This window comes from Acinetobacter sp. SM34 (assembly GCF_022012365.1).
In the GTDB taxonomy this organism is placed as follows: Bacteria; Pseudomonadota; Gammaproteobacteria; order Pseudomonadales; family Moraxellaceae; genus Acinetobacter.
On the sequence record NZ_JAKLTP010000001.1, the window covers coordinates 1 to 57671 of the forward strand.

Below are 57671 nucleotides of genomic sequence, written 5' to 3' on the forward strand. Positions count from 1 at the left end.
TGCCCAAAATGAAAGAAACCAGCATAAAGAACCAAAATTCCTTACGTCGTGCACGTCCATCAAAGGTGACATAATTTTTAAGACATTTTACAAACCAGTCAATCATATTAAATTGTTCTTCAGATTGATTCTGGTTTGAAATTTTATCCAGTTGATCAGACAGGTTTTGAATAGGGTTGTTGCGGTTGAGAGCAATATAGATCTGAGTGGCATTACCGGCATCGTCGACAGCAAAATCGACATGTTCGCCACGATTAGGCGGGCGCTGACCTCGCCATTCCGCACCAGTAAAGTTATAGCGATTTTGGTCATCCCCACTGATAATGCCTGTGTTGGTCTGGATGGAAAAATCTAGAATTTGCCCTTTCATTTTAGCCTCTATTTTTATGGATATTAAGTCGTAAATGTAGTGTTGTTATTCAATTTTATAATAGTAGAGCAGTTTGAAAAATAAACATTTTATTTTGCTGAATGAGTTATGGCTATTCAGCTATTGCTCGGATGTTTTTCAGGCTTGCTGAATCAATAAAATAATCTTGAAAGAAACCCTGTTTAATTTCGATATTATAGTTTTGCTGCGGTTGCAGTTTGTTGTTAAATCCAGATATACGGTCTGAGACATAAATTTTATCTGTACCCACATTTTCTGCTAAGTTTGGAGGCAAACGCCAAATTTGTACATTATTCTCTAAACTTTCTAAAGTGAGCGTACTGTTCAGAGTTGAATGATGGGATTCACTATACCAACGATTCAATTGCAAGCTGACAAAATAAAGAGCAGCACCTAAAAAAATACCGCTACAGATGGTTCCAATGTATGGATATTTTTTATTTTCTGCCCGAATAAAAGGGTAGGCTAATAAGGTCATCACAATGATCAATGGAATTGCCCATAAATAAGATTCAACTGCAAAATGTTGTGCCTTGAATAGATATACGGGGGCAAACATTGCAGCAATCACCAGGAGGACACTGAATATAATCAGCGAAGGGGTGCGATTGCCAATATCTTCGCTCGCATATTTAGCTTTAATATCTGCTATGTTTGCCATTTCAATACGATTGGCATCAAAGTTCCAAAATCTTTGAATATTTTTAATAAATTCATTTGATTGCTCATCTGAAAGTATTGATAAAGGTAAAAGATCTAAACTTGATTTCATGAGTGTTCGCTCATTTTTATCATGGACAAATTTTAAGAAACCATGTTTACGCCAATAATCTGCATCTTCACGAATTTTATTTTTGCTAAATAAAGGTTTTAGCCATATTGAATCTGGATTTGAAACAATGTGTCGTGGATTGGGAATGATTTTAATATCATGCACATATTGACGCTCGATTTCACTCCTGTAGAAAGGTCCAAAAGAATAAATTGCTCGATGTGTAGTCAAAATGAATCGAGGAAATAAAGAAATGATTCCGCCTAGAAATAACAAAATGAGATCATAAACTTTGTTAAACGGAAAATTTTGATTGACGAGTTCAGGCCAACGTATCAACAGCATAATTGGTGTGATGAGTAATAATAAAGTTGCTGTGAGTTTGCATAGACGTGGATAAATTTCGATAATTTCACGTTCACCGGATTCTAGTTTCATTAGATGAATTCTTCTTTTAAGTAATATATTGATGTTTTTTGATATGCTAAGTTTTTGTGTTTTATCAATTTACCATAATTTTTAAGCATAAAAAATCCCGCCATATAGACGGGATTTTTTAAATCTTTTGCTTACCAGCTTAACGCACCGCCAGTCTGATAATCCGTTACACGCGTCTCGAAGAAATTCTTCTCTTTACGCAAGTCCATCATTTCCGACATCCACTGGAATGGGTTATTCACACCAGCGAACTGTTCAGGCAAGCCAAGTTGCGCTAAACGGCGGTTACAGATGAACTTCAAGTATTCTTCCATCATCGCTGCATTCATACCGAGTACACCGCGTGGCATAGTGTCACGCGCATATTCGATTTCAAGCATCGTACCTTCAAGAATCATCTGGATGATTTCTTCCTGGAACTCAGTAGTCCAGAGATTCGGGTTTTCGATTTTGATCTGGTTGATCATGTCGATACCAAAATTCAGGTGCATAGACTCATCCCGCAAGATGTACTGGAATTGCTCGGCAACGCCATTCATCTTGTTACGGCGGCCCATAGACAAGATTTGGCTGAACCCACAGTAGAAGAAGATACCTTCAAGTACACAGTAGAACGCGATCAGGTTGCGAAGCAAGATTTGGTCGTTTTCAGGTGTACCGGTTTTAAAAGTAGGATCAGTTAAAGACTGGGTATATTTCAAGCCCCACGCCGCTTTACGTGCTACTGATGGAACTTCGCGGTACATGTTGAAGACTTCGCCTTCATCCATACCCAAAGATTCGATACAGTATTGGTAAGCGTGAGTGTGAATCGCTTCTTCAAATGCCTGACGTAAGATGTATTGACGGCATTCAGGGTTGGTAATGTGACGGTAAATCGCCAATACCAGGTTATTTGCTACCAATGAGTCCGCAGTCGAGAAGAAACCAAGCGAACGCATGACAATAGTACGCTCATCTTCGGTTAAGCCATTTTCAGACTTCCAAAGTGCGATGTCGTGGTTCATGTTGACTTCTTGTGGCATCCAGTGGTTGGCACAACCGTCCAGATATTTTTGCCAAGCCCATTCGTATTTGAACGGTACTAGCTGGTTTAAGTCAGCACGACAGTTGATCATGGCTTTATCATCAACCTGTACACGCTGAGCGCCCATTTCAAGCTCTTCCAAGCCTGGGGCAACGTCAAGTTGATCTAGGGAAGCAGATGCTCTTGCCAACGAATCGGTTGGATTTGATCCTCGGTTTTGAGTGGCTCTAAGGGGTTGTGCAGTTGCCACATGCGACGGTGCGTTGTGTGCATCAGATACCACCTGTGAATGAGCCGTTTTTTTCGGTTCGACGGGCGCAGACTGGTGTTCAGGTGCAGCCGGTTTCTGTGAATCATCTTCGAAATCGTCCCAACTTAGGATAGACATATCAATTCTCTCTTCGATGCTTATATCTTTTATTAGACATCCAGCAAGGCTGAGATGTCCTACTATACGCTCAATTTGTGTAATCAAAATCAAGTTTTGTCGATCACTGCTCTAAACTTGTACGGTAGAGCAAATATCCCCACTACTTATTTTGATTACGCATCTTCTTACCTTGTTTTACCCAGAAGTAAGCAATTGGTACATAAAAGGTCAGAATAAAGGAAACAACCAATACCGCAAGTCCTAACATGTAGTTGTGAGTCATATGGAGCATGGAGATTTCCTTTATTTTTAAATTGAGAGGCTTTTCAGCCTCTCAGTGCGTTACCAGAAACTTAATTGATTCGGGTAACTGCGACAGTGAGCACAAACATTTTCCCACCGATTAAATAGGTATCTAACGTATGAGCGAACACTAACGCCTCGAGGATAAGCACAATAACTCATCAGTCAGCTCCTGTTTACAAAATGGAGCTTTCAGAGGAGTGACTCAATCCCTAAACTTTGCTAAAGTATTCTTTGTTAAGTCGTCGAAAATTTAACATTGAATACTTTAGTTATTCAGGGAATTATTTCCTCTGAAAGCTTGGGTTTTCAAATCAATGGTCTGTCATTTATGGCAGGCCATTTTTTATTGCTTAAAATTTATTTCTATTTAAATCCGCACCTCCATTTATTTTTTAGTTGGTTTGGAATCCCCCTAAATCCCCCTTTTGCAAAGGGGGACTTGCATCCCGCCATTTGCTTCGAGGAATCTCCCTCCTTTGGCAAAGGAGGGTCGGGGTGGATTTGAAACCCGTCAGATTACTGACAAGCCTCACAATCAGGATTGTCAATTGAACATGCCATTGGTACTGGCGCTGCTTGAGCAAAATCTTCTTCTTCAGCTTTCACTTCAGGCGCTACCGCAGCAGTAACAGGTGCTGCAACAGTTGCAGGTTTAACTGCGTTCAATGCGCCAGTGTTAATAGTCGATTTCTCGGCAGAAGTCGCACCCAATGCACGAAGATAATAAGTGGTTTTAAGACCACGTAACCAAGCCATTTTGTAAGTCAGGTCAAGTTTCTTACCGTTTGCACCAGAGATGTAAAGGTTAAGTGACTGAGCTTGGTCAATCCATTTTTGACGACGTGATGCAGCATCCACAATCCAGCGTGGTTCAACTTCAAACGCAGTCGCGAAGATTGCTTTAAGCTCTTCAGGAATACGTGAAATCTTTTGAACAGAACCTTCGAAGTGTTTCAGGTCGTTCACCATCACCGCATCCCAAAGACCGCGATCTTTTAACGCACGTACCAGGTACGGGTTGATCACTGTGAATTCACCAGAAAGGTTAGATTTCACATACAAGTTCTGGAAAGTTGGTTCGATCGACTGAGAAACACCACAGATGTTCGAAATGGTCGCAGTCGGTGCAATCGCCATCACGTTCGAGTTACGCATCCCGTCTTTTTGAACTTTGGCACGCAAAGTGTCCCAGTCCAAACGTTGAGTACGGTCTACTTCAAACATACGCTCAGGACGTGTTTTCGCAACCAGGTCAAGTGAGTCAATTGGTAGGATACCTTGATCCCACAGTGAACCTTTAAATGTCTCATAAGTACCACGTTCAACAGCCAAATCGCTCGATGTTGAAATCGCGTAGTAGCTGATCACTTCCATAGATTCATCAGCAAAATCTACCGCAGCATCTGAACCGTAGGCCAATTTCATTTCATACAATGCATCCTGGAAGCCCATGATGCCCATACCGACCGGACGGTGTTTCAAGTTCGAATTTTTCGCTTGCGGAACAGCGTAGTAGTTGATGTCGATAACGTTATCGAGCATACGAACAGCAGTTTTCACTGTACGCGCCAATTTTTCGCGATCTAACACACCACCTTGAACGTGTTGTACCAGGTTGATCGAACCCAAGTTACATACCGCAATTTCTTCTTTGCTTGTGTTCAAAGTAATTTCTGTACACAAGTTAGATGAGTGAACTACGCCCACGTGTTGTTGTGGTGAACGCAAGTTACATACGTCTTTGAATGTGATCCACGGGTGACCTGTTTCAAACAACATAGACAGCATTTTGCGCCACAAATCTTTTGCACGTACTTTTTTGTGCAACATGTTTGTTTCTTTGGCAATGCCTTCGTAGTAAGCATAACGCTCAGCAAATTCAGAACCCGTTAAGTCGTGAAGATCCGGTGTTTCCGATGGTGTGAACAATGTCCACTCAGCATCTTCAAATACACGTTGCATGAACAGGTCTGGAACCCAGTTTGCTGTGTTCATGTCATGCGTACGGCGACGGTCATCACCCGTGTTTTTACGCAGTTCCAGGAATTCTTCGATGTCCAGGTGCCAGGTTTCAAGGTATGCACATACGGCACCTTTACGCTTACCACCTTGGTTAACGGCAACAGCGGTATCGTTCGCCACTTTAAGGAAAGGAACAACACCTTGTGACTTACCGTTTGTACCTTTGATATACGAGTTCAAGGCACGAACAGGCGTCCAGTCATTACCTAAACCGCCAGCCCATTTTGACAGCATTGCATTATCACGCATCGCGCCATAAATGTCATACAGGTCATCATCAATAGTCGTTAAATAGCAGCTCGACAACTGTGGACGTAGTGTTCCTGAGTTAAACAGGGTAGGCGTAGACGCCATGTAATCGAAGCTCGACAATAAGTTATAGAACTCGATTGCACGTTCTTCACGGTTTTCTTCGTTGAGTGAAAGACCCATCGAAACACGCATGAAGAATAATTGTGGCAATTCGAAACGTACGCCATCTGAATGGATGAAGTAACGGTCAAATAAAGTTTGTAGACCTAAGTACGTGAATTGGTTTGAGCGTTCTGGCTGAATCGCAGCTGCCAGTTTAGCCAGGTCAAAGTTAAGAAGTTCTGGAGAAAGCAGCTCAAGCTCGATACCTTTCTTCAAGAAAGTTTCAAGTGCGTCGCCTTCATTGGTATCTGTAGACAGACCTAAAAACTCAAGACCTGTAGCAACCAAGTTGTCACGAAGTAAACGTGCAGTGACATAGGTATAGTTTGGTTCTTGTTCAATACGGGTACGTGTCGCCATCATCATGGTCGTTGAGATGTCAGACTCTTTTACGCCGTTGTACAAGTTTTTCACGGTTTCATCGACAATTGCCTGTACGTCAATACCTTCAAGGCCTTCAGCAGCTTTTGCCACATGAGCTTCTAATGCCCCTAGGTCAAGCGGTTTATGTTGACCGTTTGCAGTAATCACTTGCAGGGTTGGATGATGATGAGCGCCAGTTTGTTTGCGTGCTTCAGAGCGTTGTTCGCGGTAGATGACATACGCACGCGCAACTTTTTGTTCACCTGTACGCATGAGCGCCAGTTCAACTTGGTCTTGAATTTCTTCAATATGAATCGTGCCGCCTGATGGTAAACGACGGTTAAACGTATTCATGACCATTTCGGTCAGCTGCTCGATGCGGTCATGAATACGGCTTGAATCAGCGCTTTGCTGGCCTTCTACAGCCAAAAAAGCTTTACCTATCGCTACAGAAATTTTTTCTGCGTCAAAGGTGGCAACATCACCGGTGCGTTTAATCACCTGAAGTTGACCAGGAGTTGAAGTGATTACGCTCATTGTGGCATAGCTCCATTGTCATCTATTGTTTTATATGTGTGGACCATTTGAACTGGACGATATTTCATCTCAGTGTTTGATGATTAAACACAAGAACTAGTGGTTTAAAATCGGAATAAGCACAAGATACGGGAAAATTCAGGGTAGATCAATATTGACATTTCGTTAAAATTTTTGATTGAACTCTGCAATGATCCTTTGCAAAAACGTCCCTATTTTTATGTTTCTTGTAGAAGCCTTATCAGACAAGGGCATAGCATATCAAAGCTAAAAAAATGTGCTTATAGATAACATTGTGGATAACTTAAAAGAAATGGGCTAACTAGTCAGAAACTGTGCAAACAGCAGGGTGGATCAAAAAATAGACATTTTGTAACTTGATATTTCTAAAAATTCCCTGAAAATCACTAAAATATGAAAAATCCAATAAATTCAATGTTTAAAAAAAACATAACAAAATGCTACTTTGATGTATCAGTTTGGTGAACGGTATCTTGTTTACAATGTAAACGTGTGTATATTGCTGAATATATTAAAGCGTATCCAATGGATTTTTAAGGATACCTTAATCCAATATAAAGGGGCATTTTATGAGCCAAGAAGAAAAGTTACCTAAAATTTTAATTGTTGAAGACGATGAACGTCTTGCGCGTTTGACTCAAGAATACCTTATCCGTAATGGGTTAGAGGTTGGGGTAGAGCCTGACGGTAATCGTGCAATCCGCCGTATCATTGCTGAACAACCGGATTTGGTGGTGCTTGATGTGATGTTGCCGGGTGCAGATGGTTTGACCATTTGTCGTGAAGTGCGTCCACATTATCATCAACCAATTTTGATGTTGACTGCACGTACTGAAGATATGGATCAGGTTTTGGGTCTGGAAATGGGTGCCGATGACTACGTTGCCAAACCAGTTCAACCGCGTGTATTGCTTGCCCGTATCCGTGCCTTGCTGCGCCGTACCGACAAGGCACCTGAAGATGAAGTAGCTCAACGCATCGAATTTGATGACCTTGTGATTGATAACGGTGGCCGTTCAGTGACCTTGAATGGCGATTTGGTTGACTTTACCAGCGCTGAATATGACCTGTTATGGCTATTGGCTTCAAATGCTGGTCGTATCCTGTCTCGTGAGGATATTTTTGAGCGTCTGCGCGGCATTGAATATGATGGTCAGGACCGTTCAATCGATGTACGTATCTCACGTATCCGTCCAAAAATTGGCGATGATCCTGAAAATCCAAAACGTATTAAGACCGTACGTAGTAAAGGTTATCTGTTCGTTAAAGAAACCGGTCTTTAAGCGCTACCCGCTAATTTTATAGGACAGCTTCGTGTTTAAACACAGTATATTCTTGCGCATTTATGCGGGGTTAGTGATTTTAGTCGCCTTGGTGGCTTTATTTGGCTACCTGTTGGTACAAATTATCAATTACCAGCGTGCACAAGAGTATCGTGAATCTTTAACCGATGGCATTTCTTATATCATTAGCGAGGGTATTGCTCGACAGCCGAATGAGCAACAAAAGCGGGACTGGATTTCTGATGCTTCAGATTTGCTTGAGCTGCCCATTTATTATGTCGATGCCAACAAGGTCGATTTATCTCGCGCCGAGCAAAGACGGGTCGAGGAGCGTAAAGCGGCGGTTCGTTATGACGCAGAAAACTCCATTGCCTATATTATTATTGGGTTGAAGGATGATCCCAAGCATTTACTTTATGTAAAAGTAGATAAAATTGGGGAACGCCAAATGAAGGCGTTGCCGATTTTTATTCTGGATTATCTGGTGTATTACCCTGGGCAGGAAAAAGAATATCTTGCTAAAATTCAAGCGAATTTTTCTTATCCAATTGCCATTGAAAAAGTTCAAAACCTGCCGCTCGATTCAGAGCAAATTGGCCGACTTCGACTAGATCACAGTATTATTTTATACCGTGATAATGCCTCGGTGCGCGGTACCACTATCTCGATTGTTTCACCGATGCCAAGTTCACCTTCAGAGGTGCTGGTTTTAGGTCCGGTACCCCTATTTAACTGGATGCCTTTCCAGTTGGCTGCAGGCATTACCTTGTTAAGCTTGTTTGTATTAAGCCTTGGGGTATATGGTTTGCTGGTGCCTATGCAGCGTCGCTTACGCGAAGTAAATTATGCCTTGCATCGCATGAAATCGGGTGACATGACCTTGCGTTTGCCGGTCGATGGTACCGATGAAATGGCCAGTCTGGCGACCAATTACAACAGCATGTCTGATCACATTCAGCGTTTGATTGAGGCGCAGCGTGAGCTGATGCGTGCAGTTTCGCATGAGCTGCGGACGCCTGTGGCGCGTATTCGTTTTGGTATGGAGATGCTAGCGGAAGAGGAAGATTACGACTATCGCTTGCAGCAGGTCGAAATGATTGATAAGGATATTGAAGCGCTGAATACCTTGATCGATGAAATCATGACCTATGCAAAACTGGAGCAGGGTACGCCTTCTTTAGATTTTGAAAAAATTATTCTGTTTGAAGTATTGGATCAGGTGGTTATTGAAACCGAAGCCCTGAAGACTCAAAAAGAAATTGAACTGAAAGCGCCGCCTATTACTATAGTGGTGGATGCTGAACGTCGTTACTTGCATCGTGTGGTGCAGAATCTGGTCGGTAATGCGGTTCGCTACTGCGACCATAAGGTGATTGTCAGTGGCGGAATTAATGACGAAGGCTTGGCTTATGTTCAAGTCGAGGATGACGGGGCAGGTGTGCCGGAAGAAGAGCGTCAGCGCATTTTTGAAGCTTTCGCACGTCTGGATGACAGTCGTACCCGTGCTTCCGGAGGCTATGGTTTAGGTTTATCCATTGTGAGTCGTATTGCCTACTGGTTTGGCGGTAAGATTGAAGTCGATCAAAGTCCGGTTTTGGGTGGTGCACGCTTCACCATGTGCTGGCCTGTGCAGCGCTTTAATAAAACCAAAAAGAAAACCAATCTTATAAAAGATGGCATCTTGAATACGGAATTTTAGATCATAAAAAGCACCGGATTCGGTGCTTTTTAGTCTTATTCGTGACTGGTAGCATCTGGTTCAATCAGGCTTTTTCCCTGTTTTAAGCTGGCGAGTGCATCTGCATTGAAATCTAGCAGCAAAGAATTGTTTTTGGGGTCAATTGCATAATGGCTGATCAATTTCTGGTCCCCGTTTAATGTTTCGACCCTGTATTCATCAGCAACGTTTAAAATAGCTTCGAGATTGGTGGTGGTTGAAGCAAAGTCCTGGCGGAAAAGATCATAAATATCACGCAGGTCAAAAATAGCATCACGTGCATCTGGATGTTTCTCGATATATCGTTCCACATGACGCACTAACAGTTGTGCAAAGAAGAAGTATTCAGATTCATGGGCATATTTTAATGTCATTATAGTTTCTCCTGTCTATTCACTTTTTGAGTTTTAAATACAAATATCACAAACTGTTAAACGCATGTCAAAGTGTTGCAAAAAAACCACAAGAATAAAGCAGCTTATGCAAAAAATATGGGTTAGCTTATAAAGCAAAGAAGGTGATTTATGTTTAATGTCGTGATGATCAGGAGGAAAATTTAATCAATTTCCGTGGTTGCTATCATTTTTTAAATAAATACTGAAAATAAAATGAACTTTTAAAATAGATGGGATATTCATTAATAACTGCACTTCTGGTTTGAGAAATAAGTGAGTAAAAATTCCTCATAAAATCTTAATGTGAGAAAATTTAATAAAAATAACTATTTTTATTAAATAAAACGATAAAAGTTGTGTGCAAGGGAATATACGCAAATTAAAAGCGGTAATGTCGAAAAAATCATCCAAAAGACTAAGGCTTATAAGCTAGCAAGTGAAATCATAAATCAGGTACAATTGGCGGGATTAATTTTGTGTTTGGTGTATTTGAAGGCCAATACATACATTCTTTGTTAATAAATTAGGCCTGCCAGGAGTTATCCCCGCATGAGTGCCATTACTCCATACGATTGGGCAATTATTGCCTTCGTGATCGGCGTTACATTTCTTTGTGTCTTTATGCTAACAGTTCCTTTACTCCTTGGGGGTAAATCATGGGGCCGTGCAAAGCAAGAGCAATTTGAGTCAGGTGTGGTAGGGGCTGGTGGAGCACGTATCCGCTTGTCTGCAAAGTTCTACTTGGTTGCTATTTTCTTTGTGGTATTTGACCTGGAAGCACTGTATCTCTACGCATGGGCTACATCAGTTCGTGAAGTAGGTTGGTTCGGTTTTACCACTGTTGTAATTTTTGTGGTCGATTTATTGATTGCTTTGGTTTATGCCATTTCTGTAGGGGCATTAAACTGGGCACCAACCGATCGTCTCAAAGCAGCAGTTATGAAGTCGAAAGTGGGTTCACCGAATATGAACCTTGCCGACATTACGCGCTTCAATTCTATTGAAGAGTTGGTTGTTGATCCTACAGGTCAAATTCCAGCTCAATCATCTGGTCGTGTGAAAAAATCTGCGACTACATCATCTAGTAAGGAGTAACCCGGGAATGAAATATACATTAACCCGTGCGAATCCGGATGCTGATCAATATCCACTTCAAGAGCGTCAGATCGTTAGCGATCCGCTTGAAGAAGAAGTGAATAAAAATGTGTTCATGACTCGTTTAGAGGATGTAATGCATACAGCTGTAAACTGGGGCCGTAAAAACTCTGTATGGCCGTTTAACTTTGGTACATCATGCTGTTACGTAGAATATGCAACCACCTTGACAGGTGTGCATGATATGTCACGTTTCGGTGCCGAGGTTATTCGTGCTTCACCGCGTCAGGCTGACTTAATGATCGTTGCAGGCACCTGCTTCGTGAAAATGGCACCTGTAATCCAGCGTCTATACGAGCAAATGTTAGAGCCTAAATGGGTGATTTCAATGGGTGCTTGTGCAAACTCTGGCGGTATGTACGACATCTATTCAGTGGTTCAAGGTGTGGATAAAATCATCCCTGTCGATGTGTACATCCCAGGTTGTCCGCCACGTCCTGAAGCATTGCTGCAAGCATTAATGTTGTTACAAGACCAAATTCAATTAGAGCGCCGTCCGCTTTCAGCGGTCATTGGTGATGATCTTCAGCCAGTATATAAGCCAAAGATGCAGCCAGAACGTGACCGTAAGAATGCTGAACGTATTGCAGTGAAAAACTTACGCTCTATGGATGAAATTAAATAATCTGAGCGACAAAATATTGATGCACCCGGTCTGGGTGTAATTGTCGTTTAAGGTTGCCTGAATTTGTATTAAATAGGAAGCCAAGCCAATGGCTGAAACTAACATTGCTATGCCAGAATCAACTCCAGTTGATTCACGCCCAGCATTTGCAATTATAGAAGAGCTCAAAACCAAATTTGGTGAGAACTTCTTTGTGCAAACGACTTTTGAAGACTTTCCAACAGTCTGGGTTGAGCGCGCACGTGTACAAGAAGTTTTAATGTTCTTGCGTACAGTGGCACGTCCTTACGTGATGCTGTTCGACTTGTCTGCAGTAGATGAACGCTTGCGTACTCACCGTGACGGTTTGCCTGCGTCAGACTTCACTGTGTTCTATCACTTGTTGTCGCTAGAGCGTAACAGTGATATTCGTATTAAAGTTGCCTTGAATGAGAGTGATCTCAATATTCCAACAGCAACCAACATTTGGCCAAATGCCAACTGGTACGAACGTGAAGCTTACGATATGTTTGGCATTAACTTCGAAGGGCATCCAATGCTCCGTCGTATTTTGTTGCCAACATATTGGGAAGGTCACCCGCTACGTAAAGAATATTCTGCACGTGCCACTGAATATACGCCGTATATGCAGAACCAGGCGAAACAGGATTTTGAACAGGAACATCTTCGTTTCGTTCCTGAAGACTGGGGTCTAAAACGCGGTAACGCCGATGAAGACTTCATGTTCCTGAACCTGGGTCCGAACCATCCATCTGCACATGGTGCCTTCCGTGTGATCTTGCAGCTGGATGGCGAAGAAGTAAAAGACTGTGTGCCTGATATCGGTTATCACCACCGTGGTGTGGAAAAGATGGCCGAGCGTCAAACCTGGCATTCATTTATTCCGTATACCGACCGTGTTGACTATCTGGGTGGTTGTGCGCAAAACATGCCTTATGTAATGGGTGTGGAGCAACTTGCGGGAATCACCGTTCCTGACCGTGCGCAATGTATCCGTGTCATGATGTCTGAATTGTTCCGTATCAATAACCACTTGTTATATATCGGTACAGCCATTCAGGATGCCGGCGGTATGACCCCAGTATTCTATATGTTTGCTGACCGTCAGAAAATCTATGACGCTATTGAAGCGATCACTGGCTACCGTATGCACCCGGCGTGGTTCCGTATTGGTGGTACAGCACATGACCTTCCAAACAACTGGCAATCACTCATTCGCGAAATCCTGGACTGGATGCCGAAGCGTATGAACGAGTACTACACAGCAGCGCTTAAAAACTCAGTGTTTATTGGTCGTACCCGTAATGTTGCGCAATACGATGCAAAATCTGCATTGGCTTGGGGTGTAACCGGTACTGGTCTGCGTGCAACAGGGATCGACTTCGACGTACGTAAATACCGTCCTTATAGCGGTTATGAAAACTACGATTTCGACGTACCGGTTGAATACGAAGGCGATGCTTACGCGCGTGTGATTGTTCACTTCCGTGAAATCGAACAATCGCTGAAAATCATCAAACAGTGCTTAGACAACATGCCTTCTGGTGCGTACAAAGCAGACCATCCACTGGCTGTTCCACCACCAAAAGACAAGACATTACAAGATATTGAAACCTTGATTACGCACTTCTTAAGCGTATCATGGGGTCCTGTAATGCCTGCAGGTGAAGCATCTGTGATGGCGGAAGTGGTAAAAGGTGCGTCTAACTATTACTTGACTTCAGACAAGTCAACCATGAGTTACCGTACCCGTATTCGTACACCGACTTTCACGCACTTACAGCAAATGCCTTCTGTGATTAATGGCAGTCTTGTGTCTGACTTAATCATTTATTTAGCGACAATTGACGTCGTAATGGCTGACGTGGATCGCTAAGGGGTAATCGCATTATGATGATTTTGACTGATAAAAAGCCACGTGTGAATGTTGAAGGGATTTTAACTTCGGAAGAAATCCACGAAATTGAACATCACATTGGTCACTATCCGTACCCACGTGCCGCATGTCTAGATGCGCTGAAGTGTGTACAACGCCGTAATGGTTGGGTAGATGACGCGCAAATGAATGCAATTGCTCAGCTTTTGAGTATGAGCGTTGCAGATCTTGAAGGGGTTGCGACTTTCTATAACCGTATTTACCGTCAACCGGTCGGTCGTCACGTAATTTTATTATGTGACTCGATCGCGTGTTTCTTGATGGGTGCGGAAACTTTGGCAGAAGCCTTTCAGCGTGAATTGGGTATTCAATTTGGTCAAACCACCGCTGACGGTCGTTTCACTTTATTGCCAATCTGCTGCTTGGGTAACTGTGACAAAGGTCCAACCCTGATGATTGATCAAGACACGCACGGTTTGGTTGAAGTAACTTCAATTAAACAGTTATTGGAGAAGTATGTATGAATACTGAACCAAAACCAATTTATGGCGACGGTAACCCAGAAACTCACCCATTAACATGGCGTTTGAGCAAACAGGAACATGTTCGTAGTGCAGATGATTACGAAACACTTGAAGGTTATGCCGGCTTCAAAAAAGCCATTGGCATGCAACCGAAAGATGTGCTTGAAGTCATTAAAGCTGCGACTGTAAAAGGCCGTGGTGGTGCAGGTTTCCCGGCAGGGATTAAATGGTCGCTTATGGCGCCAAATGATGGTGGTCCACGCTACCTGATCTGTAATGCCGATGAAATGGAACCAGGTACTTTCAAAGACCGTTTGTTGATGGAAAAACTTCCGCATCAATTGATCGAAGGTATGCTGATTGCAGGCTATACGCTAGAAGCAACTCAGGGTTATATCTTTATCCGTGGTGAGTATATCGAAGCTGCTGGCTACTTAAATGAAGCGTTAGAGCAAATCCGTGCCAAAGGTTACCTGGGTGAAAACATCCTTGGTACTGGCTGGAACTTCGAAATGCATGTGCATACCGGTGCGGGTCGTTATATCTGTGGTGAAGAAACCGCATTGATTAACTCGCTTGAAGGTCGCCGTGCCAACCCACGTACCAAACCACCATTCCCGCAAGTTGCAGGTGCTTGGGGTCGTCCTACGATTGTCAACAACGTAGAGACTTACAACAACTTACCGGCAATCATGCTGCGTGGTCCTGAATGGTATATCGGCTTATCTGCGGGTAAATCGAAAGATCCGGGTACCAAAATTTACGGTGCATCAGGCAAAGTGAAATTCCCTGGTCTTTGGGAACTTCCATTTGGTACCACTGCACGTGAAGTGATTGAAGATCACGCTGGTGGTATGCGCGACGGTTTGAAACTGAAAGCGTGGTTACCAGGTGGTGCCTCGACTGACTTCCTGGCAGCAGAGCATATCGACTTGCCAATGGATGCAGAAAGCATTATGAAAGCAGGTTCACGTTTAGGTACCTGTTTGCTCATGGTAGTTGATGAAACTCAATGTATGGTTTCAGCAACGCGTAACCTTGAAGAATTCTTTGCGCGTGAATCATGTGGTTTCTGTACCCCTTGCCGTGATGGCCTACCTTGGGCGGTGAAAGCGCTGAAAGCACTTGAAGACGGTACAGGTAAGAAAGAAGATATCGATCACTTACAAGAACTGACTCGTAAGCTTTGGATTGGTAAAACTTTCTGTGCTCACGCTCCAGGTGCTATGGAACCACTCATGGGCGCACTCAAACATTTCCGTGGCGAATTTGAAGCGAAGGTAGTCAATGCCGCCGCTCAAACCAGCAACGTAGAACAAGCTTAAGGAATTCGACTATGGCTACAATTCATGTCGATGGCAAATCGTATGAAGTCAACGGCTCGGAAAACTTGCTACAAGCATGTTTGAGTCTTGGCATTGATATCCCATACTTTTGTTGGCATCCATCCTTAGGTTCTGTCGGTTCTTGCCGTCAATGTGCCGTGACTCAATACGCGAATCCGGAAGATACCCGTGGTCGTTTGGTCATGTCATGTATGACACCTGCTTCTGACAATACCTACATCTCGATTGAAGACAAAGAAGCAAAAGATTTCCGTGCTTCGATTGTTGAATTCTTGATGACCAACCACCCACACGACTGTCCAGTGTGTGAAGAAGGTGGTCACTGTCATTTGCAAGATATGACTGTGATGACTCAGCATGATCGTCGTCGCTACCGTTTCACTAAACGTACCCATTACAACCAGGAGCTTGGCTCATTCATTTCTCACGAAATGAACCGTTGTATTGCGTGTTACCGTTGTGTGCGTTACTACAAAGATTATGCGGGTGGTACAGACTTTGGTGTCTACGCAAGTGCATCACGAGTTTACTTTGGTCGTCCAGAATCAGGTACTTTAGAATCTGAATTCTCTGGTAACTTGACTGAAGTTTGTCCTACAGGTGTATTTACCGACAAAACTCACTCTGAACGCTATAACCGTAAGTGGGACATGCAGTATGCGCCAAGCGTATGCCAAGGCTGTTCTTCAGGTTGTAACATCTCTCCGGGTGAACGTTATGGCGAACTTCGTCGCGTAGAAAACCGTTTCAATGGTGACGTTAACCAATATTTCCTTTGCGACAAAGGTCGTTTTGGTACAGGTTATGTGAACCGTGCAGACCGTCCACGTCAACCACAATTACGTGATGGTGCCAACGTAACGACTATTTCAGTTGATCAGGCATTAGATACCGTGATTGCAAATATCCAGGGCAAAAAAGTTCTAGGTATTGGTTCACCACGTGCATCGCTTGAAACTAACTTCGCGCTTCGCGAACTTGTTGGTCAAGATAACTATTCAACCGGTATGTCGCAAAAAGAGCAAAGCCTGGTTGAACTTGCAGCTTCTATCATGCAAACCGAGGGTGTCTATAACCCGACCATGCGTGAAATCGAAAGCTATGATGCTGTGTTGATTCTGGGTGAAGACTTAACCCAAACTGCGCCACGTATGGCATTGTCTGTGCGTCAGGCTGCGAAAAACAAAGCCAAAGAAATGGCAGCAGAACGTCGCACCCAAGAATGGTTGGCTGAACCAGTACAACGTATTGGTCAAGATGAAAAATCTCCAATCTTCATTCTTGCTGCTACACAAACACGTTTAGCAGACGTAGCGACGGGTGAAGTTGTTGCATCTCCAAACGATATCGCGCGTTTAGGCTTTGCAGTTGCTGCTGCTGTTAAAGGTGAAAGCATTCTTGGTTTAGATGACGATGCCAAAGCATTTGCGCAAACCATTGCTGATACCTTAAAAGCGGCTAAAAAACCACTGATCATCTCTGGTACAAGCTTGCAAGATGCTGCGATCATGGAAGCTGCTGCACAAGTGGCTCAGAACCTAGGTAATGCAGGCTTAACCTTGACTGTTCCTGAAGTGAACTCAATGGGCTTGGCAATCTTCGGTGGTCAAAGCTTAGAACAAGCTTTCGCGCAAGATTACGACACCATTATTGTGGTTGAAAATGACCTTTACCGTCGTTTACCAGCTGCACAAGTGAATGCTGCACTTTCAGGCAAAGAAGTGATTGTTCTAGATCACTCTGAAACTGAAACAGTGAAGAAAGCGGATATTGTGCTTTCAGCTGCCAGCTTCGCGGAAGGTGATGGTACTGTGGTATCGCAAGAAGGCCGTGCACAACGTTTCTACCAAGTGTATGACCCAAGCTACTACAAACCTGAACTTGCGATCAAAGAATCATGGCGCTGGTTGCATGCCATTGAAACTGGTGTGAAAGGTAAAGCGATTTCTTGGACATTGCTTGACGATGTTATTGAATCCGTAGTGAAAAACGTTCCTGCACTTGAAGCAATTCAAGATGTAGCACCAGACGCGGGTTACCGTGTCCATGGCTTGAAGATTGCACGTGAACCACGTCGTTATTCAGGTCGTACCTCTATGCGTGCTCCGCTTTCAGTGCATGAACCTAAACAGCCAGTCGATGTTGATTCTGCATTAACATTCTCTATGGAAGGTTATGTGGGTAATCAGACTCCATCTTCACTGGTTCCATTTGCATGGTCTGCAGGCTGGAACTCTCCACAAGCCTGGAACAAATTCCAGGACCAAGTGGGTGGTCACTTAAAAGGCGGTGATTCAGGTATTCGTTTATTCGATCGTTTGGCTAAACGTCCTGTACGTACATTCGTTGCTCCAGCACCAGTACTTGTAAATGCTGAAAGCTTCCGTTTAGTGCCTATGCATCATATCTTTGCTTCTGGTGAATTTACTGTGAAAACTCCGGCCATGGAATCACGTATTCCGAATGCCATGTTTGCAGTAGGTGAGCAAGATGCTGCGCGTCTAAACGTTCAAGATGGTCAAAAAATTACTGTGAAAGCAGGCGAGGCAACCATTAGCCTTCCAGTTCAAGTGATCGAATATTTACCGACAGGTTATATCGGTTATCCAATTGGTCTTGCACCAACGGTTTCACTTGCAGAACCTGTCTCAGTCGCGGTAGGAGTGTAATTCATGAATCAAGAAATTATACGTCAAACACCGCTATGGGCTGAGAACTGGCCAATTGCTTATTCAGTCATTCAAGCGATTGTGATCTTGCTTGTGGTGGTGCTTGTCGCTGCGTTGATGTCATTCATCGAACGTCGTTTACTTGCGTTATGGCAAGACCGTTACGGTCCAAACCGTGTTGGTCCCGGGGGGATGTTCCAGATCGTTGCCGACATGCTGAAAATCATGTTTAAGGAAGACTGGACACCTAAGTTTGCCGACAAACTGACTTTCCGTTTAGCACCAGCAGTTGCGATGGCGACTGCAGTGCTTTCATTCATGGTGATTCCTGTAAGTCCAACAATGGGCGTAGCAGACATGAGTATCGGGCTGTTGTTCTTTATGGCAATGGCAGGTATTGCAGTCTATGCAGTGTTGTTCGGTGGCTGGTCTTCAAATAACAAATATGCGTTATTGGGTGGTCTACGTTCTGCAGCTCAAACCATTTCTTATGAAGTGTTCCTGGGTATCTCGCTTATGGGTGTGGTGGCAATTGCCGGTTCATTCAACATGCGTGAAATTGTTGAAGCACAACGCGATGTTTGGTTTGTGATTCCACAATTCCTGGGTTTCATCATCTTTATTGTTGCAGGTGTTGCAGTAACGCACCGTCATCCATTTGACCAACCAGAAGCTGAACAAGAATTGGCTGAAGGTTATCACGTCGAATACGGCGGCATGAAATGGGGTATGTTCTTCGTTGCAGAATATGTCAACGTGGTTCTTATTTCAGCATTGATCGTCACTCTATTCTTTGGCGGTTGGTTAGCACCATTTAACCTAGAAATTCCATTTATTCCACCAGTATTCTGGTTCATTATCAAAACAGCATTCTTTGTGATGATGTTTGTCTTGGCACGTGGTTCACTCATGCGTCCACGTTATGACCAAGTGATGAATTTTGGTTGGAAGATTTGTTTGCCATTGGCGTTGGTCAACTTGTTGGTGACTGGTGCTGTGATTCTGATGAATCAGGCCTAGGACAGCAGGGAGTACAAAATGTATAAAATTCTAGCTGGATTCGGGTCAATCGTACGTTCACTGTGGATGGTCTTCAGCCACGTGACACGTAAACGTGACACTATTCTTTATCCAGAAGTACCGGGTGAACAAATTGTTCCGCCACGTTTTCGTGGTCGTATTGTCTTGACACGTGACCCGGATGGCGAAGAACGCTGTGTTGCATGTAACTTATGTGCGGTGGCTTGTCCGGTGGGCTGTATTTCACTACAAAAAGCAGAAAAAGAAGATGGTCGTTGGTATCCGGAGTTTTTCCGTATCAACTTCTCTCGTTGTATTTTCTGCGGTATGTGTGAAGAAGCGTGTCCAACGACTGCAATTCAAATGACACCAGACTTCGAGTTAAGTGAATACGTTCGTCAAGACTTGGTTTACGAGAAAGAGAACTTGCTTATTTCAGGTCCTGGTAAATATCCGGACTATAACTTCTACCGTGTAACCGGTATGGCAGTTACAGGTAAAGACAAAGGTCAGGCACAACGTGAAAGTGCACCTGTTGACGTACGGAGCTTATTACCATGATGTGGCCATTTTATTTGATGGCACTCGTGGCCATTGTATCTACGGTTCGTGTTGTCACTAACGCGAATCCTGTACATGCTTTATTAAGCCTGATCGTATCATTGCTTGCTGTAGCAGGCATGTTCATGATCGTGGGCGCGCCATTTGCCGGTGCGCTTGAAATTATTGTTTATGCTGGCGCAATCATGGTGTTGTTCGTGTTTGTGGTGATGATGCTGAATCTTGGTCAACATACGGTTGAACAGGAACGTAAATGGCTGACTTCATCTGCATGGGCATATCCAGCATTGATGAGTTTCCTGATGGGCTTAGTGCTTGTCTGGATGCTTGGTTCAGATTACACAACCGCAGGTCCTGTGATGGGCACTCAAGTTGTGGGACCTAAAGCCGTTGGTACAGCGCTCTTTACTCACTACTTACTATTGGTAGAAGTTGCCGCAATGTTATTGCTTGCAGCCCTCGTTGCAGCATTCCACTTAGGTAAACGTGAACCAAGTGCAAAAGAGGAAAAAGAATAATGGGCAACATTCCTTTAGAACATGGTTTGATCGTTGCAACCATTCTTTTTGCACTGGGTTTTTACGGTGTAATGGTGCGACGCAACCTATTATTTATGTTGATGAGCCTTGAAATCATGATGAACGCAGCTGCGCTTGCGTTCGTTTTAGCGGGTAGTGCATGGTTACAGCCAGATGGACAGATTATGTTTATCTTGATTTTAACTCTTGCTGCTGCAGAGGCTTGTATTGGTCTTGCGATCGTCCTTCAGTTCTACCATCGCTTCCATCATTTGGATGTGGATGCTGCTAGTGAGATGCGCGGATGAGTTATTTATATTTAACAGTATTATTTCCGCTCATTGGTTTTGTCCTCTTGGCGGCGGGGCGTAACAAGCTTCCTGAAAATGTAGCAGCCATTATTGGTGTCGGTTCAGTCGGTTTATCTGCTTTATTTGCACTGATTGCTGGCATGGGCTTTGTAAGCAATGGTTCAGTGGCTCAAGTTCAACATCTTTGGACCTGGTTCAATGTCGGTGGTTTTGCACCGGGCATGAGCTTGCATTTAGATGGCCTGTCTTTACTCATGACCGGTATGATCACCGGTGTGGGTTTCTTGATTCACATCTTTGCCTCATGGTACATGCGCGGTGAAGAAGACTTCGCACGTTTCTTCTCTTACTTTAACCTGTTCGTAGCAAGCATGTTGCTTCTCGTTCTTGGCGATAATCTGGCGTTATTGTTCCTGGGTTGGGAAGGCGTAGGTCTGTGTTCTTACCTGTTGATTGGTTACTACTACCAAAACCCTGAAAATGGTTTTGCGGCAATCAAGGCATTTACCGTAACCCGTATTGGTGATGTATTCTTGCTGATTGCATTGTTCTTGCTTTACCAACAGTTTGGTACTTTGCATATTGGAACAATCGTTGCCAATGCACCTCAAGTTTTAGCGGGTGACCATTCACTTGCGATCTGGACATCGTTAATGTTGTTCCTGGGTGCTGCCGGTAAATCTGCGCAAATTCCATTACAAACATGGTTGGCCGATGCAATGGCAGGTCCTACACCTGTTTCTGCATTGATCCATGCTGCAACAATGGTAACAGCAGGTGTTTACCTGTGCTGCCGTATGTTCTCCGTGCTTGAAATGACACCAGAAGTGATGATGTTTATCTCGATCACTGGTGCGGTAACATTGATTGTTGCTGGTTTTGCTGCATTGGTTCAAACCGACATCAAACGTATTCTGGCTTACTCAACCATGAGTCAGCTGGGTTATATGTTTATGGCTGTGGGTGCTGAAGCATACCAGGCTGGTCTGTTCCACATGCTTTCACACGCATTCTTCAAGGCATTATTATTCTTGTCTTCTGGTGCGGTGATTCTGGCTTACCACCACGAACAAAACATTTTCAAAATGGGTGGCTTGTTCAAACATAACAAATTCCTGTTTGCCTGCTTCGCGATTGGTGGCGGTGCGTTGGCTGCAATTCCATTCTTGACCATCGGCTTCTTCTCTAAAGATGCCATCCTTGGTGCAGTTTGGGCACAAAGCCATATTGCAAATCTTCCTGTATACAACTGCTTGTACTGGACAGGTGTTGCCGGTGCCTTCTTAACTTCAATCTATACATTCCGTTTAATCTGGGTTGTATTCTTTGGCAAAGAAAACACACCGTATCACGAAATCAAAGGCGCAACTTATTGGGCTCCGCTGGGTATCCTTGCGGTACTTTCAACTGGTCTGGCTTACTTCTTGAAAGCACCAGTAGAAGCTGCGTTAACCAAAGCCAATATTCCAGCATTTGTCATTCCTGAAGCGCTTGAAGCAGGTGTACACGGTGCCGAATATACAGCAGTAGGTATTGCACTTGCCGGTCTGGTGGTGGGTATTGTGTTATTTGCCTTTGCATATAATGCAGTGAAAGCTTTTGCCCGTACTTCATTCGGTGCTGGTCTTGCTAATATCTGCCGTAATGCACTTGGTTTTGATGCGTTGTATAACATCGTATTTGTGAAACCATATTTGCTTATCGCGAAAATTTTAGGTCGTGATCCGATTGATGGCTTGTGGTTAGTGCTTCCTGCCATTGTGAAAGGTGGCCATAGCTTCACCAGCTCACGTCAAACAGGTTCATTGCGTGAATACGCATCAAGTATGTCACTCGGTGTAGTGGTGTTACTGATGATCCTGATCGTGATTCAGGTAGTGGGGAAATAAGATGGAAATCACAAACAACTGGATTTTACCCGCGCTGATCCTCGTACCGTTCATTGCAGGTTTTATTTGCTGGTTAGTTGACAAGTTCAACGACAAATTACCACGTTACATTGCGCTATTCGGTATGCTCATTACTTTGGGCCTAACCGTTGCGCTTTGGAATTCGGGTACTTATAACTATGAACTCGGCGCAAAAGTTCCAACTTGGGCTGCCGAATTCATGTTGCCGTGGATTTCAACCCTCGGCATTAACATTCACCTTGCGGTGGATGGTCTTTCACTTCTTATGGTTGGCTTGACTGCATTACTCGGTGTACTTGCAGTGGGCTGTTCATGGGGTGAGATTCAAAAGAATGTTGGTTTCTTCCACCTTAACCTTTTATGGTCTTTAGGTGGGGTAATCGGTGTATTCCTGGCGATTGACCTGTTCCTGTTCTTCTTCTTCTGGGAGATGATGCTGGTACCAATCTACTTCCTGATTGCCTTATGGGGTCATAAGGGAGCAGACGGTAAGTCACGTGTTTACGCAGCGACCAAATTTTTTATCTATACGCAGGTTGCAGGCCTGATCATGCTGATCGGTATCTTGGGTCTGGTGGTCTACGGTTACATGATGACCGGTATGATCGGTTTCGATTACAACTACTTGTTAGGTGTGGCGAATACCCTGGATGCACAATTGCCATCAGTGGCTTATGCCTTGATGATCTGTATGTTCATTGGTTTCGCTGTAAAACTTCCAGTGTTCCCATTGCATGGCTGGTTACCAGATGCACATGCTCAAGCCCCAACAGCTGGTTCTGTTGACTTGGCCGGTATTTTGATTAAAACAGCTGCATACGGTCTGCTGCGTTTTGTTATGCCGTTCTTCCCGGCAGCATCTGCACAGTTTGCAGACATTGCCATCATCTTTGGTTTAATTGGTGTGTTCTACGGCGCTTGGTGTGCTTTCCAACAAACCGATATGAAACGTTTGCTTGCGTATACGTCTATTTCGCACATGGGCTTTGTATTACTTGCACTTTATGCCGGTAATATTCTGACTTTCCAAGGCTTAATGATCATGATGCTGGCACATGGTATTTCATCTGCTGCATTGTTCATTATGTGTGGTCAAGTGTATGAGCGTTTACATACACGTGATTTACGTTTAATGGGCGGTATGCGTGGTCAGTTCCAATACCTTTCATTCTTCTTGATGTTCTTTGTTGCTGCACTTGTCGGTATTCCAGGTTTAGGTAACTTTATTGGTGAATTCCTGATTCTTATGGGTTCATTCGGTAAATTCCCAACCTACACCATTGTGGCAGCAATCAGCTTGGTGTTGGCAGGTCTTTACGGCTTGATCCTGATTCACAAAGCATTGTTTGGTACGCCAAATGAAGAGCAAAAACAACATAATACAAACCCATTGAAAGACTTGAATGCGCGTGAAATTGTTATTTTGTTAGTGTGTGCTTTTGGTCTACTATGGCTCGGTATCTACCCACAAAGCTTCCTTGATATTTCAAATTCAAGCATGGCGTGGTTAGCAAACAGCTATATCCCAGTTCAAGAAGTTGTCGATGCGACTCAACAAGTCGTATCTCAACAAAATGTGGAGATCCAATAAGCCATGAACTTCACAATGTCATTTTCTGAGCTTATGCCATTAGCTCCTGTGATGATCGTGGCTTTAACTGCGATCGTAGTGATGCTTCTCATTGCAATTAAACGTAACCATAATTTAATTGCAACAGCCTCTGTAGTCGGTTTAAACCTTGCTGCAGCATACGTCCTGATTGCGATGTTCGGTGGTGCTTTTGCACCGTCGAACGTGATGGGCATGTTTATGGTTGATCCATTTACCTTGCTTTATCAATTGGTGATTCTGGTTGCTGCACTGGCTTGCTGTACCTTGTCACATGCTTATATTGAAAGCTATCAAGATAACCGTGAAGAACTTTACATCTTGATGTTGTGTTCGGTAGCGGGTGCAATGCTCATGGTTGCAAGCTCTCACTATGCAGCGTTCTTTATTAGCCTTGAGCTGATGTCGATTCCTGTATACGGCCTGTTGGCTTATACACATCAGCGTTCGCAATCTTTAGAAGCGGGTATTAAATACCTGGTGCTTTCAGCAACGGCTTCTGCAATGTTGTTGATGGGTATGGCGTATATTTATGCATATACCGGCTCGTTATCTTTCTATGACAACGTTCAGGCATTGATGCAAGCCATCAAACAGCCAATGGTGATTTTAGGTCTAGGCTTGATTGTCTTTGCCGTTGCATTTAAATTGTCTCTTGCACCATTCCACAAATGGACACCAGACGTTTATGCAGGTGCACCAGCACCAATCGCCACATTCTTGGCAACTGTTGCCAAGGTAGCGACCATTGGCTTGTTCGTACGTTATTTACTCACTTCAGGTGCAATCCTGGTAGAGTCAATCGTAACCATCATCACGATTATTGCGGTGCTTTCTATCTTGGTGGGTAACTTCCTTGCAGTGCGTCAAGTGAACTTGAAACGTATTCTGGGTTATTCTTCAATTGCACACTTTGGTTATTTGTTGATTGGTTTAATCAGCATGACTTACGCAAGCTTGGGTAACGTGTCGGTATACGTAATCACTTATGTGTTGACTACGATCGGTGCCTTCGGTGTTGTAGCGTTAATGTCGAGTCCGTTTAACAATGTGGATGAAGCACAAAGCCTTGCAGATTACCGTGGTTTGTTCTGGCGTCGTCCAGTGCTTACCGCAACCTTGACTGTGATGATGTTATCTCTTGCCGGTATTCCATTGACTGCGGGCTTCATTGGTAAGTTCCTGGTGGTAATGGCTGCGGTAACAACTCAGCACTGGTTCCTTGCTGCAATGATTGTTGTTGGTTCTGGTATTGGCTTGTACTACTACCTGCGTGTGATGGTGGTGATGTACATGACTCCGCCGGATACTCCACGTATTGATGCCGATAAACATTGGGGTCAAAAAGTGGGTGGTATTATGGTGTTGGCTGCGGCACTTGCTGTATTGGTTATTGGTGTTTACCCAGATCCGCTCATCAAGTTAGCGCTCCAAGCCGAGATTTTATCTCCATTGCATTTCATGCTGTCTCAACACTAATCTAAAAAAACTATAAGTTTTTAGCAAAAAGCCTCCTTAGTTAGGGGGCTTTTTGTTTATAAGAGATATAAAAAACATTTATAATAGTCGAAATTTTTATCTCATCTTTTAGGTGTTCTCCCGTGGCTATTCATGAAATCCGTCATCCGCTTATCCGACATAAACTTGGTTTGCTACGCCGTGCAGACATTAGTACAAAAAACTTCCGCGAACTTGCTCAAGAAGTCACCATGCTGCTTACTTATGAAGCAACCAAAGACTTACCGATGTGTGAGCATGAAATTGATGGCTGGAATGGCAAAGTAACCGTAGACCGTATTGCGGGCAAAAAAATTACCGTTGTGCCAATTCTGCGTGCCGGTATTGGCATGTTAGACGGTTTTTTAAACCTGATTCCAAGTGCCAAAGTATCGGTACTGGGTCTTGAGCGTGATGAAGAAACCTTGCAAGCACGTACTTACTATAAAAAACTGGTACCAGACGTACAAAACCGTTTGGCGATGATCATTGACCCAATGTTGGCCACCGGTTCTTCACTGGTTGCAGCTATTGATGTATTAAAAGCCAGCGGCTGTAAAGATATCCGCGTAATGGTTCTGGTTGCTGCGCCAGAAGGGATTAAGAAAGTAGAAGAAAAACATCCGGATGTCACTATTTTTACAGCATCTATTGATGATGGTTTAAATAAAAACGGCTATATCGTTCCAGGTCTTGGCGATGCCGGTGATAAAATCTTTGGTTCAGTTCAAAAAGACTAATTTTTGAAAGAATCAAAAAAAGAGGCTGATACAGCCTCTTTTTTATATACTGTAGATATGGATTTTTAGAATAGGACAGAAACATGAAAGATGAATTGTATCAGGGCAAAGTAAAGCAATACGACGCTGCAAAAGGGTTCGGTTTTATTGGGTCAGAAGAAGGTGACGTATTCTTCCATATTTCAGATTTCCCAGCTGCTGATGGTGAACCGAAACGTAACGAACGCGTGAAGTTCAATGTTGTTCAAAATGGCGATAAATATAAAGCTGTTAAAATTGAGCGTATCGAAGACAATTCTGCGAAAGCTAAAAAATCTAAAGTGGCAGCACATAACAAGTCGATTACTTCAGCTTTGCTGTCTAACTTTAAACGCTGATCATTGCAAATGATCTGAATGGAAAAGAGACTTTTTAGTCTCTTTTTTATTATAATAAGAAAAAATATAAATGAAAAAGAGTGCCTTATGTTTATTCAGGGGAAAGTCAAAACCTATAATGCTACGCGTGGTTTTGGATTTATAGCAGTGGATGGGGAGGTGAAAGATGTGTTCTTTCACATTCAGGATGTACCAAATAGCAGTATCGAACCTAAAGTCGGTGAGAACTTTAAATTTATTATTGCCGAAGATGACGGTAAATTCAAAGCCGATCGTATTGTGCGACTGGACATACAATCTGTTTCAATGGATCGCATAGCCGCCAAGCCATCGGGTAGCAAAAAATCGACTGCTTCGTCACGTTATCATAAAGGTGGACATACAGGCAAAATCTTGATCGGCATTGCATTGATCATCATGGCGGTGGGAGCTGTGATGGGCTATGGCAAATATCAGGATTATCGCACTACCGAGCAGCTGAAAGCACAACAGTTGATCATAGAGCAACAGCGTATTGTGTCGCAACAGCGAGAAGCACTGGGAGATTTACCAGAAGCGATTTTATCGGAGCAGGGGCAGCGTAATCTAGCTGCTGAAACTTATAATACCAATAAACCGCGTTCAGAAAAAATCAGTGCTAGTATTGATCAGCAAAATGGAGTGAGGCTGGCAACCACACAATTTAAATGTGATGGACGAACGCATTGTTCACAAATGAGTTCTTATGAAGAAGCATTATTCTTCTTAAGAAATTGTCCAGGAACAAAAATGGATGGTAATAACGATGGCGAACCGTGTGAAAATGATTCACGCTGGTAATAAAAAAGCGCCACTTAGGCGCTTTTTTTAAATCATTTTTTATTCTTCACAGAATTTCATAAAGGCTTTTAAACCCGGACCCTGATATTTTTGACGATGCACTAACATGAATAAAGGACGGGTCAGTTGCCAGAAAGGCGTTTCTAAAATGACCAGCTGACCTTTTTCACGTAAAGGTTCAATGGCGAGTTTAGAAATACAGGACATTCCCAGACCACCAGCGACAATTTTAAGAATGGCTTCATTATGACCGAGGGTTAATCGGATATTGGCATCCGGTAAATCTTTGAGAATTGCATTATCAAAAACTTCACGGGTACCTGAACCTTCTTCACGTAAAATCCACTCTACACCTACTGCCTCGAAGTCCGCAGAGGTTAATGGACGTCCAAGTTGCGCCAGCGGATGATCCGGTGCACAACACACCGCAAGTTCATCGTCACGCCAGTGGATACACTGTAATTGTGGCAGATGACATGAACCCTCAATCAAGGCTAAATCAAGCTGGAACTGATTCACGGCTTCAATCATCTGCCGGGTATTACCCACTTGCAACTGCAAATGTGCTTGCGGCTGGATCTGTAGAAAGTCTGCCATCAGGTCGGGCATCAGATAATCACTGATAGTCAATGTTGCACCCAAGCGCAGGTCAATACTTTGCAATTCACCTTTGGCAGCCTGTTCAAAAGCGTCGCAACGACCTAAAATTTCCAGAGCTTGCGGGAGTAAAAAGCGGCCTAAATCATTGAGTTGTAGACGTTTACCGAGACGGTCAAACAGTGGAGCACCTAAGCCATCTTCCAAGTCTGCTAAAGCCATACTTGCAGCACTTTGCGTGAGCTTGACGGCATCACTGGCCTTGGTTACTGTGCCTTCTTGTGCGACTGCTACAAAAACAGCCAACTGGCGTAAAGTCATGCGCATGAATAGAGCCTTAACATTTAAAAAATATTAATAAATTATGTGGTCATGCTACCATGAGCACAGTCTTTCATGCCACGTTGAAATCATGTCAATTGAAAAATTTAGCTTAGAAAAAGTTTTATCTGTACACCGTTGGACCAATAACTTATTCAGTTTTACCATGACGCGACCTGCGCATTTCAAATTTACCGCCGGGCAGTTTGCACGTATTGGCTTAAAAGTGGGTGATGAGCTGGTGGTTCGGGCTTATTCTGTAGTGTCATCACCATTTGATGAAACGCTTGAATTTTTCTCAATTGTGGTACCCGAAGGCGCATTTACCTCGAATTTGCAACATCTCAAAGTGGGTGATGAGCTGTATCTGGAAAAAATTCCCTATGGCTTTTTAACCCTGGCACGTTATCAACTGCCTTTGCCGCAGGATTTATGGCTGTTGGCTACAGGTACAGGCTTGGCACCGTTTATTTCCATGCTACAAGACTTTGAAACCTGGTCTAAATATAAAAATATCCACTTGGTCTATAGCGTAAGAACAGAAGCTGAACTGGCTTATGTAGAGCGTATTCAGGAAATTGCAGAAACATTTGGTGAAGGGCATAGCGGCTTTCAATTCGTACCGATTATCACCCGAGATCCCAATGCAGCGTTACATGACCGCTTACCGGTACTGATTGAAAATGGGGAACTGGAAAAAGCGGTGGGACTACAATTGAATGCTGAAACCAGCCATGTGATGCTGTGTGGCAACCCACAAATGGTGGAAGATACCAAAGAAGCATTAAAAGCGCGTGGTCTGAAGATGAACCGTCGTGGTGAAGGCAATATTGCGGTAGAGAATTATTGGTAAGAGCATTTAGAGTTCCTCCCTTTTTAAAGGTGAGAAGCACTGCTTCGCAAGGGCGGGATTAAACGGAATAATTTATCTCGTAAATTGAATTCCCCTAAATCCCCCTTTGTCCAAAGGGGGACTTTAACGGCACAAAAAAACCTCCACTGCGGAGGTTTTTTTATTGTTCATCTTTTAATGCACAAACATATCAATATATTCACGAATTTCTTGAATGGCCGTTTCTACATCGCTGGTGAGCCAGGTCGGTTCAAACAGACCTGAATAATGTTCAAGACGGTCTTGCGGAACCACCAAACGAATCGGGCACTCTTCTTCCAGCAAGCGCCAAGGAATAATCGGCACTTCATTGTCTAAAAAAGGAGCAATATTACGAATGTCGATCACCATGGCATTGATGCACTCGGGGAAAGGCATCACCGAAAATTCTTCGGTACGACGGCGGAAATATTCCAGATCACCCCATTTAAGTATGTAACTTGGTTTATTAAATTCAATAATACCAATCAGATGTTCATCACGTGTGTAATGCAAGCCACATTGATGGGTGACATCAGTGTCCAGATCAAGCGTTACAGATTGCTGACGATACGCCATAAAATTAAGCAGCATGAAAAACAAGGTGCGTAATTATAGCTCATTTTAGATTTTTCAGCACCTCAAGCACATATCATCTTGTTAAACTGACCACGATTAAAAGACCGTTAATTTACTTATTTTAAAACTGTAACTTAAATTACTTTTTCGGTTTTTTTAAATTTTACCGGGACTTAAATAAACTAACAATTCATTATGCCCAATATAAAAAAAGTGTAATGAAAATCCCTTAGACAGTCATTAAAACAGTAATAGCAGTAATTAAATGAGCTCTGGCATGAGTTAAAATCAAATGGCTAAACTGTTTTTAGTGCTAAAACGATTTAAAAGGCTATTTTCGCCATCCACTGTTTTTTAAGTAAAATTTACATGTATTCACCATGTCACTATGCTTTTATACATAACCCATCAGCAGATATTGTTAATATAAAAATACGGAAACTAGATAAAAAGAGGGGAAAAACATGACACATGATTTTAACAAACCACCTCATGTTACTAGCGCGGAAGAAAAATCTCAAAAGAAACGTTTGCCAGTTTATATTTTAGTTCTTGTGGGTGTGTTCTTCATTGCCGTACTGGTTTACATGTTTGCGGATAATAAACCCACCGCAGAGGATGCACCTCCAGGACATCCTGAACCTACTGCCCAACCTGCAACACCAAATAATACAGCCACTACGGGTACTGTAACGGCAACCGATGAAGCAGTTGCTACCGATGCGGATACTGTAGCAGAAGCCGGTGAAAAAAGTGCAATAGGAGAGGCTGCCGATAATGTCGGTGTAGGTACGAGTAACAAGAATCAATAGTGATTCAGGCATTATTTTAAAGCCCTAATCTGTGAGGATTAGGGCTTTTGTGCATTCTCATGTGCGCTTTTGTTGTATTTATGCTGGTTCATATTGAATAAAAAACAACCAAAATTTAATGTATTTTTAATGCCGTCATTTCAGGTTGAGCACACTCTACATAACCCCCGATTCATCAGAACATCAATAAGTAATAACAAGAGGAATAACCGTATGAATGAATATTTTTCTGGAGGCCCTAGAGGCGGTGAATTCGATGCCATGTATTACTGGAATCAATTTCATCCCATTTTAGCTGCCGTCGCTATTTTATTGATAGGTTGGCTTCTGGCTCTGATTATTGCAGCAGGCATTAAAAAAGTTTTAGAAAAACTGGAAACCAATCGCCGACTTTCCGGAGCCACCGGACACCATTCCAATGTTGAAAATATTGTCTCCCGGATTGTCTTTTGGGTGGTCATGATCATTGCGATCATTGGTGCCTTGAATGTACTCAACCTCACCGGTGTGAGTGGGCCGTTCAGCAATATGCTGCAAAATATCCTGGTATTTATCCCTCAACTGATCGCTGCGATAGCAGTAGGTTTTGTGGGCTGGATTATCGCCAATCTGGTCAAGATAGGCTTGCAGAGACTGCTCGACCGTACTCAGCTGGATGAAAAACTCAGTGCGGATGTGGGGGTAAGCCCAATTAGCCAGAATATTAGTGATATTGTCTACTGGCTGATTTTATTACTGTTCTTGCCTATTGTACTGTCTATTCTGGGTCTGAACGGATTATTGTTCCCGGTACAGAACATGGTGAATGAAGTTGTTTCATTCTTGCCGAATATCTTCATTGCCGGTGTAATTGTATTTGTTGGCTATATTCTGGCAAAAATTGTACGCGGTATTGTTGAAGGTCTGGTTCGTAGTCTGAACCTGCAACAGCAGGCACAAAAAATAGGAATGTTTAAAAATTCCAATTTGCCGCAAGTACTCGGTTCATTCATCTTTGCAGTCATCATCATTACCGCTTTAATCATTGCATTTGAAGCTTTGGGTATTGAGGCAATTTCGCAGCCTGCCACAGCCATGCTGTATGAAATTATGAATGCCATTCCGCACATTATTGCAGCTGGCTTGATCCTGATTCTGGCTTATGTGGTTTCCCGTTTCGTTGCCAATCTGGTGGTCGATGTCATTTCTGGAACTGGTGTAGATGAAATTCCGGCCAAAATGGATGCACAGCGCTTCCTGGGTGAAACCAAGGTTTCTACAATTATTGGCTACCTGATTGTGTTCTTTACCATGCTGTTTGCAGTATCTGAAGCTGCAAACCGATTAGGTTTTGAACAAATTAGTGCACTGATTTCGATGTTTATCCAGTTTGGTGCCAATATTTTATTGGGTGCAGTCATTCTGATGATCGGTTTCTGGCTGGCCAATCTGGTGGCACAAGTGATTGGGCGGGGCGAATACAACAGTTCACGCTGGCTGGCCAATCTGGTCCGTATCTTGATTATGGGGCTGGTAATCGCCATGGGCTTGCGTGCAATGGGTATTGCCGATTCCATTGTTAATCTGGCCTTTGGTCTAACACTGGGCGCGGTTGCCGTGGCCTTTGCATTGGCCTTTGGTCTGGGTGGACGTCAGCCTGCCGAACAGGTGCTGAATGACTTAATTGATAAATGCAAAAAAGATGCGAAGGAGCCTAATCCTTTGCATAAGGAAAATTCGGACCAAATCACTTCAGAACAGGATTCAAATTCAGTCTCTGCTCTGGCTGCACGTGAATTTACTGAACATGGTCCAGAAACTTCAGGACAGGGCACTAACCCTCCAGCAAATAAACCTTCAATTTCTGATCAGGATGTTCCAGATTCGCTGAATGTTAATCCTAATCAGCCGCTACAAAATAATCCTTTTGGATCTACTGGTGAAAAAGAATCCGATGTCGATATCAGTAACGACAAAGGTCAAAATAATTCTGGCTCCAGCGATGATAAAAAATAATCGCTAGAATCAGAAAATTGGCCACATGAGCACAAACAAAGCGCTGCTTTGTTTGTGCTCAATGGATGAGCATGTTTTTTTGTTACTTCCCCATTATGAAGCAGTTAGTTAGCATGACTAAATTTTCTATTTCGAGCCTGATATTAGTTAAAAAATGATTGTCGCAATGATAGACGAATTTTCACTAAATCCTAATTCTTAACAGGAGATTTAAATGAGTAAAAGAGAACCGAAAAAGTTTCTTGCACCAATTGTGATTGCAGGCATTACGGCTGGACTCTTTATTAGTGCCTATAAATTTGTATTTGTCAAATCTAAAGCTGAGCCTCAAGAGAGAAGCCAAGAATATCAAGGAAATTTATCTGAAAATTCAGATGAAAAATAATCAATAAATGCTCGATTGTTGGCATGTATTATGCTAAATATAATTGCAATATTTATAGAATATAAAGACTTAGTTTTAATATTCTTGAAATATTCATCATTCTATACTAGGACGTATAAATAATTATTGAGGGGAAATTATGATGTTAGTTAAGAAGTTTTTTGATTTATTTGGTCAAACATTCCAACAAGACTGCCAACATACACAAGCAGTTGCAAAGATGAATCAAGCAATTGTGCGTATGCAGCAGAAACAGAATGTTGAAATTTTACGTACCGATTATTTAGAATAATTCAGTGCGAATGAATTAAACATATTGCGATGCGGCATGTGCAGACGCCCATGCCCATTGAAAATTAAAACCACCTAAATGACCAGACACGTCCAGCACTTCACCTACAAAGTACAAGCCTGGCTGCTTCTTGCTTTCCATGGTTTTGGATGAAACTTCTGTGGTATCGACACCACCCAAAGTCACTTCTGCAGTACGGTAACCTTCAGTGCCTGAAGGTTTCACTTCAAACTGATGCAGACACTTGGCAATCTGTTCCAGTTTATCGTCACTTAAATTACCAATCGCCGTATCGGCAGACTCTGTCCAGATTAAATTTTGCAGTTCCAGCACCACACTTTTTGGCAGATGCTCATTTAACAAGGTACGCAGCAACACTTTAGGCTGGCTGGCTTTTTTTGCTTTAAAGAAATTCACCAGATCGAGATCAGGCAGGAAGTTGATATGAAAACTTTGACCGACATTCCAGTAGTTGGAAAGTTGCAGCGAACTTGGGCCACTTAAACCACGATGGGTAAACAGCAAGGCTTCAGTAAAACTGTTTAAATCATTCGATAGGGTGGCATCGACAGCATTACCACTTAAACGTGTGGTGACTTCTTTGAACTGGTCGCTAAAAGTAAAGGGCACCAAGCCTGCACGGGTAGCATGAACATGATGGCCAAACTGTTTGGCAATTTCATAACCGATCCCTGAGCCACCCAGCGTAGGTACAGATAAACCACCGCTCGCCACAACCACCGATTCAGCCTGAAAATAACCAAGAGTAGTTGCGACTTGAAAGCCCTGATTTGCAACCGCTGTCACTGCTTTGACTTCACAGCTGGTTTTAATGTCGACCAAACCGGTTTTCTCGCATTCCTTCAAAAGCATGGCCAAAATTTCTTTGGCACCATTTAAGGTAAACAGCTGTCCGTGTTTTCGTTCTTCATATTCAATACCGTGTTCACATACCAAGCCAATAAAATCCCAGTTGGTATAGCGAGTTAAGGCCGAGATCACAAAGTGTGGATTATGTGAAATGTAGTTTTCAGGCTCGACATACAAATTGGTAAAATTACATTTACCGCCACCCGACATCAGGATTTTTTTACCCACTTTGTTGGCTTTTTCCAGCACCAAAACTTTACGGCCACGCTGTGCTGCCATAAATGCCAACATCAGACCTGATGCACCTGCACCTAAAACAATGACATCATACTGATTTGTAGACATGAGCAACCTGCGGGAGATAAAAGCAGGGCATTATAGACAATTTTGCGCTCAATTTCAGGATAGATCTGCATCTCTATGCCGACCTTGTAGGCCGCCAGTATGAATTACCAGAATGCGACTGCCTGCCGGGAAATGGTTTTGGCCAATTAAATCCATCAGTCCATACATCATTTTAGCGGTATAGACCTGTTCCAATCGGAGATGATGCCGGGATTCAAAGGACTGCATAAACTGAAATAGTTCAGGACTGGTCTTGGCATAACCACCGCAGCAATAGGCATCGCTAATCTGCCAGTTTTGTTTGCTGGTCCATTGCTGCACATCCGACTTGAGGAAATCACCTTTTAGCGCAGAAAATCCGAGAATGTGCTGATGGTTGGAACTTGCTTCAATCAGTCCTGTCATTGTTCCACCTGTTCCAACGGCACAGCAGATCACATCATAATTGTGCCGGTCTTCGGCAGTTAAAATTTCCTGACAGCCTTGAATGGCAAGTATATTGGTTCCACCTTCGGGAATGAGGTAATGCTCTGGATGGTGCTGTTGCAGTTGCTCTAGAAATACGGGACTGTTTTTCTCACGATAGTGTTGTCGGGAGACAAAATGCAATTGCATACCCAATTGCTGCGCCGTGGCCAAGGTGTGATTGAGTGCCTTATCTTTAAGTTCTTCACCGCGAATAATCCCAACACTTGCAAAGCCGAACAGCTGTGCTGCATAAGCGGTGGCAGCAATATGGTTGGAATAAGCGCCGCCAAAAGTCAGGACTTTTTTAAAGCCTTGCTGCTGTGCTTCCAGAAAGTTGTATTTCAGTTTAAAAAACTTGTTGCCGGAAATTTGAGGATGAATTTGATCCAATCGCTTCACGGTCACTGTAATGGGTGCATTCAGCTGAAGTTGCTGATAAGTGACTGACTGTGCAATACGGTCAAACATTTCATCATGATCCATAAATATTTAACCGTATTGTACGCAAAATATTTTTAGCTATAGCAATATTATTTCTTAAGCGCGTGTATCTACGGAGATTGCGACAGACAGGCGAGAGTGAAGATTAAATTTTATTAGGCAGTTGATTTTAAATTTTGAATGGCTAGTTCTGTGAAGTGTAAATTTTAATAGCGATATTTATTTTGTAAAAATATCTTAATAAATTGAATTAAAAGCATAAAAAAATGATCAAAAAATACCCATTAGTGTTAATCTAAAAAATATAACAAGGATGAAAAAGAGGATATGTGATGAAGACGCTATCCGTAGGTTTATCGCTGTGTATGTTGCTGTTGATGACTGCTTGCGATGCCAAAAATGACTATAACAAGCCGAAAACAGAAGTGCGCAGCATGATTATTGGTGGTGTGCCTGTGTATGAGCAAGATTATCGGCTTTCTCAGCTTAGCGCGCGTGAAATTCAGCCAGTGGCTCAAGAATAAACTGAGCTGAGTTTTAATCCCGAACTTTAAATCAAGCTAGATCAGCCCGTTGGCAGGTCTAAATTTATATGCATCAATAAATTATTGTGCCGAAATGATGTACTGATTTTCATTTTCCGGTTTTGTGGGCTGCCACTGAAATGGATCCAATGCTGCGAATTTTAGACGAATTATGCTTATCTTTTTTTTCAAGCTAAATGCTCTTTTCCAGACTCAAATGTCGTTTGCTATACAGCAGCTATGCTCATCTATTTTCTCATTAATGAGGGATTTAATTCGCTTGGTTAGTGGTTCTATAGGTAATTTTGTAAATGCCTAGTGAATTATTCGGTGGAATTGTGAAAAAGAGGTGAAATACCGGGAGATATTCAGCTTTTTAAATTGTAAAATTGCCGCGAAATTAATTTAAACAGGTGTACTTGTGGAATCATTTTGGATTTTGGGCTCAATTGCATTTGCCTTGATATTAGGTGCAATGAGTCCTGGACCGACATCAATTTATGTCGCTAAAAATTCAATTGCAATTTCACGTCGGCACGGCTTGTTTACGGCTTTGGGTACAGGTACAGGGGCTGCCATTTTTGGCTTGTTGGCGGTGCTTGGATTACAGGCATTTTTATTGGCCGTGCCGTCAGCCTATTTGGCTTTAAAAATTTGTGGTGGTTTATATCTACTGTGGATGGCTTATAAAATTATTAAACATGCCAAAGAGCCAATTGAATCTGGCCATGATTCAGCAGCTCAAATGTCACTACGCCGTGCATATACCACAGGCTTAATTACCCAGCTTTCCAACCCAAAAATTGCGATTGTGCTGGCCAGTATTTTTACTGCACTTTTACCCAAAGAAATTCCAACCTATTATTATTTTGTATTACCTATTCTGTGCTTCTTTATTGATGCAGGCTGGTGTTCATTGGTTGCAGTTGCTTTGTCGGCAGAAAAGCCACGCCGTGTCTATTTAAAATTTAAGGCCGGTTTTGACCGTGCAGCAGGCGGAATCATGACTTTGCTGGGTTTAAAGTTAATCTTTGGAATGAAATGATTTCAGGTTTTGGCTTAAACAGAATGATTATTTAATCATTAGATATCTTTCATAAACCAAAAAATGTTCAATATTATATTTTTTTAAATCAGCACGGCCTCATTTGATTGATTTAATTTTTTACCTTCTTGTAGGCAATCTCTCTACTTTTGAAAGGTCAAAATGAGGATCTCAAAATATATTTTGAGTCCGCAAGAAAAACCTTTTGTTTCCCATACACGACATCCTGAGCCAGTTTTAAGCACTGCTTTAAAATGCAGCGCAAGGGATGGGAAACGTGTGGCATCCATGCCACACTCATGAATCTAATACCGACTAAAATCTATTTTTAATTTTAGCTTTACGAACAATTTTTAGTTTCTAAAATGATTTATGAAAGAAGTCTATTTAATATTTTTTGTCGATCTGAGATGTCAGCCAGACATTTGTAATTAAAATTGAGTAGATGTTATCTAAAATGAACCACGGGTAAAATAAACTCTACAAAATAAAAGACCGACGATTCGAGTGATGATGAAATCGTCGGTCAAAAAATCTGTTGCAAGTTTTAGCTTGGGCTGCTGTTCCGCACTAAAACCTGAAACTAAGTTTATTGCTTTAGAAAAGTTCACCGAAAATATTGTGGATGCCGGTACAAATTAACGGTTTATGAACTTCGTACCCTATATAACGCAGGCTTTTACAGATTGGTTGACAATAAAATGAAAAAAAACTCATTTTTTTTTATACTGAAGCTCTAAAAGTTGTTTATGCAGGTACATCGTGTCATTAAATCGATATTTTTTATGGTTTTTTTTCTTTTGTTTTATTTTTACCTGTATTTGCGGCGTACTGGCTGCTTTACTGCCAGCCGGCATGGGTGGAGTGCTGACCATCGTGCCTTATTTAACTGCAATGATTTTAGTGCTGTATAAGTTTTTAAAGCAACAGAGACGTGCACCGACCGATCAGGAACGCAAAAAAATCACTCTGGGATTCACGGCAATTTTCTGGGGCTATAACCTGGCCTTTTTATTGCTCGGCATTGTCCTTTTTGCCAAGAATGATCCTGAAGTTTGGCAGAATTTTCTTTTATATCTCAAAAATCCGCAATTTATGAGTATTGTACTGATTATGCTTTTATTGATTGCCATCCCGCTTTATCTTTTGACCTATTGGTTTTATGGCAAACAGGCACAGCGTATGGCCAAAAAAATGTTTGGCTAAATGACCCTGATGTAGGCTTGAGTTTTATACCATCTTGATCTATAGATAAGAAAAACATGAGTACGTCTAAAATGCAAAAAGCATGTGTCTTGATTACCGGCGGCAGTGGTTTTATCGGCTCGCATCTGTTGCCTTATTTGCTGGCGCGTGATTATGCGGTAATTGGGCTGACCCGCCAGAAGAATAAGATTTCACGGCATCCCGATCTCACCTGGATTCAGCATTTAGATGAACTGAAAACCGACCGCATTGATTATGTCATCAACCTGGCTGGTGAAAGTATTGGACAGGGACGCTGGACAGCGAAAAGAAAACAACAATTGATGAAGAGCCGGGTAGAAACCACGCAGCAGCTCTATCGCTACCTGGAAAAAAGACAGATTTTTCCAAAGCGGATTATTTCCGGTTCTGCAGTCGGATACTATGGTATAGACCTGACTGAGCAATGGTTAGAAACATATACAGAACAGTCTGCACCACAGTCTATTTTTATGTCGGAATTGTGCCAGTTATGGGAGCAGGCAGCCTTAAGTTTCACGCAGCAAAAAACCAAGATTATTCGTCTGGGCATTGTGTTTGGGAAAAATGGCGGAATTTTACCGCGTATGTTATTTCCCATTAAACTGAATCTGGTGGGACGAATTGGCCACGGGCGTCAACCCGTAGTTTGGGTACATGTGCAAGATGTGCTGCGTGCCATCGAATTTTTAATGCTCAATGAAACTGAAGCACAAATATTTAATCTCGTGTCACCTGAAAAAGTTTCGCAAGCGCAGTTTGTCAAAACAGCGGCACAAGTTTTAAAACGTAAACCTGTGTTCTTTTTACCGGCTTTCGTTTTGCGATGGATGCTGGGTGAGCAGTCGCAGCTGGTGTTGAATGGTCAGTATGTCGCGTCCAAAGCCCTGCGAGAGGCCGGTTTTGAGTTTAAGTATCCGACTTTAAAAAGTGCGTTGCAGGATATTCTAGTCAGCCGTTAAAACAGTTTCGGATTTTAGTCGTGTAGCACTATAAGGTTCAGGATTGACTAGCGTGGGTTGTTGCAGCATCAGCTGTCTTAACAATCGAGCAGAGGCGGGCCCCATACATAAGCCATTACGGAAATGCCCGAAGTTGGCCCAGAGATTATCAACTTCTGGCATTTTGCCAATATAAGGAATACCAGTGGGGGAACCCGGTCTTAAACCCGCCCATTGTTTTTCGATCGGGAAATTGGCCAGTTCAGGCACCATCTCGAAACAGGCTTGCAAAATCTTGTCTTTGGTTGCGGCGGTGGGGGTGGTATCAAAACCACAATTGGCCATGCTGGAACCACAGACTACATGGCCATCTAAACGTGGAATTAAATACATCACATCATTCATGCACATGGTCGGCAACCAGTTTGCCGGGGTTTTAAACAGCACCATCTGTCCCTGAACCGGACGAACTGGAATCTCCAGGTCCAATTGTTCAGACCAGCGCTGCGACCAGGCGCCGGTGGTGATAACAAACCGATCCGCATCATAAGTTTTGCCATTTTTAGCAGCTACGGACTGCACTTGGCCATTTTTGATATTGAACTGCTCAATCGGGCAGTGCTCAATAAATTCGACTTGTGGATGCTGCTTTAAATAGGCAACCATGGATTGCAGTAAGCGCGGGTTTCTGACATTGGCAATCTGGGGGAAATAAATCGCCTGCTGGAATTTTGAATTGATAACAGGATTAATCTGTTCAATTTGTTCGTGTTGCAGATATTCACATTGCTGCATTGGTTCCTGAAACTGCTCGGCATAATTCAGACCGCTTTCAAAATCAGTTTCATCAAAAATCAGCAGGCCGCTTTCATGAATTTCAAAATCAATGCCTGAAACGGGTTTTAATTTTTCATTCCACTGTAAATACAGTGACTTGCCATATTGCGCCAGCTGATTCACGGCTTGCGGGTAGCGCCACGGATACATCGGGGAGAGAATCCCGCCACCCGCCCAGGAGGCAGCTTTTCCTGCCTGCTGCTGATCGAAAATCATCACGGAACATCCTTGTTCCACAAGCTCTAGAGCAGACAGCAGACCGCTAATGCCTGCTCCAATAATGGCAATTTTCATCGCTTAGACCACAAATCCTTATTTCATGTCTTTCAGTTTAAGAGCCGCTTCTTCGGCAAAATAGGTCCAGATGCCATCAGCACCGGCACGGCGGCAACTCATCAGTGATTCAATAATCACGCTGTCGGACAGCCAGCCATTTTGAATGGCACCAGCCAGCATGGCGTATTCACCGCTGACCTGATAAACGAAAGTTGGAACACCAAATGTATCTTTGACTTCACGGACGATATCCAGATAAGGCATGCCCGGTTTGACAATCACCATGTCTGCACCTTCCTGAATATCCAGAGCAATTTCATGCAGCGCTTCGGCACGGTTGCCAATATCCATCTGGTAATTGTACTTGTTGCCCCCTTTCAGGTTAGTCGATGAGCCGACTGCATCACGGAAAGGACCGTAAAAACTGGAGGCATATTTGGCTGAATAAGCCATGATATTGGTATAGATATGACCATTGGCTTCTAAAGCTTGACGAATCGCACCAATCCGGCCATCCATCATGTCACTCGGTGCGACCACATCTGCACCGGCTTCAGCATGACTTAAGGCTTGTTTAATCAGACATTCTACCGTTTCATCATTCAGCACATAGCCGGTGTCATCAATGATGCCATCCTGACCATGCGTGGTATAGGGGTCTAAAGCGCCATCAGTGATGAGTACCATTTCTGGCAATTCTTTTTTCAGTAACCGAACCGTGTTTTGTACCAGGCCATCTTCATGCCAGGCCGCTTCGGCGGTTAAGCTTTTATCTTCTTGTGGTGTGACTGGAAATAAAGCCAGTTTAGAAACCCCAAGTTCCAGTAAGCGTTGTGCTTTTTTAACCAATAGGTCAGCCGAAAGACGCTGAACATTGGGCATACTTGGAATATCTTGGGTTTGATTTTGCCCCGGAAGTACAAATACTGGGTAAATGAGATGATCGGTTGTCAGCTGGGTTTCACGAACCATGGCACGTAATTGGTCATTTTTACGAATACGGCGCATGCGGGTAGCGGGAAATGCTGGACGATTGAACGTATAAGTCATAACAATCTCAATGATCAGTATTAAACTAGTCGCTATTGTAGACTCATAATTTGAGTTTAGGGCGACTGTATTCATTTTTTTATTCAATCCAGATAATTCGGGCAGACTATGACGCAAGCAGAGAAAAATTGGACCGGTAACATTCACTTAGGCTCGAAAGTTGATATTGATGTAGTGCTGAACCAGTTATGCAAAGCTTTTAATAAATCTCCTTTCTTTCAGCATAATGCTATGACCATGCGAGTCGTGGATGGCCAGATTGAAGCCTATATCGAAATGCAGCCTTATATGATTGGCAATGTAGCCTTCCAGATTTTACATGGCGGTGTAGCAGCGACCATTCTGGACAGTGTGGGTGGTATTGTGGCCATGGGAGAGCTGTATAAAAAGGCCAATGCTGACGATTTACCCGAAACCATCAAAAAAGTCACCCGTTTAGCAACGGTCGATATGCGGGTCGATTATTTGGCACCCGGTCGTGGCCAGTCATTTACTGCCCGCGCTGAGACTTTGCGTTTAGGCCGTAAAGGCTGCACCATGCGCATGACCTTGGTCAATGATGAAAACAAGGCGATTGCGACTGCAATTGCATCTTATACCTATTAAGTTTGCTTTAAGGTCATGGTGCTAAAACCAATACAAAGACCCTATTTATTCGGCATTGAATGAAAATTCAGTGCCGAATTCATTTTTAAAGACTGATGAGTTACATTTTTATTATCGCATCATGATTTTTTGTCATTAAAATGTGCATCAATATTTAAAGAAAAAATGACTTTCTCATTGACACCATCTCCTGACATTCGTTGTCTTGCGTAGCTGTTCGTTTCATCTCAATTAAAACGGCATCTATGATGTGTAGTGACCAAGTTTGATGGATTTAGGAATAATCGATGACAGATGTTGAAAATACCCTGCCAGAATCAAAACAAGATGAAGCAATTACAGACGATGCATTAAAAGCCAAACGCAAAAAGGCATTAGCTATCGTTGCAGTCATTTTTGTGATCATTGCCATTGTCTATGCCATTTGGACACTGTTTTTTAACCACACCGTAAGCACCGATAATGCCTATGTCGGTGCAGAAACCGCTTCTGTCACTTCAATGGTCAGTGGTCAGGTTGAGCAAGTTCTGGTCAGTGACACTCAAGCCGTTAAAAAGGATGACGTGCTACTGCTGGTGGATCATCGTGATGCAGAAATTGCCGTGGCACAGGCTGAAGCGGAACTGATGAAAGCCAAGCGCCAATACAAGCAGACCCAAGCCAATAGCAGTGCCTTAAATTCACAAGTTTTTGTCAGTGATGATGGTATTCACAGTGCCGAAGCCCAGGTAGCCAAAGCTCAGGCAGAATTTAATAAAGCACAGGAAGATTTGGCACGCCGTACACAGCTTAGTGCATCGGGTGCAATTTCCAAAGAAGAACTCAGTACCGCTCAAAGCACTTTAAACAATGCCAAAGCGGGACTGGACTTGGCCAAGGCAGGATTGGCTCAGGCGCAATCCAGTCAAAAAGCGGCACAAAGTACCTTGGCAGCCAATGAAGCCCTAATTCGCGGCAGCAATGAAACCTCAACTCCGGATGTATTGATTGCTCAGGCAAAACTGAAACAGGCATTGCTTGATTTAGAACGCACTGAAATCAAGGCACCGTTTGATGGGGTGGTCACACGCCGCAATGTACAGGTCGGGCAACGGGTAGCACCCGGTTCCGTGGTGATGATGGTGGTTCCGGTATCCAAACTGTATGTCGATGCCAACTTTAAAGAAAGCCAGCTGGCAAAAGTAAAAGCCGGACAGAAAGCTACCCTGACTTCTGACTTATATGGAGATAAGGTTGAGTTTCATGGCACCGTGGTTGGCTTTTCAGGCGGAACGGGTTCTGCATTTGCTTTAATTCCTGCACAAAATGCAACCGGTAACTGGATTAAAGTGGTTCAGCGTTTACCGGTACGTATTGCACTTGATCCTAAAGAATTGGCCGAACATCCATTACGTGTAGGCTTGTCGATGGAAGCGAAAATCAACCTCGCTTCGAAGTAACGGCTTATGAATAATAATTACGTACCATTCGGCGACCTGAAAGGGGGACGCCTGATCCTTGCTGCCTTTGTGTTGGCTTTGGCTAACTTTATGGTGGTGCTGGATATGACTATTGCCAATGTTTCCGTGCCGCATATCACGGGTAGTCTGGCAGTTTCCAGTTCGCAGGGAACTTGGGTAATTACTTCGTATGCGGTTGCAGAAGCGATTTGTGTTCCATTAACCGGATGGCTGGCAGGGCGTTTTGGTGCGGTGCGGCTGTTTGTGATCAGTCTGATTGGCTTTACGGTTTTTTCCATTCTGTGTGGATTATCCACCAGTCTGGAAATGCTGGTTTTCTGCCGGATTGGACAAGGTCTGTTTGGTGGACCGATCATGCCCCTCAGTCAAACCTTGTTGATGCGTATTTTCCCTCCGGAAAAGCAGTCTCAAGCTATGGGTATGTGGGCGATGACTACTGTAGTCGGACCGATTCTGGGCCCGATTTTAGGCGGTACGATTAGTGATAACCTGTCCTGGCACTGGATTTTCTTTATCAATATTCCAGTGGGAATTTTCTGTGCGATAGCTGCATTACGCTTGTTAAAACCTGCGGAAACCTTAATTTCAAAAATCAGAATTGATACCATTGGGCTGTTCTTGCTGATTTTATGGATTGGTGCATTACAGTTAATGCTTGATCTTGGGCATGAAAATGACTGGTTTAACAGTACCTTCATTTGTGTCCTAGCGGTGATTACTGTCGTCGGGTTAATTCTGTTTATTATTTGGGAGCTGACCGAACGGCATCCAGTGGTGAATATCCAGATTTTTAGATATCGCGGCTTTACTTTCTCGGTGCTGTCTTTGGCCTTTGCCTTCGGTGCATTCTTCTCCAGTATTGTGCTGATTCCACAATGGGTACAGATTAACCTGGGCTATACCGCAACCTGGGCAGGTTATCTCACTGCGACCATGGGCTTTGGTAGTTTGCTGATGTCACCGATTGTGGCAAAAATGGCAACCAAATATGATCAGCGGATTTTAGCCAGTTTTGGCTTAAGTCTTTTGGCTGCAGTGACCTTAATGCGGGCTTTCTGGACCACCGATGCTGATTTTATGGCACTGGCCTGGCCGCAGATTTTGCAAGGCTTTGCTGTGCCGTTCTTCTTTATTCCTTTGTCCAATATGGCATTGGCTTCGGTGCAGCCGCAGGAAATGGCATCGGCTGCGGGCTTAATGAACTTCCTGCGTACCATGGCCGGGGCAATCGGTGCATCTATTGCGGTAACTTTGTGGGATGATCACACCAAAGTTGCACGTAGTGAGCTGGTATCCAACTTGCATGTAGATGAAGTACAGAATACCTTGATGCAAAGGGGCATGAGTTCAGAAGGTGCGCTGGGCTATATCTCAAGTCTGGTGGATAAAGAAGCCTTAACACTTTCTGCCAATCATGTGTTTTTAATTTTAGCGATGGTCTTTGTTTTTGCTGCATTGATTGTCTGGCTCGCGCCAAGACCTAAATTGGGTGTGGGTGGCGGTGGTCATGCACATTAATGCTCATCCTCTAAGATATAAAAAAACCGCTGCATTCAGCGGTTTTTTTATAGCGTATTTTATAAGTCTGATTTGGCACGTTTCAGTGCTGTTTGCCATTTATTGAGCTGACTTTGTCTTTCATCTTCAGACATATGCGGTTCAAATATTCGTTCAAGTTGCCAGGATTGTGCAATCTCAGCTAGGTTTGAAAATACACCTGATTTGAGTCCGGCCATCGCAGCAGCGCCCCAGGCGGTAGATTCCAGCATTTTAGGACGCAGTACCGGAACATTAAGTATATCGGCCTGAAATTGCATCAGCATATCATTGCGACTGGCACCACCATCTACACGTAGTTCTTTTAAAGGATGGCTAATGTCGGATTGCATCGCGGTTAAAACATCGGAAACCTGAAAAGCAATAGATTCCAAGGCTGCACGGGCGATATGGGCTTTATTGGTTCCGCGAGACATCCCGCAGAGCAGGGCACGGGCATCGCTGTCCCAATGTGGCGCGCCGAGTCCGGTAAAAGCCGGTACTAGAACCACACCATCGGTATCATTCACCTGTCCGGCCAGTTTTTCAACTTCGCTGCTATTTTGAATAATGCCTAGACCATCCCGTAGCCATTGCACGATGGCACCCGCCATAAACACGCTGCCTTCCAGTGCATAAGTGGTTTGATCGTGGCATTGCCACGCCAGTGTACTGAGTAATTTATTTTGGCTAAATTGAACTTGATGGCCGGTGTTAAACAGCATAAAGCAGCCAGTCCCATAGGTGTTTTTTGCCGTACCGACTTCAAAGCAAGATTGACCGAAGAGGGCAGATTGCTGATCTCCCAGAATTCCCATAATCGGAATATTTGCCCCCAACAAACCTGTGGCAGTGTCGGCAATATAAGTATCCGAGGCAATAATTTGTGGCAAAACCGAATGCGGGATATTAAACAGCTCGAGAAGCTCTTCATCCCAGGTCTGAGTTTGCAGATTCATCAGCATGGTACGTGAAGCATTGCTGGCTTCAATGACATGTTCAGTACCTTGGGTTAAATTCCACATCAGCCAGCTATCGACTGTTCCAAAAGCCACATGACCCTGTTCGGCAAGTTCGCGCAAGCCAGCTACATTTTCCAGTAACCAGACCAATTTACCGGCACTGAAATAAGGGTCGATCAGTAAACCGGTTTTTTGCTGGATAGTCGCTTGCAAATTTTGTTGCAGGAGTTGGTTACACCATTCAGTTGCACGACGGTCTTGCCAGATAATGGCCGGGGCAAGCGGTTTACCATTGCGTTTATCCCAGATTACCGTTGTTTCACGCTGATTGGTTAGACCAATGGCTTTGATATCTTTGGCAAGAATGCGGGCAGAGGCGAGGGCTTGCTGTACCACTGCAATTTGTGTGGTCCAGATTTCCTGTGCATCCTGTTCAACCCAGCCTGAATGTGGAGTAGAAATATGCGTTTCACGCTGAGCTGTTGCCTGAACTTTTCCTTGTTCATTAAAGATAATCGCACGGCTGGAGGTGGTTCCCTGATCGAGTGCAAGTAAATAGCTCATAAATTTTTCTTTTATAGGACTTGAAAAATAAAATATTAGCGCAATTATTGAATTAATCGCATCTGTTTGTGTAAATGTTTAAAAAACGCACTGCGGGTTTGAACATTTATGTTATGATTGCGATCTACTTTGGGGATGTTTCTGGCTTCGACGCTGGTGATGAAACTCATAGATGCATGTCGAGAGCGCATTTTCTCTCGTAAATCAAATTTGCATTTTTTAGTCGCAAACGACGAATCATACGCTCTAGCTGCCTAAGGGCAGCTTGTCCGCCTCTCCGAATACTTGTGGTTAGAGAGTCCGACTGAAGCGCACGCACACAAGTCCGTATAAAGCCAAGCCTCGGGGCTTTGTACTAAATTTAGAGGATCGCGATTTGTACCCTGTTCGTCGGGTCACAAAGAGTTAAAACAATAGACGATATCTAAGCATGTAGTATTCTCGAGCGTAGTGCTGGCGGACGCGGGTTCAACTCCCGCCATCTCCACCAAATTCTTAAAGTTGTATGCTGTAACATTACGGTGTATGAATAAATAAAGTCTAAATCTCAATGGTTTGGGCTTTTTTTATACCTGTATATACCGTTATATGAATGAACATATAGCTTGTTGCTGTGTATGGTGATGTGTATAGGGTGAGTTAGTAAAAATCCACCATACTGTAAGTTTTCGGCTTTTTTTGCACTAATCTGGTTTTTATTTTGCACTTAATATTTTGCAGTTATTCTGCATTATCTAACGAATTGCCAGATAAGATAGTGCAGGGTAGTCAATTAACTCGTCGAAACAATAGCAAATCCAATGCCGCCATCTTGACCTGAATTACCTCCATTCTTCCAGCCTTTAGCTTTAGCACCAACTACTAAATCAAAAGTAATTACTTCTTTAGTTGTATTAGTGAATTTAACTTTTAATCGTCCACCTGAACCGCCACCGCCGCCATAAGACCAGCCAATATCTCCAATTCCAATGGCACCAGTACCGCCACTATTAACAGCCCCACTGCTAGAATTAATAGCAGCGCCACCTTTTTGTGGTTCTCCACAATTGTTTGGGTTAACTACAGCATCATTACCATTCTGATTAATTTGTACTTCAAAGCTTGAATCAGCTGTAACTGTATTTGTACCACCTGCGCCAGCAGTACTATTTGTATAACTTGAACCATTACCCCTATCCAAGGGCATTTATTCAATAAAACAGCCAGAATCATCACCACATTGGACCAGCCAGGCTGGTTTTATAAATGGTATTTTGGTGAACCGAGTACTCGGCAGCTGAAAAAAACTACCTTAGCGTTCTGCGGTATAAAAAAGATCAAAACGGCTTATATTGGTTCTGTTCGCGGTTCAAGTGAGCTAAAACGTGAAAAATGGTTAAGACTAATGGAAAAGTATGCCAAACAGGATGCAGCAATTTAATGGCTTGGAAAGCCTGCTGATTTTTCAGAAACATCATATCCAGGGAGATTTTTAAATTTGTGCATGAATAGAATTTTTTAGCATAAGGTTTTGATGGCTGTTTTTTAATCACAGGATCGAATATAACTTGATGGAGTATTTAGCTTGATCACGTGTTTAAGAAGTTGGATGAACAACAGCATGCTTATATTCATCAGCTGATTTTTTGCTGCTTGTGGCTTGATTTATTCGCCATGTTATCCAGGAAAAAAAGATCTATAAAATGGGAGATTATTTAAGGCATTTTAGGCAGATGATGCCCGACTATTGAAAACGTTATTACTATTTATATCCGATAAAAAGAAGAGCAGTTTTTGAATGATAAAAGATCTTTTATTGCTGTTGGTAGGTGAAAAGTTAGATTAACGATTCACCTACCAGCCGGGTCTGATTCTGTCCCCAAGATTTATTTTATCAGCGTGAGCGTTAAATATTGTCGCTCAGGTTTATTCTATTTTGCGGAATTTTTTTTTGTGAATCTTTACCCCAATTGAATTTTTGTGCACAGATGCCTAATCCCACAATAAAGAGTGCAAGCAAGCTGGTATAAGTCACTTCTTTGAAATATGTTCCTTCAACCAGCATGGTAATCAGGGCACCAATAATAAAGAAGATTGCCAGATAAGTCAGCCAAGGGAATAACCACATTTTAAAGTCAATCACTTGTCCTTCCGCTTCTAATTTCTTACGCATACGTAATTGAGAAAAAGCAATGGTGAGATAGACATAGAGTGCTGCTGTACCTGTCGCTAACATAAAGATGTCGTAGACATTCATACTTTCAGTGGCAGTCAGGTAGGTTGCGAATAAAGCGAATGATGATGACACCAGAACACCCATCCACGGACTACCATTACGGTTGATTAAACCAAAGCTTTTCGGTGCATCGCCACGTTTTGACAATGAAAACAGCATACGTGAACAGGTATAGAGTGCAGAGTTAAAACAGCTACACACTGAAGTCAGGACCACAAAATTGACAATGTGTTTTGCTTCTGGAATACCGAGTGCGGTTAAGGTCACACTATAGGTTCCCCAAGTTGGGTCTTTGAGTAGTGGATTGTTATGTGGAATGAGGCAGACGGTAATAAACATTGAACCAACATAGAATAACAGGATACGCCATACCACTGAGTTAGATGCTTTACGGATTTCATGTGAAGGGTTTTGCGATTCTGCGGCAGCCACCGTCACAATTTCAGCGCCAATGTAGGCAAACATAACCCCGAGTAATGCCGTGATTACCGCAGAGAAACCATTGGGCATGAAACCTTCAGCGGTTAAATGGGTAATACCTGTCGCACCTGCTTGGCTCCACGGCCATAAGTGCATGACAGCCAAGCTACCAATGACTAAGAAAATAACAATTGCAATCACTTTGATCAGGGCAAACCAAAACTCAAATTCACCATAGTTTTTGACATTTTGTAAGTTAACTACAACCAATGACACTATAACTAGGAGCATGTAGCCCCAGATAGGGATAAACGGAAACCAGCTGTTGAGAATTTTACCTGCGACATATGCTTCCCAGCCCATCAGTAAGGCCCAAGAACACCAATACAGCCAGCCAATGGTAAAACCTGCCCAGCGGCCAATTGCACGATCAGCATAGGTTGAGAATGAACCGCTATCCGGGTTGAGAACGGCCATCTCACCGAGCATGCGCATGATTAATAGAATGAGCAATCCACCAAAAGCATAGGCCAAAATTGCAGCGGGACCTGCCGAGTAGATTACATTACCAGAGCCAATGAACAGTGAGCCACCAATTACCCCGGCAATCGAGATCATTGTAAGATGACGTGACTTAAGTCCACTTTTTAAGCTGTGTGATGAATCGGGCGTGGAGACATGTTGATGTTCTGCCATATAATTTCCCTTAATATCCATAGTGCAATAGCAATAGAGCTCTCTACCTTGTGTACACTATCTGTCCTTTGAAACTGTAACCGAATTCGTAATCACTTCATTAATTTTAAGTTAAACTTAATAAAGCCGATGTTTCTATAAATACATGAAAAATCATACTTTGATTACAAAACTGTTACATGCTGTTTATGTATGCTGCTAATTTCTCTTTTTTGTTGTCAGGTGACGAGAGCCATTTTTTAGCTATTGAAGGGAGCCAATTGCTTTAAAAAGGTGAAAATTACAGAAAGAAATGTTTACAGAAAAATAAAGACTAAATAAAATGAAGTGGCCATAAAAGGTTTTACTTCTTGTTTAAAAACAGGCCGAGAATATATTGATTTTAAAAATAAAATTTTAATTAGAATTGAAATTCTACTAATTTAAAGTATGAATTCCATTGTCGCGCAAGCATTTCAACAGTACGCCGAAAGCCACCAATATTTCTTGTTCGTTCACGCAGGCGAAACCGAGCAGTAATCCTTTCTGCCGGGTAGAATAGTGCTTGGTATAGTATTGCGATAGGGCTCTGACCTTAATACCTTGATCAAGTGCATTCGATGCAATCAGGACATCATCACTGCTGCTTGGCAGTTTTAAAATCAGGTGTAGGCCTGCTGCCGTGTTGTATTCGTGCAGAAAATCTTCACCTAAATGACGGTGAATTAAATCAATCAGAAATGCATGGCGTTTACTGTAGAGTAAGCGCATGCGTCGAATATGCGCCTCATAATGGCCTTCACGGATAAATTCTGCCAGTGCCTTCTGATCAATTAAATGTCCACCGCGATAGAGTTCTGCGGCCACAATGCGCAGCGGGGAAAACAGTTTCTTTGGAACCACCAGATAGCCGATACGCAGTGCAGGATAAATGGTTTTGCTGAATGTGCCCATATAAATGACCGGGGCATCAGGTTCCAATCCTTGTAAAGACGGATAGGGCTGGCCTGAAAACCTGAATTCACTGTCATAATCATCTTCCACAATCCAGCTTTTATGCTGCCGGGCAATTGCAAGCAGCTGTTTGCGCCGTTCCAGGCTTAGATGTGAACCTAGGGGATACTGGTGGGAGGGTGTAACAAAGATCAGCTTGGGAGGTACTTTCGGGTCAAGATCAGGAATAATGCCTTCCTGATCGACCGGTAGTGAACGTAGATTGACTCCGTTAATGCGCAAAATATTGCGGGCGCCCCAGTAGGCTGGATCTTCGATCCAGACTTCATCTCCAATGTCGCTCAAGGTCCGCGAGACTAAATCAATCGCCTGATGCGTGCCTTCGGTAATAATGATTTGATCGGCATCGCATTGCACCGAACGTGCAATTTTCAGATATTCCGCAAGTTCTTGACGCAGTTCCAGACAGCCGCCGGCATTGCTGTAAATCAAGCGGGTAATTTCCGGTTCACGGCTCAAACGGGTCTGAATTTTGCTAAAAATGTGATGCGGAAACTCTGTCACATCCGGCGCACCGGGAACAAAAGCACCCCATTGATAAGGCGAAGCTGCTGAATAGCCGATTAAGTAAGAACCGCGCTGAGACAAGCTGTAACTTTGCTGAGATTTTTTTTCTTGAACAGGGGCGTTGCTATTTTCCGCCTTGACTAAAAAGGATTCGGGCAGTTTATCTGTGACCCAGGTGCCTTGTCCTGTGCGGGCATCGATATACCCTTGTGCCTGTAATTGTTCATACGCGCTTAATACCGTATTGCGGGAAACCTTGATCTCTTTGGCCAGATCGCGGGATGCCGGCAGGCGAGTCTTGGGTGCCAATACGCCGTCAATTATGGCATTGCGCAAGCAGCGAAATAATCGCAGCTGCAATGTTCCATCGATATCTTGCTGTAATCGCTGCAGCAAATAGTCTCCAAGCAAGCTACGCAATTGGCTCTCTCCTACAAATTCAAAGTGGCTCTCGTGAGAGCGATATCGGTATGTGCAAAATAATCTGGTCAGGCAGTAATTGTAAAGTATCCCGTTGTTGCGCAGTGGACGTAAATACGGGCCTGTAAACGGCAGGCAATATACACATATCTTGGTTAAAGCCAAAGCGAAAAATCCAAGCTGAATGTTTTAGCCCAGATCACGCTGGCTACAGACCTGGATCAATAAATGCCGACAAGCAGAGATAAATTTATACTTTTTGCGGTCGCAAGGAAATGCGTCTGCATACAAAAAAACAGGATCATGCAATGAACACAATGATGAAGGGGCTCACCTATACCGAGCACGGTACGACGGCCTGGAACAATTATCTGAAACAGCTGGATAAAGTGGCTCCTTATCTGGGTGAACTCAGCGAAAGACTGGATATGTTGCGACGCCCGAAGCGAAGCCTGATTGTGGATGTTCCGGTGATTATGGATGATGGCAGCGTTCAGCATTTTGAAGGTTATCGGGTTCAGCATAATTTGACCCGCGGTCCGGGCAAGGGCGGTGTACGCTTCCATCCTGATGTCAATTTAGATGAGGTGATGGCACTGTCGGCATGGATGACGATTAAGTGTGCGGCGCTAAATTTACCTTTTGGTGGTGCCAAAGGCGGGGTACGGGTTGATCCAAGCCAGTTATCCAAGCGTGAACTAGAACGATTAACACGGCGTTATACCGCAGAAATCAATTTGGTTATTGGGCCGCAAAAAGATATTCCGGCACCGGATGTGGGGACAAATCCGCAAATTATGGCCTGGATGATGGACACCTTTTCCATGAATGCCGGTTCTACCATTACCGGTGTGGTGACAGGGAAACCCGTGCATCTTGGCGGTTCTTTAGGCCGCAGTAAAGCTACAGGACGTGGCGTGTATATTAGCGGGCGTGAAGTGGCTCAGCAAATTGACCTGGATTTAAAGGATGCCCGGGTGTGCGTGCAGGGGTTTGGTAATGTCGGCAGCGAAGCCGCCTTGCTGTTTCATGAAAATGGCAGCAAAGTGATTTGTGTACAGGATCACTCGGCAACCCTATATCAGGAACAAGGAATTGATATACCCAAGTTAATGGAATATTCAAACACCCATCACAAGATTCAGGGGTTTGCTGCAAGCGACGAAATCGCGGCGGCAAAATTCTGGAAAATTCCCGCGGAAGTGTTTATTCCTGCGGCGCTGGAAGGGGTGATTGATGTGCATGTTGCCCAAACCATTCAAGCCAAGATCATTTTGGAAGGGGCCAATGGTCCGACTCTCACTGAAGCGGATGAAATCCTGAGTCAGCGTCAAATCACGGTTGTACCGGACGTGATCTGCAATGCTGGTGGCGTGACTGTCAGCTATTTCGAATGGGTACAAGACCTTGCCAGCTATTTCTGGACAGAAGAAGAAATCAATCAGCGCATGGACGTGATCATGAAAAATGCCGTACATGACGTTTGGCTCAAAGCCATGCAGGCCGGATGCTCTTTACGTACTGCAGCTTATATTTTGGCATGTGAACGGATTCTGATGGCTCGCCAAGAGCGCGGCATCTATCCAGGTTAAGGGTAGGGTCTCTTGCAGGATGCAATATTTGACCCGGCATAAGTTTGGATATTTAACGCCTTTGCTGCTTCCATTTGGTCAGAAACTTTGCTTTTGCCAGCGACCTGGTTTTGAAGATTATTATTTCTTTTTTGGGGCTTCTATAATGTCGCAACGTTTTTTAGTGAAACCATTTTCGTTCTGTGCGCTTGTCGCCAGCGCTATGACGATGTCTGCCACCGTGCAGGCAGATACGCTCTCTTGGGGAGATGCCGATACCGATTTAGGTAAACTGACCGTATCGGGGTGGCTACGAGCGAATTATCAGGATAAAGATTATTCGGACAGTGACCATAAATTAAAGTTTAATGCGGCGAAACTCAGCCTGAAATATGATGCCAAATCATTGTTCGGCGATGTGGAATACCGTTGCTATCAAAATGATACCCTATGTGATTTTTCAACCTTGGTGAATGCCAACCTGGGCTATAAGCTGAATGATGACAGCCGCATCACCTTGGGTCTGCAAGATATGCCTTTTGGTATTGGCCGCTTCTGGAGCAGCAGTTGGTACGGCAGTTCAATGGACAATGCCGGCCTGGAAGATGTACATAATCTGGGTATTAACTGGCAGCAGCAGCTAGGTACAAATACCAAAGTGAATGTGGCTTATTTTGTACGTGATGGTGGAAGTTTTGCCGGCACTGGTGACGATGCGGCGCGTTATGCGGCCAATTATGTCAAGCCGGAAGATGCCAGCACCGATGACATTGAAGAAAAAAACATGTGGGTTGCACGCATCAATCAGCAGATTCCGCTGCAGGACAGCCCGGTTAAACTGAATGTTGGCGGCTCGTACTGGTATTCAGATTTGGAAAATAACCGCAATGGTCAAACCGGGCATCGCAATGCATGGAATGTATTTGGTCGCTTAAACTACCAGAATGCAAACCTGACCCTGACTGCCGGACAGAATCGCGCAGATACCGAGGCTGTAGATAATCCAGATTATGCGACGGTAGGTTCTTTTGAATCGAAGTATCATGTGGCCAATAAAGCCAATTATTATGTGGCAAATCTGGATTATCAAATGACTGATTTTTACAAAGATTACGATCTGACGCCTTATGTCAGCTATACCGTCTTTGATAAAGACAAGTCTGATTTTGCCACATCTACACGCAATATTTTGGGTGCTCAGCTGGATATTAAGCAGTTTTCGCTGGCAGCCGAATATATCATCGGTAAAAATGATGTATTCATTGGCGGTGATGCCGGTTCTTTGGCGCAAGGAGATGCAGCAGGCCATAGCCGACTGCTGAATTTACTGTTTATGTACAATTTCTAAATTTTTGCTCTCAGTTATCAAAATGGCACCTTGTAAAAAGGTGCCATTTTTTTATGGTGTAATTTCAAGTTTATGATTTGTATTTAATTATTCTGTTTTTTGATTTTTAAAATCCTTGGGATGGGGTGAATTGGCTCTGTCTATCTGATTCAAAGTGGCTCTCGTGTCAGGCCGATAAAAGCGCAAAATGAGGAAGATCAACCAGTCATTTGCATATCATCAATCACATGATATGGATGCCAAAATTTTACAATGTATGAATCAAGAATGAGGATACAAAATGGACAGTAAACACTCTGCACTGAATGCACGTAAACAGCAAGCGACGCCTCGTGGTGTTGGTGTCATGTGTCAATGGTACGCGGAGAAAGCAGAGAACTCGACAATTTGGGATGCTGAAGGCAATCAATATATCGATTTCGCAGGTGGTATTGCGGTACTGAATACCGGTCATCGTCACCCTAAAATTATTGCTGCTGTTACTGAACAATTAACAAAATTTACCCATACAGCCTATCAGGTTGTACCTTACGAAAGTTATGTCTCTCTTGCTGAGCGTATTAATGAGCGTGCACCGATTGACGGCCCTGCAAAAACCTCATTCTTTTCTACCGGTGCTGAAGCAGTAGAAAACGCAGTTAAAATTGCCCGTGCCTATACTGGCCGTCACGGTATTGTGACTTTTGGTAACGGTTTCCATGGCCGTTCATTCATGACCATGGCCATGACGGGTAAAACTGCCCCTTACAAACGTGACTTTGGGGTAATGCCAGCGGGTGTTTTCCATGCACGTTATCCGGTAGAGTCAAAAGGCATTACTGTGGACGATGCCATCCAAAGCATTGAAGACATTTTTGCTGAAGATGTGGCTGCACATGATGTAGCGGCAATTGTACTTGAGCCTGTGCAAGGTGAAGGCGGTTTTAATGTTGTACCGGCAGAATTTTTAAAGCGTTTACGCGCATTGTGTGATCAGCATGGTATTTTGATGATTGCAGATGAAGTGCAAACAGGCTTTGCCCGTACCGGTAAACTGTTTGCCATGAATCACTACGAAACCAAAGCAGACCTGATCACAATGGCAAAAAGCCTGGGCGGTGGTTTCCCGATTTCTGGCGTGGTTGGTCGTATTGAAGTTATGGATGCACCGAATCCTGGCGGCTTAGGCGGTACTTATGCGGGTAGTCCGATTGCAGTTGCTGCAGCACATGCAGTTATTGATGTGATTGAAGGTGAAGGTCTGTGTGATCGTGCCAATGTCTTGGGTGCGGAACTGGTTTCAGTATTAAATAACATTAAAGCCAGCAGTAATGTAGTCACTGATATTCGCGCGCTGGGTTCAATGGTTGCAGTAGAACTGGAAACGGCTGAACAGGCCAAAGCGGTGCAAAACTATGCGATGGCAAATGGCCTGCTGATTTTAACCTGCGGTCGTTCTGGTAATGTGATTCGTTTCCTATATCCTTTAACCATTCCAACAGCGCAATTCCGTGAAGGCCTGGCTATTTTAGAACAGGGATTTGCAACTTTAACTGCATAAGAATGAATGAGGGATTGAAATGCTTCCAGATCATTTGAAATATTTATTACAGCATCCGGATGTTTGCTTGGATCAGCCCTTAAGTGGCGATTACATTGAAGTAAAAGATGCAGCAACACATGACACGCTGGCATGGGTGAAATCCCATGACCGTGCGTCGGTAGAACAAGCAATTGCTCGTTCACAGACGGCACAGACGGCATGGAAAGCACAAACAGCATTACAACGCGCTGATGTGCTGTGGGCCTGGTTTGATTTGATGCAGGAAAATAAAGAGTCATTGGCTCAGATTTTGACTGCTGAACAAGGTAAACCTTTAGCTGAAGCGCGCGGTGAGATTGCTTATGCCGCCTCCTTTATCCGCTGGTTTGCTGAACAGGCACGCCGTATTGACGGTGAAGTGCTGACACCAACGCTGCCGAATCAGCGCTTGCTGGTCATCAAACAGGCGATTGGGGTCACCGCTGCAATTACGCCGTGGAATTTCCCTGCAGCCATGATTACCCGTAAGGCTGCGCCTGCAATTGCTGCCGGCTGTTCTATGCTGGTTAAACCGGCCGAGCAAACGCCATTAACAGCCTATGCTCTGGAAGTGCTGGCTTTGCAGGCAGGGTTACCACAAGATGTCTTGCTGCACATTAGTGGCGATGCCATTGAAGTGGGCAAAACCTTGTGTGAAAGCGACACGGTGAAAAAGCTGAGCTTTACCGGTTCGACTCAGGTCGGCCGCATTCTCATGCAGCAATGTGCGCCAACTATCAAAAAACTGTCACTTGAGCTGGGTGGCAATGCGCCAGTACTGGTTTTTGATGATGCCAATCTGGAGCAGGCGGTTCAGGGCATTATGGTCAGCAAGTTCCGTAATAGCGGTCAAACCTGTGTCTGTGCCAACCGTATTTATGTGCAAGATGGCATTTATGATGCGCTGGCTGAGAAATTGACTGCCGCTGTGGCCAATTTAAAAGTGGGTGATGGCCGTCAAGACGGTTCCACTCAAGGCCCGTTAATTGATGAAGATGCGATTGCCAAAGTGCAGTCGCATATTGCAGATGCAGCGAGCAAAGGTGCGCAGATTAAAATTGGTGGCCAGCGTTCAAGTCTAGGTGGCACTTTCTTTGAGCCTACCGTGCTGACTGAAGTAACCCAGGACATGAAAGTGGCTAAAGAAGAAACTTTTGGTCCATTGGCTCCATTATTCCGCTTCCACACGGAAGAAGAAGCGGTGGCGATGGCAAATGATACCGAGTTTGGCTTGGCTACCTATGTATTCACACAGAGTACAGCGCGTCAATGGCGTGTGGGTGAAGCATTGGAATATGGCATGGTCGGAATTAATACCGGTGCCAT

General features: G+C 43.5%; 52 protein-coding genes and 1 other RNA gene (1 of these 53 running past the window's edge). 37 read left to right on the top strand and 16 right to left on the bottom strand.

Features of this window, described 5'->3' with window-relative positions; genetic code table 11:
* The 5 genes from LZZ98_RS00005 to LZZ98_RS00020 all read right to left on the bottom strand — a co-directional run.
* On the bottom strand, positions 1–370 hold a 370-nt coding region (locus LZZ98_RS00005), incomplete at its 3' end, for a DUF805 domain-containing protein (RefSeq protein WP_442862674.1).
* 112 nt (positions 371–482) lie between these two features.
* Positions 483–1601: a hypothetical protein gene (locus tag LZZ98_RS00010; protein ID WP_237786131.1), complete on the bottom strand. Its 1119-nt coding sequence runs from the start codon at positions 1599–1601 to the stop codon at positions 483–485.
* Between the two features lie 131 nt (positions 1602–1732).
* Positions 1733–3016, bottom strand: a complete 1284-nt coding sequence (locus tag LZZ98_RS00015) for a ribonucleotide-diphosphate reductase subunit beta (RefSeq protein WP_237786132.1) — start codon at positions 3014–3016, stop codon at positions 1733–1735.
* Between the two features lie 142 nt (positions 3017–3158).
* A complete protein-coding gene (locus tag LZZ98_RS15465) occupies positions 3159–3290 on the bottom strand; it encodes a hypothetical protein (RefSeq protein ID WP_265733361.1) in 132 nt (43 codons plus the stop codon).
* Between the two features lie 530 nt (positions 3291–3820).
* Positions 3821–6640, bottom strand: coding sequence for a ribonucleoside-diphosphate reductase subunit alpha (locus LZZ98_RS00020; protein ID WP_237786133.1), 2820 nt, complete (start codon positions 6638–6640; stop codon positions 3821–3823).
* Positions 6641–7230: 590 nt separating this feature from the next.
* On the opposite strand from LZZ98_RS00020, the gene bfmR reads away from it, so the two are divergent.
* Positions 7231–7944 (top strand): response regulator transcription factor BfmR, encoded by a 714-nt coding sequence (bfmR, locus tag LZZ98_RS00025; RefSeq protein ID WP_086174887.1) that lies wholly within the window; start codon positions 7231–7233, stop codon positions 7942–7944.
* A 31-nt stretch (positions 7945–7975) separates the two neighbouring features.
* Positions 7976–9643, top strand: coding sequence for a sensor histidine kinase BfmS (gene bfmS / locus LZZ98_RS00030; protein WP_237786134.1), 1668 nt, complete (start codon positions 7976–7978; stop codon positions 9641–9643).
* 35 nt (positions 9644–9678) lie between these two features.
* Here the strand turns inward: bfmS and LZZ98_RS00035 are convergent, their stop codons facing one another.
* Positions 9679–10035: a hypothetical protein gene (locus tag LZZ98_RS00035; protein WP_086174885.1), complete on the bottom strand. Its 357-nt coding sequence runs from the start codon at positions 10033–10035 to the stop codon at positions 9679–9681.
* A gap of 570 nt (positions 10036–10605) precedes the next feature.
* Here LZZ98_RS00035 and ndhC point away from each other — a divergent pair.
* The 16 genes from ndhC to LZZ98_RS00115 all read left to right on the top strand — a co-directional run bounded on the left by ndhC (position 10606) and on the right by LZZ98_RS00115 (position 27613).
* Complete coding sequence (gene ndhC, locus LZZ98_RS00040) at positions 10606–11151, top strand: NADH-quinone oxidoreductase subunit A (RefSeq protein ID WP_086174884.1); 546 nt, start codon at positions 10606–10608, stop codon at positions 11149–11151.
* A gap of 7 nt (positions 11152–11158) precedes the next feature.
* Positions 11159–11836, top strand: a complete 678-nt coding sequence (locus tag LZZ98_RS00045) for a NuoB/complex I 20 kDa subunit family protein (RefSeq protein ID WP_086174883.1) — start codon at positions 11159–11161, stop codon at positions 11834–11836.
* Between the two features lie 88 nt (positions 11837–11924).
* Positions 11925–13712 carry an NADH-quinone oxidoreductase subunit C/D gene (nuoC, locus tag LZZ98_RS00050; RefSeq protein WP_237786135.1) on the top strand — a complete coding sequence of 596 codons (1788 nt, stop codon included), beginning with the start codon at positions 11925–11927 and terminating at the stop codon, positions 13710–13712.
* A gap of 14 nt (positions 13713–13726) precedes the next feature.
* Positions 13727–14236, top strand: a complete 510-nt coding sequence (nuoE, locus tag LZZ98_RS00055) for an NADH-quinone oxidoreductase subunit NuoE (RefSeq protein WP_086174881.1) — start codon at positions 13727–13729, stop codon at positions 14234–14236.
* Positions 14233–15561, top strand: coding sequence for an NADH-quinone oxidoreductase subunit NuoF (gene nuoF / locus LZZ98_RS00060; protein ID WP_237786136.1), 1329 nt, complete (start codon positions 14233–14235; stop codon positions 15559–15561). Before nuoE ends, nuoF begins: the two co-directional genes overlap by 4 nt.
* 11 nt (positions 15562–15572) lie before the next feature.
* Positions 15573–18251, top strand: a complete 2679-nt coding sequence (nuoG, locus tag LZZ98_RS00065; RefSeq protein ID WP_237786137.1) for an NADH-quinone oxidoreductase subunit NuoG — start codon at positions 15573–15575, stop codon at positions 18249–18251.
* Positions 18252–18254: 3 nt separating this feature from the next.
* A complete protein-coding gene (gene nuoH, locus LZZ98_RS00070; protein WP_086196033.1) occupies positions 18255–19271 on the top strand; it encodes an NADH-quinone oxidoreductase subunit NuoH in 1017 nt (338 codons plus the stop codon).
* Between the two features lie 18 nt (positions 19272–19289).
* Complete coding sequence (gene nuoI, locus LZZ98_RS00075) at positions 19290–19832, top strand: NADH-quinone oxidoreductase subunit NuoI (RefSeq protein WP_086174877.1); 543 nt, start codon at positions 19290–19292, stop codon at positions 19830–19832.
* Positions 19832–20350 carry an NADH-quinone oxidoreductase subunit J gene (nuoJ, locus tag LZZ98_RS00080; protein ID WP_171259646.1) on the top strand — a complete coding sequence of 173 codons (519 nt, stop codon included), beginning with the start codon at positions 19832–19834 and terminating at the stop codon, positions 20348–20350. Before nuoI ends, nuoJ begins: the two co-directional genes overlap by 1 nt.
* Positions 20350–20658 carry an NADH-quinone oxidoreductase subunit NuoK gene (nuoK, locus tag LZZ98_RS00085; RefSeq protein WP_004651041.1) on the top strand — a complete coding sequence of 103 codons (309 nt, stop codon included), beginning with the start codon at positions 20350–20352 and terminating at the stop codon, positions 20656–20658. Before nuoJ ends, nuoK begins: the two co-directional genes overlap by 1 nt.
* On the top strand, positions 20655–22550 hold the full coding sequence (gene nuoL / locus LZZ98_RS00090; protein ID WP_237786138.1) for an NADH-quinone oxidoreductase subunit L: 1896 nt from the start codon (positions 20655–20657) through the stop codon (positions 22548–22550). The genes nuoK and nuoL overlap by 4 nt, the downstream gene beginning before the upstream one ends.
* Positions 22551–22557: 7 nt before the next feature.
* Entirely contained in the window at positions 22558–24162 is a 1605-nt protein-coding gene (gene nuoM / locus LZZ98_RS00095; RefSeq protein WP_171263984.1) for an NADH-quinone oxidoreductase subunit M, read from the top strand.
* Between the two features lie 3 nt (positions 24163–24165).
* A complete protein-coding gene (gene nuoN, locus LZZ98_RS00100) occupies positions 24166–25659 on the top strand; it encodes an NADH-quinone oxidoreductase subunit NuoN (RefSeq protein WP_237786139.1) in 1494 nt (497 codons plus the stop codon).
* Positions 25660–25781: 122 nt separating this feature from the next.
* Positions 25782–26417, top strand: coding sequence for a uracil phosphoribosyltransferase (upp, locus tag LZZ98_RS00105; RefSeq protein ID WP_086174872.1), 636 nt, complete (start codon positions 25782–25784; stop codon positions 26415–26417).
* A gap of 83 nt (positions 26418–26500) precedes the next feature.
* The gene (locus LZZ98_RS00110) at positions 26501–26794 is read left to right on the top strand and encodes a cold shock domain-containing protein (protein WP_237786140.1); all 294 of its coding nucleotides are present in this window, start codon (positions 26501–26503) and stop codon (positions 26792–26794) included.
* Between the two features lie 87 nt (positions 26795–26881).
* A complete protein-coding gene (locus LZZ98_RS00115; RefSeq protein WP_237786141.1) occupies positions 26882–27613 on the top strand; it encodes a cold shock domain-containing protein in 732 nt (243 codons plus the stop codon).
* A gap of 39 nt (positions 27614–27652) precedes the next feature.
* Here the strand turns inward: LZZ98_RS00115 and gigC are convergent, their stop codons facing one another.
* Complete coding sequence (gene gigC / locus LZZ98_RS00120; protein ID WP_086174870.1) at positions 27653–28537, bottom strand: LysR family transcriptional regulator GigC; 885 nt, start codon at positions 28535–28537, stop codon at positions 27653–27655.
* An 85-nt stretch (positions 28538–28622) separates the two neighbouring features.
* Between gigC and LZZ98_RS00125 the strand changes: the two genes are divergently transcribed.
* On the top strand, positions 28623–29384 hold the full coding sequence (locus LZZ98_RS00125; RefSeq protein WP_237786142.1) for a ferredoxin--NADP reductase: 762 nt from the start codon (positions 28623–28625) through the stop codon (positions 29382–29384).
* A gap of 174 nt (positions 29385–29558) precedes the next feature.
* Here LZZ98_RS00125 and LZZ98_RS00130 read toward each other — a convergent pair whose 3' ends face one another.
* Positions 29559–29981 carry a hypothetical protein gene (locus LZZ98_RS00130; protein ID WP_086174960.1) on the bottom strand — a complete coding sequence of 141 codons (423 nt, stop codon included), beginning with the start codon at positions 29979–29981 and terminating at the stop codon, positions 29559–29561.
* A gap of 464 nt (positions 29982–30445) precedes the next feature.
* On the opposite strand from LZZ98_RS00130, the gene LZZ98_RS00135 reads away from it, so the two are divergent.
* The 4 genes from LZZ98_RS00135 to LZZ98_RS00150 all read left to right on the top strand — a co-directional run bounded on the left by LZZ98_RS00135 (position 30446) and on the right by LZZ98_RS00150 (position 33465).
* On the top strand, positions 30446–30793 hold the full coding sequence (locus LZZ98_RS00135) for a hypothetical protein (protein WP_237786143.1): 348 nt from the start codon (positions 30446–30448) through the stop codon (positions 30791–30793).
* A gap of 213 nt (positions 30794–31006) precedes the next feature.
* Positions 31007–32788: a mechanosensitive ion channel gene (locus tag LZZ98_RS00140; RefSeq protein ID WP_237786144.1), complete on the top strand. Its 1782-nt coding sequence runs from the start codon at positions 31007–31009 to the stop codon at positions 32786–32788.
* Positions 32789–33002: 214 nt separating this feature from the next.
* A complete protein-coding gene (locus LZZ98_RS00145) occupies positions 33003–33173 on the top strand; it encodes a hypothetical protein (protein ID WP_237786145.1) in 171 nt (56 codons plus the stop codon).
* A 139-nt stretch (positions 33174–33312) separates the two neighbouring features.
* Entirely contained in the window at positions 33313–33465 is a 153-nt protein-coding gene (locus LZZ98_RS00150; protein ID WP_237786146.1) for a hypothetical protein, read from the top strand.
* A gap of 15 nt (positions 33466–33480) precedes the next feature.
* Here LZZ98_RS00150 and LZZ98_RS00155 read toward each other — a convergent pair whose 3' ends face one another.
* Positions 33481–34680, bottom strand: coding sequence for an NAD(P)/FAD-dependent oxidoreductase (locus tag LZZ98_RS00155; protein WP_237786147.1), 1200 nt, complete (start codon positions 34678–34680; stop codon positions 33481–33483).
* Positions 34681–34734: 54 nt separating this feature from the next.
* On the bottom strand, positions 34735–35616 hold the full coding sequence (locus tag LZZ98_RS00160; RefSeq protein WP_237786384.1) for a 1-aminocyclopropane-1-carboxylate deaminase/D-cysteine desulfhydrase: 882 nt from the start codon (positions 35614–35616) through the stop codon (positions 34735–34737).
* 305 nt (positions 35617–35921) lie between these two features.
* Here LZZ98_RS00160 and LZZ98_RS00165 point away from each other — a divergent pair, with 305 nt between their 5' ends.
* The 5 genes from LZZ98_RS00165 to LZZ98_RS00180 all read left to right on the top strand — a co-directional run bounded on the left by LZZ98_RS00165 (position 35922) and on the right by LZZ98_RS00180 (position 39344).
* A complete protein-coding gene (locus LZZ98_RS00165; RefSeq protein ID WP_086174864.1) occupies positions 35922–36113 on the top strand; it encodes an NF038215 family lipoprotein in 192 nt (63 codons plus the stop codon).
* Positions 36114–36534: 421 nt separating this feature from the next.
* On the top strand, positions 36535–37158 hold the full coding sequence (locus tag LZZ98_RS00170; RefSeq protein WP_237786148.1) for a LysE family translocator: 624 nt from the start codon (positions 36535–36537) through the stop codon (positions 37156–37158).
* Between the two features lie 513 nt (positions 37159–37671).
* A complete protein-coding gene (locus LZZ98_RS15470; RefSeq protein WP_269091498.1) occupies positions 37672–37800 on the top strand; it encodes a hypothetical protein in 129 nt (42 codons plus the stop codon).
* Positions 37801–37917: 117 nt separating this feature from the next.
* Positions 37918–38364: an ABZJ_00895 family protein gene (locus LZZ98_RS00175; protein WP_237786385.1), complete on the top strand. Its 447-nt coding sequence runs from the start codon at positions 37918–37920 to the stop codon at positions 38362–38364.
* A 71-nt stretch (positions 38365–38435) separates the two neighbouring features.
* Complete coding sequence (locus LZZ98_RS00180) at positions 38436–39344, top strand: TIGR01777 family oxidoreductase (RefSeq protein ID WP_237786386.1); 909 nt, start codon at positions 38436–38438, stop codon at positions 39342–39344.
* Here the strand turns inward: LZZ98_RS00180 and thiO are convergent.
* Both thiO and hemB read right to left on the bottom strand, forming a co-directional pair.
* Positions 39330–40454, bottom strand: coding sequence for a glycine oxidase ThiO (thiO, locus tag LZZ98_RS00185; RefSeq protein WP_237786149.1), 1125 nt, complete (start codon positions 40452–40454; stop codon positions 39330–39332). The genes LZZ98_RS00180 and thiO overlap by 15 nt on opposite strands.
* A gap of 18 nt (positions 40455–40472) precedes the next feature.
* Complete coding sequence (gene hemB, locus LZZ98_RS00190) at positions 40473–41486, bottom strand: porphobilinogen synthase (RefSeq protein ID WP_237786150.1); 1014 nt, start codon at positions 41484–41486, stop codon at positions 40473–40475.
* Between the two features lie 108 nt (positions 41487–41594).
* On the opposite strand from hemB, the gene LZZ98_RS00195 reads away from it, so the two are divergent.
* The 3 genes from LZZ98_RS00195 (at position 41595) to LZZ98_RS00205 (ending at position 45070) form a co-directional block, all read left to right on the top strand.
* A complete protein-coding gene (locus tag LZZ98_RS00195) occupies positions 41595–42092 on the top strand; it encodes a thioesterase family protein (protein ID WP_086174859.1) in 498 nt (165 codons plus the stop codon).
* Between the two features lie 287 nt (positions 42093–42379).
* Complete coding sequence (locus LZZ98_RS00200) at positions 42380–43531, top strand: HlyD family secretion protein (protein WP_237786151.1); 1152 nt, start codon at positions 42380–42382, stop codon at positions 43529–43531.
* A 6-nt stretch (positions 43532–43537) separates the two neighbouring features.
* Complete coding sequence (locus LZZ98_RS00205; protein WP_237786152.1) at positions 43538–45070, top strand: DHA2 family efflux MFS transporter permease subunit; 1533 nt, start codon at positions 43538–43540, stop codon at positions 45068–45070.
* Between the two features lie 59 nt (positions 45071–45129).
* Here LZZ98_RS00205 and glpK read toward each other — a convergent pair whose 3' ends face one another.
* The gene (glpK, locus tag LZZ98_RS00210; protein WP_237786153.1) at positions 45130–46614 is read right to left on the bottom strand and encodes a glycerol kinase GlpK; all 1485 of its coding nucleotides are present in this window, start codon (positions 46612–46614) and stop codon (positions 45130–45132) included.
* Between the two features lie 131 nt (positions 46615–46745).
* Between glpK and ssrA the strand changes: the two genes are divergently transcribed.
* Positions 46746–47104: a transfer-messenger RNA gene (gene ssrA / locus LZZ98_RS00215) on the top strand.
* 282 nt (positions 47105–47386) lie between these two features.
* Here the strand turns inward: ssrA and LZZ98_RS00220 are convergent.
* A complete protein-coding gene (locus tag LZZ98_RS00220) occupies positions 47387–47800 on the bottom strand; it encodes a hypothetical protein (RefSeq protein WP_237786154.1) in 414 nt (137 codons plus the stop codon).
* Between the two features lie 33 nt (positions 47801–47833).
* Between LZZ98_RS00220 and LZZ98_RS00225 the strand changes: the two genes are divergently transcribed.
* Positions 47834–48034 carry a hypothetical protein gene (locus LZZ98_RS00225; RefSeq protein WP_237786155.1) on the top strand — a complete coding sequence of 67 codons (201 nt, stop codon included), beginning with the start codon at positions 47834–47836 and terminating at the stop codon, positions 48032–48034.
* A gap of 465 nt (positions 48035–48499) precedes the next feature.
* Here the strand turns inward: LZZ98_RS00225 and LZZ98_RS00230 are convergent, their stop codons facing one another.
* Both LZZ98_RS00230 and pdxR read right to left on the bottom strand, forming a co-directional pair.
* Complete coding sequence (locus LZZ98_RS00230) at positions 48500–49945, bottom strand: amino acid permease (protein ID WP_237786156.1); 1446 nt, start codon at positions 49943–49945, stop codon at positions 48500–48502.
* Positions 49946–50362: 417 nt separating this feature from the next.
* On the bottom strand, positions 50363–51865 hold the full coding sequence (gene pdxR / locus LZZ98_RS00235) for a MocR-like pyridoxine biosynthesis transcription factor PdxR (protein ID WP_237786157.1): 1503 nt from the start codon (positions 51863–51865) through the stop codon (positions 50363–50365).
* Positions 51866–52185: 320 nt separating this feature from the next.
* Between pdxR and LZZ98_RS00240 the strand changes: the two genes are divergently transcribed.
* From LZZ98_RS00240 to LZZ98_RS00255, 4 genes are all read left to right on the top strand, one after another.
* On the top strand, positions 52186–53457 hold the full coding sequence (locus LZZ98_RS00240; RefSeq protein ID WP_442862677.1) for a Glu/Leu/Phe/Val family dehydrogenase: 1272 nt from the start codon (positions 52186–52188) through the stop codon (positions 53455–53457).
* Positions 53458–53602: 145 nt separating this feature from the next.
* Positions 53603–54784, top strand: coding sequence for a hypothetical protein (locus LZZ98_RS00245; protein WP_237786159.1), 1182 nt, complete (start codon positions 53603–53605; stop codon positions 54782–54784).
* A 280-nt stretch (positions 54785–55064) separates the two neighbouring features.
* On the top strand, positions 55065–56324 hold the full coding sequence (gene gabT / locus LZZ98_RS00250) for a 4-aminobutyrate--2-oxoglutarate transaminase (RefSeq protein WP_237786160.1): 1260 nt from the start codon (positions 55065–55067) through the stop codon (positions 56322–56324).
* A gap of 19 nt (positions 56325–56343) precedes the next feature.
* A protein-coding gene (locus LZZ98_RS00255) for an NAD-dependent succinate-semialdehyde dehydrogenase (protein ID WP_237786161.1) crosses the window boundary here: on the top strand, positions 56344–57671 show its 5' portion. It continues 121 nt past the right edge of the window; only the first 1328 of its 1449 coding nucleotides appear in the window; the start codon lies at positions 56344–56346; the stop codon falls past the right edge of the window.

Coding starts and splice junctions, on each gene's coding strand:
- LZZ98_RS00135 (WP_237786143.1), top strand. CDS start 30,446: ATGACACATGATTTTAACAAACCACCTCATGTTACTAGCGCGGAAGAA.
- nuoE (WP_086174881.1), top strand. CDS start 13,727: ATGATGATTTTGACTGATAAAAAGCCACGTGTGAATGTTGAAGGGATT.
- LZZ98_RS15470 (WP_269091498.1), top strand. CDS start 37,672: ATGAAATCGTCGGTCAAAAAATCTGTTGCAAGTTTTAGCTTGGGCTGC.
- LZZ98_RS00020 (WP_237786133.1), bottom strand. CDS start 6,640: ATGAGCGTAATCACTTCAACTCCTGGTCAACTTCAGGTGATTAAACGC.
- LZZ98_RS00115 (WP_237786141.1), top strand. CDS start 26,882: ATGTTTATTCAGGGGAAAGTCAAAACCTATAATGCTACGCGTGGTTTT.
- LZZ98_RS00145 (WP_237786145.1), top strand. CDS start 33,003: ATGAGTAAAAGAGAACCGAAAAAGTTTCTTGCACCAATTGTGATTGCA.
- LZZ98_RS00195 (WP_086174859.1), top strand. CDS start 41,595: ATGACGCAAGCAGAGAAAAATTGGACCGGTAACATTCACTTAGGCTCG.
- LZZ98_RS00220 (WP_237786154.1), bottom strand. CDS start 47,800: ATGCCCTTGGATAGGGGTAATGGTTCAAGTTATACAAATAGTACTGCT.
- LZZ98_RS00010 (WP_237786131.1), bottom strand. CDS start 1,601: ATGAAACTAGAATCCGGTGAACGTGAAATTATCGAAATTTATCCACGT.
- nuoI (WP_086174877.1), top strand. CDS start 19,290: ATGTATAAAATTCTAGCTGGATTCGGGTCAATCGTACGTTCACTGTGG.
- LZZ98_RS00230 (WP_237786156.1), bottom strand. CDS start 49,945: ATGGCAGAACATCAACATGTCTCCACGCCCGATTCATCACACAGCTTA.
- nuoL (WP_237786138.1), top strand. CDS start 20,655: ATGAGTTATTTATATTTAACAGTATTATTTCCGCTCATTGGTTTTGTC.
- nuoH (WP_086196033.1), top strand. CDS start 18,255: ATGAATCAAGAAATTATACGTCAAACACCGCTATGGGCTGAGAACTGG.
- LZZ98_RS00110 (WP_237786140.1), top strand. CDS start 26,501: ATGAAAGATGAATTGTATCAGGGCAAAGTAAAGCAATACGACGCTGCA.
- LZZ98_RS00045 (WP_086174883.1), top strand. CDS start 11,159: ATGAAATATACATTAACCCGTGCGAATCCGGATGCTGATCAATATCCA.
- gabT (WP_237786160.1), top strand. CDS start 55,065: ATGGACAGTAAACACTCTGCACTGAATGCACGTAAACAGCAAGCGACG.
- ndhC (WP_086174884.1), top strand. CDS start 10,606: ATGAGTGCCATTACTCCATACGATTGGGCAATTATTGCCTTCGTGATC.
- LZZ98_RS00205 (WP_237786152.1), top strand. CDS start 43,538: ATGAATAATAATTACGTACCATTCGGCGACCTGAAAGGGGGACGCCTG.
- LZZ98_RS00130 (WP_086174960.1), bottom strand. CDS start 29,981: ATGGCGTATCGTCAGCAATCTGTAACGCTTGATCTGGACACTGATGTC.
- LZZ98_RS15465 (WP_265733361.1), bottom strand. CDS start 3,290: ATGCTCCATATGACTCACAACTACATGTTAGGACTTGCGGTATTGGTT.
- nuoN (WP_237786139.1), top strand. CDS start 24,166: ATGAACTTCACAATGTCATTTTCTGAGCTTATGCCATTAGCTCCTGTG.
- nuoF (WP_237786136.1), top strand. CDS start 14,233: ATGAATACTGAACCAAAACCAATTTATGGCGACGGTAACCCAGAAACT.
- LZZ98_RS00240 (WP_442862677.1), top strand. CDS start 52,186: ATGAAGGGGCTCACCTATACCGAGCACGGTACGACGGCCTGGAACAAT.
- hemB (WP_237786150.1), bottom strand. CDS start 41,486: ATGACTTATACGTTCAATCGTCCAGCATTTCCCGCTACCCGCATGCGC.
- LZZ98_RS00200 (WP_237786151.1), top strand. CDS start 42,380: ATGACAGATGTTGAAAATACCCTGCCAGAATCAAAACAAGATGAAGCA.
- gigC (WP_086174870.1), bottom strand. CDS start 28,537: ATGCGCATGACTTTACGCCAGTTGGCTGTTTTTGTAGCAGTCGCACAA.
- LZZ98_RS00180 (WP_237786386.1), top strand. CDS start 38,436: ATGCAAAAAGCATGTGTCTTGATTACCGGCGGCAGTGGTTTTATCGGC.
- nuoG (WP_237786137.1), top strand. CDS start 15,573: ATGGCTACAATTCATGTCGATGGCAAATCGTATGAAGTCAACGGCTCG.
- bfmR (WP_086174887.1), top strand. CDS start 7,231: ATGAGCCAAGAAGAAAAGTTACCTAAAATTTTAATTGTTGAAGACGAT.
- thiO (WP_237786149.1), bottom strand. CDS start 40,454: ATGAAAATTGCCATTATTGGAGCAGGCATTAGCGGTCTGCTGTCTGCT.
- nuoC (WP_237786135.1), top strand. CDS start 11,925: ATGGCTGAAACTAACATTGCTATGCCAGAATCAACTCCAGTTGATTCA.
- nuoK (WP_004651041.1), top strand. CDS start 20,350: ATGGGCAACATTCCTTTAGAACATGGTTTGATCGTTGCAACCATTCTT.
- glpK (WP_237786153.1), bottom strand. CDS start 46,614: ATGAGCTATTTACTTGCACTCGATCAGGGAACCACCTCCAGCCGTGCG.
- LZZ98_RS00245 (WP_237786159.1), top strand. CDS start 53,603: ATGTCGCAACGTTTTTTAGTGAAACCATTTTCGTTCTGTGCGCTTGTC.
- LZZ98_RS00160 (WP_237786384.1), bottom strand. CDS start 35,616: ATGTTTGACCGTATTGCACAGTCAGTCACTTATCAGCAACTTCAGCTG.
- LZZ98_RS00155 (WP_237786147.1), bottom strand. CDS start 34,680: ATGTCTACAAATCAGTATGATGTCATTGTTTTAGGTGCAGGTGCATCA.
- nuoJ (WP_171259646.1), top strand. CDS start 19,832: ATGTGGCCATTTTATTTGATGGCACTCGTGGCCATTGTATCTACGGTT.
- LZZ98_RS00035 (WP_086174885.1), bottom strand. CDS start 10,035: ATGACATTAAAATATGCCCATGAATCTGAATACTTCTTCTTTGCACAA.
- LZZ98_RS00015 (WP_237786132.1), bottom strand. CDS start 3,016: ATGTCTATCCTAAGTTGGGACGATTTCGAAGATGATTCACAGAAACCG.
- LZZ98_RS00125 (WP_237786142.1), top strand. CDS start 28,623: ATGTCAATTGAAAAATTTAGCTTAGAAAAAGTTTTATCTGTACACCGT.
- LZZ98_RS00150 (WP_237786146.1), top strand. CDS start 33,313: ATGATGTTAGTTAAGAAGTTTTTTGATTTATTTGGTCAAACATTCCAA.
- LZZ98_RS00140 (WP_237786144.1), top strand. CDS start 31,007: ATGAATGAATATTTTTCTGGAGGCCCTAGAGGCGGTGAATTCGATGCC.
- LZZ98_RS00165 (WP_086174864.1), top strand. CDS start 35,922: ATGAAGACGCTATCCGTAGGTTTATCGCTGTGTATGTTGCTGTTGATG.